The sequence below is a fragment of the Pirellulales bacterium genome (assembly GCA_035533075.1).
In the GTDB taxonomy this organism is placed as follows: Bacteria; Planctomycetota; Planctomycetia; order Pirellulales; family JAICIG01; genus DASSFG01.
Genome location: DATLUO010000029.1, coordinates 1 through 57,671, shown reverse-complemented (window position 1 = coordinate 57,671; position 57,671 = coordinate 1). Strand labels below are relative to the sequence as shown.

The window sequence follows — 57,671 nt, the reverse complement described above, 5'->3', positions numbered from 1 at the left end:
ATAGCGTGCCCGTGGCAGCAGCTCGCTGGTCGCGTACTTCGAGATGAGCGTGTCGAGCGTGACGGCGGCGGCCGCATAGTCGTGTTGGCTGAGCTGCGTCCAGGCCAGCCCGTAGAGCGCATTGGCCGCCAGCGGACTGCCGGAGAACTTCTCGATGACCTGCTTATATTCGGCCGCGGCGGTCGCCCAGTCGCCGTCGGCGTAGGCGTCTTCGGCCAGGCGGAAATGGGCCCGATCGAGCAGCGGGCTGTCGGCGAACTGCGAAAGAAGCTGTTCGAGATGCCCTTTGGCTTGCTTCGATTGGTTCAGCCGCCGCTCGGCGTAGGCCAGGGCCAGCAAGGTGTCGGGCGTATGCCGGCCGCGCGGTTCGGCGGCCAGTCCGGCGGCGAGCGTCTTCTGAGCGGCGTCGAACTGCTTCAGCTCGTTCTGGCTGGCGCCGACCAGATACGAAGCCTCGGCCAACAGCGGCTTATTGGCGGGCGACGCCAGCAACGGCTGCAAGGCGGCCACGACCTCGGCAAACTTCTTTTGCAAGAACAGCGCCAGCCCGCGGCGGACCTGCCAGATCGGGGCATCGCCGCGGCGCGGATGGTCTTTGAGCAACCGGTCGTAACGGGCAACCGCCTCGTCGTACTTGCCCAACTGCACGCTGCTTTCGGCCGCGATATAACCCACGTCGGCGGCCAGCTCTTTGTCGGCGTACTGCTTTTGAAACTCGCTGCTGTACTCCAGGGCCTGGGCGTGGTCGCCCACATTGAACGAAGCCAGCGCGGCCATATAAAGGGCCTGCGGGGCGAGCGGGTCTTGCGCGTGCTTGTGGGCCAACTCGGCGTAGGCGGCCGCGGCCTCGCGCCGTCGCGGCGGCTGGTCGTAAAGGGCGTCCGCTCGATCGAAGGCAAGCTGCACCGCGAACGACGTTTGCGCCGACCGCGGCAGTGCGGCATCGACGACGTTGAGCGCCTCGGCCGGTTGCCGCTCTTTCAGATAACTGCGGGCCAGCCAATGTGCGGCCTCGGCGGCGGTCGCTCCACCGGCGGCCAGCGAGGCGGTCAGTGTCTCGCGTGCTTGAGCGTACTTGCCCGCCAGGTAATCGCACTTGCCGGCGGCGAGCTGAGCGGCGGTGTTGTGCTTCGATTGCGGGAACTTTCGCGGCAGCGAGGCATAGAGCGCGGCGGCCTCGGCATACTTGTGCTGCTCGTAGAGCGCGGCGGCCTGCCGGAACATCGCCAGGCCGGCGTCTTGAAAACCGGCCCGGCCGGCGGCCGCGGCGAACCATTTTTCGGCCGGCCCAAACTGCTGCTGTGCGAACAGCGTCTCGGCCCGCCGCAACGTCACCTCGGCCGCATGCGGCTGGTTGGCAAACTGCTTTAGATAGGCGTCGTAGCTCGCGCCCGCCGCGGCCGGCTGGCCCAGCTCTTCTTGCGTGACGCCCAGGGCATACAGGGCTTCGGGCATCAGCGGACCGCTCTTGTGTTTCTCGACCACGTCGGAATAAAGCCGGGCGGCCTCAATTTTTTTGCCTTGGGCATAGAGGGCTTCGCCGCGGTAGAACGTGGCTTGGGCCACTTCCTTGTTCTTGGGAAACTTTTGGATCAGCGTGGCGAAGGTCTCGGCCGCCTTGGGATACAAGTCGGCCTGTCCGCCGACAGCCAGGTTGTACTGCGCCAGGCCAAGGTGCAGCATCGACGACGCCAAAAACTCCGACTTGGGATAATCGGCGACGGCCTTGTCGAAGGCGGCCAGCGCCTCGGCGTATTGCTTGTTCTTGAGGCGACAGATGCCGAGGTAATACTGTGCCCGGTCGGCCCGCGCGTCGCTGGCGTAGGTCTTGAGGAACTTGGCCCATTCGTTCGCCGCCAGACCGAATTGCTCGCGGTTCTGCAGGGCCGCGGCCGCGGCAAATTGACGGGTGGCCGCGTCGCTGCGCGGGGGCGGTTGCCGAGCGGCGGCCGTGCGCGAAAGACAGCTACCTAAGAGCAGAGCCCCGACCGACGTTAGGCAAACGACGATCGCCAGATTGTCCCTCGCCCCGATTGTCGCTTTCGTCACGCGGGCTACCTCTTTGTCGCAGGCCGAAACAGTGCAAGTTCCGATTATCCCCAAAGGATAGGTCGCTTGCCAAGCGAAAGTTACACGAGGGCCTGGCCCATGCCCCAACTCCATGACGACGGCATTGCGGCCCTGATCGCCGGCGACCAAAATGGACGGTGTACTGCGAGGAGCACCTTATGGCCCAAGTCGAAAGCCCGCCGACGAAAGTCACGCTGATCGATCTATCCGTGCGGCTGTGGGACACGGCCAGCGGCCGGCAAGTGGCGATGGCCTCGCACGATGGCTTTCAGCGCGTGGTGCCCATGCACGATGGCAAGCGCCTGGCCGTCTCAATCTATAGCGGTGTTGGGCATGGACTGAAGCTTTACGATATTTCCCAGCGGCGGTTTCGCCTTGTCGACAGCATCGCCGAAAGCTGGTTGCCAGCCGTCTCACCCGACGACAAATGGGCCGTAATGTTCGACTCCGTTGGTTTGCGTACTCACTTGTGGAACTGCGAGACAAAACGGTCTGCCTACACCTTTCCTGCCAATTGCGGCATGAGGGCAGCGTTTTCGCCCGACGGACAATGGGTGGCAATTGACCGAAGAGATGCGCCCGAATTACAACTATTTGACGTCACACAGCGACGCGCCGCTCGCACGCTCACCGTAAATGTCGGATGTTATTGGCCGGCCGCCTTCTCGCCGGACGGCCTTCGCATGGCCGCGCACTGCGACGACGGGGCGGCCCGGATCTGGGACGTGGCAACGCTACGCGAGCTTTGCAAACTGCCGGACAATTCATGGGTGTTCTGGCTTTTCCTTGGCACGGCCGCCGCCTTCCTGGCATGGAGCGTTGCGTGGGTCCGCGCACGCCGCGGCGACGCGCCATCGTGGCAGCCCGCCGTCGATGTCGCTGTCATCGAAGGGACCGTATTCGGCGTGTTGCTTCTGCGCATTGCGAGCACATACTACGACGAGCGAGGCCTCGCACGCGCGGAGATCGCCGTTGGCTTGGGCTTGACGGCCGCGCTGGTCATGCTGCTCGTCGTCTGGGCCGTGCTGGGAAATGCTCGATGGCAGTGTCGCCTGCCGGGCGCGATCGTCTCCTTGGCGGTCGGCTGGATGGTCACTTTCGCACTCTCGCGAGACGGGGGGCAGCAATGGGACATCGTCGTGAGCGGCGCGGCGGTGTTGGCCGGATTGATCGCGGCATTCGGATTCCTGCGATCGCGGGGGTGGAGCGTCGTCAAGTTTGCCGCTCCCGACCCGCGCGCAAGCGGACCGCCTGGGCGCACAGCAACGTCGCGACAATTCGGAATCAAAGACCTGGCGATCTGGACCGCCTCCCTCGCCTTGCTTTTTGCAGTGGGACGACGTGCCACTCCGCAACCCCTGACCGCGGCCGGTTCCTTCTTCTTAGCGGTCACGGGACTCGAGCTGGCTGTTGTGATCGTCGTATCGTTCTGGACCGGCCTCGGCGGCTCGCGCCTGATTCCACGATTGGTGACGGTGTCCATCATGACCGTGCTGTGCGGCTCGATTCACGCGGTCTGCTTCCGTTCGTGGACCTTTCTGCCCTGGCTCCGTTTGTGGACCTTTCTGCCTTGGCGGTGGACCTTGGCTTGGTGGTGGTCGGCGACGGCAAGCTCTACCTCATCGACGAGCTGGGAACACTCACGGTGGTCAGCTCCCAGGCGAACTGGCGGATTCTCAGTTCCAGCGATTTCGGCGAGAACTCCTACGCCACGCCCGCCATCTGCGATGGCCATATCTACCTCCGCACCGCAGGCCACCTGTATTGTTTCTCCACGTCGTTGGCAGTATCGCCGCAACCAACATCGCCTCGTGGAACGCATGATCGACCATTACGCCGGCCGTGAGCACGAAGGGATCGACCTCGTGCCGGCTTACGTCAATCTTGATTGCCGATGGAGCTATCCAACCGAAACCGCGCCTGGGAATGTCGGCAGCCGCGCTGAAAACCTTCGCCAGAACAACGGCGTCCATCCCGCCGCGGCCGGCTACACTCAGATTGGCGACTCGCTTTTCGCGTGGTTGAAGTCGGTGAAACGATAACCGATTGCGGGCCGTCCATGCGGAAAAGATCATCGACCGACCACAGCGGCTTTGTCGGCTCCTGTGCGGCCGACGGAAACGTCCCGGTTCCGATCAACAGCAAGAGTGCGGCCCGCCAATAGCAAGCTCGGCTAGTTGTTTTCAGGGAGCACCTTCTTGAGAGCGTCGTGAATGCGCTGTTCGCTGCCCGGCCCGGCCCAGCGCCAGTCGTGATTGAAGCGGTCGCGGAAGGCGGCGTCCGTCGGAATGTAGCCGGGCCAGCATTCTCCGTAGCCGATCGAGAGCACGAACGAATCGGGCGACATCCTCTGCGCCAGCAACTGATATTCGACGAACGCTTCGCCCGGAAAGAGCACGATCTTCGCCCGGCCAAAATCGATGCAGGGCAGGTCGATCTTCTCTCCACGGGCCACGCGGTCGAGACGGCTTAGGCCCATGGCCGCCAGGATTCGATCGGCCGCTTTCGCCCGTTCATCGGCCAGCGTCCTTTCGAGCGCCTGCCGCGTGAACGCTTGCCCTTCGTGAAACGGCAAATCGAAAGAAGCGGAGCGAAAGGCGACGCTTTCCAATCGAAACCGCTCGGTTGCCGCCCAGGATTGCTTCATGGCCTGATAGATGCGGTCGGCCAATACCTGGCGCATCAGCGGCGTGCCGTCGTTGTACTTGCCGGCCGTTACATCACCGCTGCAGCCGGTGACGTAGATTTGCGGCACCTGGGGCTGGTCCATCGAACGGCGGCGACGGGCCAGCCCGACGAAGTCGGCGCTCACGCCGCCGCGGCCATAGTAACTCATGGGATGCGTCGCGTAGGCGTGCAGTGCCAGGATCGGCGTCTCGCCCCGCCAGAAGCTGATCGTCTTCAGATACGGATCGATCTCGCCTTCGGGCGCCTGGCTCAAGAAGGGGTCGCCTCCCGAAGCGCTATAACGGTTCCAGCTTACCAGTCCGTCGGGCGCGACGACGCGGCGGTTCGACGCGACTTTTTCGACTTGGGCCTGGCCGATGCCGACGTGGCTGACCGGCCGCGGCGATTTCAGGCTGTCGGCCAAGGCCCGCACGACGCGACCAATGCACTCGTTGTGGAAGGCCGTATCATAAAGCTCGCCCTTCAGCCCGACCTTGTCCAATAACTCTTGGGCGCCGCTGTCGGCCACCGGGGCGTCGTGCTGGTGCAGCGAGCAAACGAGCACCCGTTCGCGGAGGGTGCCGGCGACCGCAGCCAGGGCATCGCGCCATTCGTCGTAGGCGCCGTTGCGGACCTCGCACCAGTCGAGCGCCAAGAGTACGATCGGCTTTTCCGGCCCGAGCAAAACAAAACCGTGCGCATCGAGTGGGTCCTCGATCGTGCGAGTCTTGGTCGGCAGAATGCCCATCGAGCGGTGGCCCAAAGGCACGGTGACATCGGCCGAGAAGGCAGCGATGGAGTACGCTGGCGACTCGGCCGCGAAAAGCGGTCCAGAGCAAAGTCCGCCGATGCTCACCAGACAGATAAAGAGGGCGTTCGCGGCCGGAACGTTCATGGGCAATGGTTCATGATGACGCGGGTTATTCACGGCCTATTGTAACCGGTTCAAGTTCCGTTTTCCTGGGCAGCCGCTGTGAGACGACGAGGTCGACGCCACCTCCGCGCGCCAACCATCGTTGCCGTCGCCGTTTGTATGGCGGGCCGAGCGGAATTCAATACAATGCAGTCCGATCAAAAATTACCGACGACCGGCCGTCGCAGTGCTGATGAATCGCCTCTATCCAAGTCAATCCGTATCGCAGCTCGGCGTCGCCTTGATAACGGCGGCCGGGGCCGGCCATCGTGAGGCACGGACGGCGATTGTCTCGCTGATCGCCAGTAGCTTGATGGGCCACGACTCGCACGGCGTACTGCGCATTCCTGAGTATCTCGAGGCGATGGCCGAAGGGACGATCCTTCCCGACGCGCCGCAGGCGGTTGAACACACGGGAGGCTCGACCGCGGTCGTCGATTGCGGCCACGGATTCGGTGCCGTCGGCGCGGAACAGGCCGTTCGCGTCGCCGTCGAAATCGCCCGCGGGCAACGCGCCGCCTGCGTAATCACGCGCCGCTGCAATCATGTCGGCCGGCTGGGAGCCTGGGTGCAGCTTGCGGCGGATCAGGGCTACGTCGCGCTGGCAACCTGCAACTCGCCCTTGCACGGGCACTTCGTGCTCCCCTGGGGCGGGCGCGAGGGACGTTTGGCTACGAATCCCATCGCCTATGCGGTACCCACCGGCGGCGACCCGGTCGTTGCCGACTTTGCAACGTCGATCGCTCCGGAGGGCAAGATTCGCTTTTACCGCAACGAGGGCAAACCGCTGCCCGACGGCTGGATCGTCGATGCCCAGGGCCAACCGACCAACGACCCCAATCAGTTCTATGGTCCGCCGCGCGGCGGCCTTCTGCCGCTTGGCGGCCCCGCCGGGCATAAGGGATTTGCCCTGAGCCTCCTGGTCGAGTTGCTGGGCGGCGCGCTGGCCGGCATCCGCTCGCAAGACACCACGGTCACAGGCAACGGCGTCTGCTTCGTGGTCATCGATCCTTCCGCGTTTTGTCCGCTGGCGGAATTCCGCCGGCTGGTGGACGAAACGATCGCCTACATCAAGTCATCGCCCCCTGCGCCGGGCTTTACCGAAGTGCTGGTGCCCGGCGAACTCGAATTCCGCACGATGCGCAAGCGCCGGCGCGACGGCATTCCGGTCGATCCCGCGACGCTCAAAGCGTTACGACTGCACGGGGAGCGGCTGGGCGTCGACGTCGACGGGTTCCTTGAACAACGAGACGCCACATGAATGCTTTGCGGCTGGGAATGTTCGTGATGCCGATCCACGATCCGGCCAAGCCGTTGGCTCAGTGCATCGACGAAGACCTCGAGCTCGCGGTGAAGTGCGAAGAACTGGGCTTCGACGATTTCTGGGTCGGCGAGCACCATTCGTCGAGCGTCGAGAACATCGTCATGCCCGAAATCTTCCTGGCGAAGGTGCTCGGCCTGACACGGCGCATCCGCGTCGGTCCGGCCCCGGTCTGCTTGCAATATCATCATCCGGCCCACGTGGCCGGGCGGCTGGCGTTTTTGGACCATTTGTCGCACGGCCGGCTCAACGTCTGTTTCGGCCCCGGCGCCATCCCGACCGACATGGAGGTCTTCGGCGCACAACCGAGTGATACCGGCGCTCGGGTCGCGGAGTCGATCGACATGATTCTCAAGCTGTGGGAAGGCAAAGTGCCGATCGAGATGACAGGCCGCTTCTGGCAGGTGAAAATGAAGGACCACCTGCACCTCGACTTCGGCGTGGGGCACCTGCATCAGCCACTGCAGCGGCCGCATCCGCCGATCTATGTTCCCAGCATCAGCCGCGCCTCGGCCGGCCTGGCGAAAGCGGCCGAGCGGGGCTTCCGGTTCATCAGCCACCATCTGCTTCACGCGGGCGCACTCAAAGATCAATGGCAGACGTACGCCCAAGCCGCAACGGCGGCCGGCCGCCATGCACAGCCCTCTGACTGGGCCATCGCCCGCAACGTATTCGTTGCCGACTCGACCGCTGAGGCGCGGCGTCTGGCCAAGAGCAATTCGCTCGGCTCGTGTATTCAGTATATTCTCGACCTGACCAAAGCGACGAACCCGCGGGGAGTCGCCATGTGGAAACGCGACGACCGGCAGGCCGAGGCCGACTGCACGCTCGACTACTTCATGGAAGAGGTGGTGATCGCCGGCGACCCCGAGCATGTCACGCGCCAACTTTTGGAATTGCGCGAGAAGATCGGCCCCTTCGGCGATCTGGTTCTGACCGCCCACGACTGGGACGACCGCGACCGCTGGATCCGTAGTCTGGAATTGTTCGCCGGTGAGGTTGTCCCAGCGTTGCGAAAAGCGATTGGCTGACCCGCACTAGGCCAACAATTCGCGCACAACATTCCCCTCCGTCAAACGGACCGGCCGGCCGGCGCGGTCGGGAATCGCAGTCTCCACCGGGTCGAAGCCCATCAGATGATACACGGTCGCCAGAATATCGTTGGGATGCGTCGGGCGGATCACGGCATACGCTCCCTGCCGGTCGCTCGCTCCGATCACTTGCCCGGTTTTGATTCCGGCGCCGAAGAACATGCCCCAGTACGCACCGGCCCAGTGTTCACGGCCGCCGCCGGGCGTGTTCGCAATCGTTGGCGTCCGGCCATGCTCGCTGATCACGAGCACCAGCGTTTCGTCTAACATGCCGCGCGATTCCATGTCGTCAAGAAACGCCGGCAAAATCTGGTCGAGCTTCGGGCAGAAAGGTATTCCAGCACCGAGCCGAGATAGGGCTGATGCCGCGGGTCATTTCCGTCGGCTTCGATGGCGGGGAGCGACTCTCGCAAGCCCGACAACGCCATCGAAACGGCGTGGTTGGGCGATACCCAACCGCAGAACATCCCGCCGGGTGACGCCCTTGTCGCCGTGCATGCGAGCGGCTAAATCAGCGAGATGATGAGGTTGAAACATGATGTTGGGCAAGTGAAGATGTCAACTTACGGGCTTAACGGGTCATTTTACAACATCTCTCGTCGCGGAGAACTGCCATGAGTCGTCAACACACTTGCCTCGATTGGATTATCCTGGCCTCGGCCAGTTTCCTTGCGGTTTCGTTGGCGCGGCCGGGCTGCGCCGATGGGCCGGCCCAAACAAGCGTCAAGAAAGATCTCACGAAGGCTGACATCGACGCGATGATGACCTCGCTCTCAAACTGGGGGCGGTGGGGCCAGGAAGACCAGCGCGGCACGCTGAATCTCATCACTCCGGCAAAGCAGAAGGCAGCCGTCGCCTTGGTGCGCGACGGCGTCACCGTTTCTCTTGCGCGGGCCGCGATCAAAGAAGAGGCGGACGGCTCGCCTGCGTTCGAACACAAGATCGTAGCGTTGCCGAAGCCGGGCGACGAGATCGCTTACGCCGGAGACGAATTCGCAGTGCGCTATCACGGCTTTGCACAGACGCATCTCGACGGTCTGTGTCATCTGATCTACAAGGGCCGGATGTATAACGGATTCTCCCAAGATGTGCTGACCGTCAAGGGCGCCGGCAAGCTCGGCGTGGAGAATTTCAAAAGCGGAATTCTTACCCGGGCGGTGCTGATGGATATGCCGCGTCACCTCGGTGTGCGTTACCTTGACGGGAAACGGGCCATCTATCCGGAAGACCTGGAAGCATGGGAGAAAAAGTCGGGTGTCAAGGTCGAAAGCGGCGACGCGGTGCTGATCCATACCGGGCGCTGGGCGCGGCGCGAAGTCGAGGGACCGTGGGACGTGATGAAAGGCTCGGCCGGCTTACATGCCTCCTGCCTGCCTTGGCTCAAGCAACGCGACGTGGCCCTCGTGGGCAGCGATCTGGCGCTGGACGTCCTTCCGTCGGGCGTCGAAGCCTTCCCGCAGCCGGTCCATTGGGTGTGCATCGTCGCGATGGGTATGCCGATTCTCGACAACTGCGACTTCAAGCAGTTGAGCCAAGAGGCCCATGCTCGTAAGCGGTGGTCGTTCCTGTTGACCGTTGCTCCGCTGACCGTCGAGGGAGCGACAGGCTCGCCCGTCAATCCGCTGGCGACGTTTTAGCGTTCGTCTCCCTCCACATTCGTGGTTCACCGCGGCCGATTCACGGCGCCGGGCGGCGCTTGGCCGCGGATGACCGCGAGAATGTTGTCGGCAGCCTCCAGTTCGATTTGTTCGCGGACCGAATCGACCGCCGAACCGAGATGCGGCGTGAGCACGGTACGGTCGATCTCCGCAAGCAACGCCGGCTCGATTTGCGAGGGCCTTGCCGGCCGCGACTGGTCTTCCGTTTCGTAGACGTCGGCCGCGAAGCCGGCCAGCACGCCCGATTGCAGGGCGCGCGCTACGGCCTGTTCGTCGACCACCGAGCCGCGGCCGACGTTGATAAGAAAACTGCCGGGCTTCATGCGGGCCAGCGCGGCCTCGTCGAAGGCGTGCAGATTGTCGTCGGTCAGCGGAGCCGCGACGATCAGATAATCGCTCTCGGCCAACAGCTCGTCGAACGGTACGTATCGCAGGCGCAGAGCAATTTCCTTCTCAGGCGGCAGGGGCCGCGGGTCGTAATAGACGGTCCGCACGCCAAAACCGCCCATGCGTTCGGCGATGGCCTGGCCCACGGCTCCCATGCCATAGAGGCCGACGCATTTGCCGGTCAGGCCCGTGCCATAAAGAATCGGCCGCCAGCCGCGGAACGGCCCGGCACGCATCAGGCGGTCGCCGGCGACGATGTTGCGAGAAAGGCTCAAGACGAGGCCGATGGCCAACTCGGCGGTGGGGATGGTGAGCAGGTCCGCCACGCGCGTCACCCAGACTCCGCGCTCGGTGCAGGCGGCGACGTCGATGTTGTCGAAACCCTTGAACGCACCCGCGATGATTTGCAACTGCGGGCAGGCCGCCAGGAAGTCGCGGTCGATATGGTCGGTCATGAAGGCCATCATCGCCGTGGCGTCGACGGTGCGGCGGCTCAGTTCATCAGGCGCAAGAATCCGGCCGCTCTCGTTCACGTCGACGTCGCACTCGGCTTGCAGCCGCTCGATGACTGAGGCATGCACGCGATTCGTGACCAATACCTTGGGCCGCGCCGAGGCGGTCTCTGGCCGTTCGCTCATTTCAACTGCCGCCGCAGAGCACTGCTCATCATGTCGATCGCCACCACCATCACCAGCACGACGAGCAAAATGGCCGAGACCTCGCGGTATTGCATGATCCGCAACGAACCGATCAGCTCAAAACCGATGCCGCCCGCTCCCACCATGCCCATCACCGTCGAGGCGCGGAAGTGGTATTCCCAGCGGTAGATGGTGACGCCTGCCAACAGCGGCATGATCTGCGGCAGCATGCCGTACCAGATTACTTGCAGCGGGCCGGCGCCCACGGAGCGAAGCGCCTCGACCGGCCCCGGATCGACCTGCTCCAACGCCTCCGCATAGAACTTGCCGACCATGCCCACCGAGTGCAGGCCCAACGCCAGCACGCCGGGCAACACGCCAAATCCGACGGCCGCCACCAGCACGATGCCCAAAATCAGTTCCGGCACCGCACGCAACAGGTTCAACACGCCCCGAGCGGCGACGTAAGCGGCCGGGTGCGGCGTGGTGTTGCGGGCGGCGAGCAGCGCCAAGGGAACGGAAAGCACCACCGACAACAGCGTGCCCGAAATGCTCATGGTCAGCGTGTCGGCCAGCGGTTTGATCCAGCTTGGGGCATGGCTGAAATCAGGCGGCCACATTTCGCCCAGCAGCTTCGCGGTGCTGGGCACGCCCTCGGCGATGCGGCGCAAATCGAACAGCCCCGAGTGCCAGGCCGAAGCGACGACCACCAGCGTCGTCGCCGCGCCGGCAATGGCCGTGCGCAGCCAACGCTGCCGGTAACGCTCGAGAACGGTGTCGCGGGTAATTGAAGGGATCGCGTGGGCGTTCATCTACAGCGGCTTCGAGAGATCGAGATTCAATACTTTGGCCAGCTCGCGAATCGAGTCGTAGTCGGCGTCGGTGACGGGAGCGAACCCTTCGGCCTTGAGCGGCTCCAGCACTTTCGGCTCGTGAAGATCGTAGAACGCTTGCTTGATCCGCTGCTTCAGGTCGGCGGCCAGGTCGGCCTGCATCACCCACGGATATTGTGGAAAGGGTTTTGACTCCGCGAGGAGCTTTACCTGGTCCGGCTCGACGACGCGGCGCTCGATGAGCGAGTCGTAGATCGGCTTGCTCAGGCCGCCGGCTGGGGCATTGCCGCGGGCCACGTTCATCAACACCGCGTCGTGGTTGCCGACGAAGACTTCCTCATAATCGCGGCCCGCCAGCAGGCCCTCGGCGGCCAGCATCGACTTGGGAATCAAGTGGCTGGAGGTCGACGCCTTGTCTCCGTAGGCCATCGTGCGGCCCTTGATGCCGGCCAGCGATTCGATCGCTTCGCCCGCGTTGGCCACGATCACCGATTGGTAGGTTGTCGATCCTTGCTGCAGCTTGGCCGCGAACGGTTCGATGTCGCACTTGCTCTTGCAAAGGCAATACGACAACGGCCCGAAGTAGGCCACGTCGATTCGCCCGTGCCGCGTGGCCTCGATCATGGTCGAATAGTCGGTGGTCACGACCAGCTCGACCTGCTTGTCGAGCCGCTGCTTGAGATATTCCTTCAGGGCTTCGTTGTCTTTGATGATCGTCGCTGGCGATTCATCGGGCAACAACGCCACTTTGAGTACATCGGGATTGCGTCCTCCGGCCGGCACAGGCCTCTGTTGGCCGCACCCGGCAAACAGCACGGCCGCCAGAAACGTACATGCCGCTCGACTAATCATCTTGCACCAGCATTTCGTGTTCGAAGCTTTCGACGGTTTTCGACGTGCCGACGGATGGTGGCGAGGCCGTCAAGTCATCGGCACTCACGGGCACGGTCCGATAGATTCGCGTCAGGTCGTCGCTCGACAAATCGCCGGCCGTCCCGTCGAACACGATGCGGCCCGATGCGAGTCCCACGATGCGCTCGGCGTAGCGGCGGGCCAGTTCGAGCTGGTGCAGACTGACGATCGCCGTCAGTCGTTGGGCTCGCTGTATCTCCTGCAAGAGCGCCATGATTTGGTCGGCGGTTTGCGGATCGAGGCTGGCCACGGGTTCGTCGACCAGCAACAACCGCGGCTGCTGCGCCAACGCCCGAGCAATGCCGACTCGCTGGCGCTGGCCGCCGCTCAGTTCATCGGCGCGGCGCAGGGCCTGATGGGCCAGCCCAACGCGCTCGAGGCAATCGTATGCCAATTCGACGTCGGTCCGCGAGAACGGCAGCCCGATGTGCCAGGCCGGGTAGCGGCCGACGCAGCCGAGCAGAACATTATCGAGCGCCGTCAGGCGCAAGATGAGCTGGTGCTGCTGAAAGACCATGCCGGTCTGCCGGCGATGCACGGCCAATGAACGCCGGTCGCCGAGTCTGCCGATGCCTGCCACCGTGATCGAGCCGGCCGACGGCCGGACCAGATAGTTGATCGCCCTGAGCAGCGACGACTTTCCCGCCCCCGACCTGCCGAGCAGCACCAACAGCTCGCCTCGGCGCACTGTCAGCGAAACTGACGAGAGCACCGTGCCCGCATTAGGATAGGCAACGCTAAGATCCTTGATTTCAAGCATGCCAGGGCGAGTCACCGCGAAAAACGAGTGGAAGTAGGTCAATTTAGGGACTGATTATGAGCGTTCGATTCGGAAACCGTTTAGAATCGGCAGTCGACCTCAATCCGACCAATCCGGTGCTTTGGCCCGATCAAGGATGGCTGCTAGTCCTGTTCGGCGAAGTCGATAAGGCCGCTTCGACGTCGCGGCCTTTGGTGGCGAAAGACGCTGAGCCCACGCCCGATTGATGGCTTCGGCGATCAGTACAGCGGCCGCGTGGGCGGAATGTCGAAGCCAGCACGCGGCCGCTTGATTCCCGCATCGCCGAGGTCCAAAATAGGCTGGTTCAGGGCAACGCAACATGGCTCGATACGCACGTCGTCACCAGAGCGGCATCATGATTTCAGCGCACAGTTCCTGCGATTCTACGGGAAGCGGGCGAGACCGCTGGGCTACGAACGGTGGACTTGGCGAGCTAGCTCGCGCGGGTCGAGCTCGCTTGAAGCAACTTGACTAGCACCGTTACGGGAGACCTCTCCATGTCCGCCGGTCTTGCGATTGACTTCCGCTATCTGTATCGCGGCGGCAGTTGTGCGGAGCAGCAAGCCCAGTCGCTCGGGTTGCGTCTTGCGACGTTTGGCGGCCCGGAAAAGCACCCTTGCTTTTTCGACGCCAAGATCGCGCAACCGCGAGTCGTCTCGGCCGCCTTGTTGACGGTTGCAGAGGTGGTTCGCACGCACTTTTTCTTGCCGCGCCCCGGACTCCTGGATCCCGTAGTGACCTGCAACGACCACGTCTTGCGATTCGAGGGCTTTAGCGCTTGCTGTGGGGCGTACGTGCGGGCCGACTTTGCCGATGAGAGTTTCGATCGCCCGATTGCTGGACGCGGGACGACCAACGTAGATTTCAACAACGAGATGCGCCGCGGCCTGACGCGGCTCCGGTCGTCGCGCGATGCCAGAATCAGCGTCGGAGCCGAAGAGCTGTCGCTGCACGTCGACGAGTCGCGCGTCGTTGAGAAGAAGGTCAAGCTGCCGTTGCGATGGATCAAGTCCTTTTGCGAAACCACGGCCTACCTACCACGGATGCAGCCGAAGTTTACGGTCAGCGGTAGCGACCTGTTGCGATTCTTGCGCTCGCTCGCTCGCGATGCAGCCAAGAGCGCGCCCGCCTGGGTCGTCAAGTCGGGCAGCGGCTTGAGACTCAGTTTGCGAGAGGCCAAGGACGGCGTGCGAGTCATGGCGGCGGCGCGACTGCGCGTCCTTGAAAGCGTCGCTCAACTGGCTGACTCGGCGGAGATTTACGCCAGCGACGAAACAGGAGTAAGTGCTTGGGATCTGCGATTTCCGACGGGCCGCCTGACGCTGTTATTGAGCCCCGAGTTATACCGAGGGTTTTCCGGCGAGGGACAGGCATTGGAATCCTTGGCCGCAACAGAGTGGAAGAACTCGATCGACCAGGTGAGAGCCGCGTTGACTTGGAACCGTGACGTCGACTCCAATCTGCTCGCCGCAAAGCTGAAACTGCCGGCCGCCGAGGTCGATGGGGCGCTGGTCGTACTTGGAACGCGCGGTCTTGTGGGCTACGATCTTGCCGCTCAAAAATACTTCCATCGCGAGTTGCCGTTCGATTTATCGAAGATCGAGGAGTTGCAGCCCCGGCTGACGAATGCAAGGAAACTGCTGGCGGCGGGACGGGTGAGTCTGCATTGCCGGGAAAGCGACGATCGCAGCGAGGTGCTCGTATCCGGAAGCGACGTGGAATACCTGGTGCGATTGGCACCGGACAAGGACCGATGCACGTGCCCCTGGTACGCGAAACACCAGGGCGCGCGAGGACCGTGCAAGCACGTTTTAGCCGCGAGATTGTTCCTGGATGGCGAATCCGATGAAAGCTGCTGAGTTGTATGACCTGGTCGTTGCCGCAGACCGCGAGAAGTTGTGCCAAGTGTTGGCACCGCTCGACGACGCCCAACGCGAAGAACTGAACGACTTCGCCTGGCGGCTATACAACCAGATTTCTGGCGCGTGGTCCGCAAGCGTTTTCAATAAGAGGAAGGATCTGGAGCGTTATGGCGACGACGTTCACGCCCTCATGGACGCGCTGCGCGGCCGGAAATACGAAGATTGGCGCGTGCCGAGGTGGGCTGCGGCACTGGCCGTGCTGGCGCTATGCGATCTCAGGCGCATCCGGAATCCCTGGAGCGACGACGGTGGCGGCTGGCTGCATAGCGATCTGCGCGACATGCCCCAGCGGGTGCTGCAGATTCTCGATGCGCGACGACCCGCATGGCTGGCTAAATGGATTGAAGCCGACGTTAAAAGGGAGCCTCGGGTGACGACCTGGTTCGTTGAGCGGAGCCTGATCCGGTCAGGCGCGCTGCCCGCCAACGAAACCGAGGGGTACGTCCAACGGATGGCCGAAGAAAACGCGATCTTTGACCGCGGCGATGAGTTCAAAACAGATAATTTGAAGCAGCAGTTCGATTCTTGGAAGGATGTTCTGTTGGCTGATCCCGATTTGCTCGAACACGACGTATGGCGACTGTTTGAGGTCGAAAACAATGCCTTCCGTTATCGATTCGATCCTTGGGCGAGCGCGCTGAAGGAGTTGAGCGACGAGGAACGATTGGATCGTGCGCGATTGCTCGAGGCGAGCATCCGTGCCGCATCGTTGCCGATGAAGGAGAGTGTGCTGTCCGCCTATGGCAAATTTCACGAGTACCTGGAACCGACGATCGACGAGCGCGAGAAACTGATCGACGAATACATGCTCTTGTTGGAGTCGCGCGTGCCGATCGTGGTCGGCTTCGCCCTCAAAGCCCTGGAGGTCGTCGCCAAAGCGAAACGCCTGCCAGCGGAGGCGTTCTTCGCGGCCTGCGAGCCGGTATTCCGCTTGGACAAGAAGACGCATCCGGCCAAAGCGATCGCGCTGACCAGGCTGCTCATCAAACAGGACGCCGGATGTAAGGCGGCCGCGGCGCTCGCGATGGCTCGCGCCCTGGCGAGCGACATTCCCGACGTCCAAGAGGCGGCGATGGATACGCTCGAATCGTTGAACGATCATCTCGGACGAGAAGCGGCCGACGCGATCAACGATGCAATCGAACGCGTGGCCGCAGCCCTCAAGCCTCGACTCCGGACGCTGCTGGACAGTACCGGCGAAGCCGGCCACGAAACCTCGCCGGCCGAGGTGAGCAAGAAAGCCGAGCAGGTTGGCGGACCAACGGGGTCTGAGTTGGACGCGCGAGTTTCTGCAATTCCCGCGGCGATTGGCCGGCAAACAGCGACCGAGCAGGCGGTGCGGTGGGTTCGCGACGGCAGCGAGCCGCAAGTCTTCCCCATCGATCCGCGGCATGTGCCCCGCCGCGTCCCGTCGATGCGGGTGGCGCCGCTCGACTCGATCGACGAGTTGATCGATTCGGTCGGGGCGCTATGTGAAGGCGTGGACGACGCGATGGAGATTGAGCGGATCCTCGATGGCATTGCGCGTTTCCATCATCAGCCGCCCAGCGATTTCGACAAGCGGGTGGACGCGCTGCGTAAGCGAGTGGGCAAGGAATCGAAACCGTGGGCGTTCACGTTTCTCGACCAGTTAACCAATGTCGGGCTGACGCAGGTAATTCGTCGCTGGCTCCGGATGCCGCCGGTCCTTCGGGAACTGTTTAAATGGCGAGAAGCGAACGAATCGCTGTATCGGGACCGACTGCGAGAGCTCTGCTGGTATTTGGATAAGGACGACGAAGGGCCGCGGGGGCTTCTGGCCATGCCGACGCACCGGGGGGGCTGGATCGATCCCGTCGTCCTGGCCGAGCGACTGCAGCGGGACTACGTTGAGCCGAAGGAGGTGCCGGACCAGTACGATCTCGCCCAAGCGATTTTGCGACTGACCATCGACGGTCGCGACGAGGCGATCAAGATGTTGGGAAAACCAGATCATTACAACGGCGATCGTCATCTGTTTTACGCGCTCGGCGCACCGATCGAGTTCGAATGGGGGGAGGGATTCGGCGAGGACGCGCTTCAGTCTGCTTCAGTTCGTGCGCGTGCACAGCTCGAAGATCCGGCCGCCTTCCATCCGCCGCGAGCCTTGGCCGCCGCGTGTTTCGACGCGCAAGGCCGCATCGCCTTAAACGGTCCGGTCGCCAGTGATCCCGCCCTCCCGCCTCAATTGCTGGAAGTCATCTATGGATTGGAAGTCGCCAACGGCAGCGAGCAGATAGGCGGACCGCGAGCTTGGCAGGTCGAGTGGGAGAATCTCTGTTATCCGTTCGACCATCGAGCGTCGTTGTTGATGGCCGCCACTTGTCTCAGCAGCTCGCGCTCGCGGCTTACTCCGCTTTTCGATCGGGACACCGTATGGCAGGCGGAAGCCGCTCGCGCTGCGATCGTTGCAGCGTCGGCTGACTCGGCCGACGCCCGCAGTCTTGCCACCGATGCCCTGGTTGAAGCGATCGGCGCGATGCTCGTCGAGCCGGCGACGTTGGGAAGGCAACTGGCGGCGGTTGGCTCGCTCATCAAGCTGAACCGCGTCGCCGCGGTGCTGAAGGCGACGGCGGCGACATCGCGCTTGCACCATTGGGCCGTGTTCGGCGCCATCGACGCATTCCTCGCTGCCTGTAAGCTAATTCCCACAGACTTGCATCATCTTCTGTCAGTGATGCTCGAGAGCGGCGCCGTCCTCGGAAAGTCGACCAGCGAAGAAGCTGCCGCGACACTGAAATCAATCAACGTGGCGGGCAAAACCGCCAAGTTGGCCAAGCAGTTGATCCAACTGAGCGGCGACCGAGCGGGCATGGCCGAGGTAAGAGACCAGGCGTGCCAGGCCGTTCTCGCGCGGGCCGAGCGATGGCGGAACTTGATAGCAGACGTGGCATGAACAGCGCGTCTATTACAAGACCACCGAGGACTTCGATGCGGTAATTCGTGTGAGCCCTAATTGTGCTGTCGCATCGCACAACCGCGACTATTTGGCTTGTTGAAATCGGTCGGTTAGAATCGGAGCCAGACTTTCGATACCTGCTTCTACCAGGAGAACCCATGCGGACGTTCGGTCTTATTCCAATCGTTTTTACGCTTCTCGCCTCCTCGCGCACGATCGTCGCCGCCGAGGCACCGGTGCCGAACTCCGCGCCGCGGCGGCCGGCCCTGCCGGCGGGCTTTGTCGCCGAATACGATGTGCGGTACGTGCCCGATGGTGACGCGGCACAATCGCTCGATATCTATTTTCCCCAGAGCCGGAGTGACAAACCGCTGCCCTTGTTGATCTGGATTCATGGCGGTGGCTGGAGCGGCGGCAGCAAGACGGAAATGCCCTTTAGGAATCAATTGCCGCGTGGGTATGTCGCCGCCAGCATTGAGTATCGTTTCAGCCAAAAGGCGAAGTTTCCCGCCCAGATTCAGGATTGTCAGGCCGCCCTCCGATGGCTGCGGGCAAACGCCGAGAAGTACAGCATCGATCCCGACCGGATCGGCGTCGGCGGGGCTTCGGCCGGCGGTCACCTCGCGGCACTCGTCGGCACCAGCGGCGGCAAAAAGGCGTTTCCGACGGTCGGCGGCAATTTGGACCAGTCGGACCGCGTCCAGGCCGTTTGCGACATCTTTGGCCCCACGGACTTTTGGACGGTCATTGCCCAGGCCAACGAAGAGAAGAACGTCAAAAACATCTTCGAATGGAACAACGGCGACCCTTATTCCAACCTGATCGGCGGCAAGCTCGGCGAAGACAAAGAAAAGTGCGACGCCGTCAGCCCGGTGCGTTACGTCAGCAAAGACAACCCGCCGTTCCTCATCCTGCACGGCGACCACGACGCGCTGGTTCCCTACGCTCAAAGCGTGGAGCTAAGCGACCTGTTGGCCAAGGCGGGCGTCGAAGTCACGCTTCAACGGCTGCCCGGTGCCAACCACGGCGGCCCGGCCTTCGGGCTGCCGGCCGTCGTCCAACTGACCGCCTCCTTCTTCGACAAACACCTCAAGGGCGTCGACACGAAGATTGAACCGCTGCCCGAAAGCGAGGTCACGATCAAGCCTTCGGAAACCCCAGCGGCGAAATGACCCCGCCGGCCGGCTTGGCGGATATTGTCGCTACTCGATGACGTGGGGGCTATCAACGGCCAGCTTCACCGGGTCGATAACGACATGTCGAATACGCTTGCGCTGCCAGGTGTAGGTCACGTGGACGAGGCCGTCGGCCGCCTGAATCACGGCCGGACAACTGTATTCGCCCGGTTGGTTCTCGAGCACGAGCACCGGCTTCCAGTCGCTCCCATCCCTTGACACCGCCACGTTAAGCGGAGAGCGGCCGCGTTGGGTGTGGTTGTAGACGATCAAGTGCCCTCCATCGCGAAGCGTGATCGCGTCGATGCCCGAATTCGGATTGCGGTCACCACCCGTGTCGCATCGGCACGCGCTGCCGCAGACTAACGAACCGCCGTCACTTCGGCCGCGCGCGGCGCGAGTGAGCAGCATGACCGACGACACCCATCCAACGGCAAAGTCGCAAACCCCTTATGCCTGGTGGGGAATATCGGTGTCGGGCGAAGCGTCCGCCCGTTGCTTAACAAAAGCGACACGCGCGTGTCGCTTTTGTTTAGCCGCCGTCGCGGATGCGGATGCGGCTTCGCCCAACATGCTGTAAAGCTTCGCCGAACCCGTTCCCATTTTCACACTAACCCGAAGCGCGAGCGAGGTTTTGCCGCCTTTTCACGTTCCTCGCTGGCGCTTCGGGTTGGTGTACGGGCCCGCGTACCGGGTTCGGCGAAGCTTTACAACATGCTCGGCGTAAATGCTTTCGCAGCCTCGGCTTGCGACGTTGGTGCGCCGGGTGCTGCGGCACCGTCTCAAACGCCCATTTTCTGACCCGCACTGCTGGTCGAGAACGCGGAGGGAACCCCCCACCATTGGCCAACTGTCGGATTCCGACAGTTGAGCAGGCGTTCCCCGTCCCTCCGGCGAGCCAAGCGAGGGTCGTCGCGATCTAAACACTTGTGAGAAATAAAAGGATTCAGCGTCATGGCCTAGCGGCAATACCGTCGGGTTATTGATAGGCAAAAACCTCGTGTTTCATCGGTGTGGGCAAATTTGCCCACACCGTGCGCGGGGGTGCGGTCGACCAACAGCCGGCGTCACTGCTCAATGTTTCAGCACGCACGGCGGACCATCGGCCCGCTGTTTTTTCCCGTCTGCCAGCAATACGCTTGGCGACAGCCAAAAAATCCACCTCTGCGGAAAAATTCCGGTAGGGTCGCCTGCCACCAGCCGCGAACAATTAGACGCCGCCAGCCGCCAGAAAGTTTCGGGACGATTCCCTTGACATGCTCACGGAGCGGCCTCGACGGCGAGGGCTTCTTCCACGCCTAGCAAAGTTCCACCCAGCCCAGCAGCCGAGCGCTAACTGAACTCTCAGCGCTGAGCATACCGGCATGAGAGAGATCGCGACGGATCATCTCCGGGATGGTCAAACGGACCACTTTGGTTCGATGTCCGGCGTCGAAGACTGCCGCGTTGACCGGCTCAAGCTCGAGTATTTCGTCGGCGTGCCGTTCGACAATCGGGGACCGTTCACCGTTCGCACCCAATCCCACAGTCACAATTCGCTGATAAAACTGGCCCTTGCCGGCCTGCGCCTGGACGTGCCAGGTGCTGATCGCTCCGCGCGAATCACCGTTGCGAGGTAAGCGGCCGACCAGCGCACGGGCCGTCGAAGGCAACTGCTGGTGATGGTCGATCAGACGTCTCACGAAAGGATGCTCGAGCCCAAGAAGCGTCAGCTTCTCGTCACGCTTGGCCGCATCGCGGTCGGTGGTCAGCAATAATGCGCCATCGCCATTGACCGATACCTTGAACGTCGTTGCATTCTCCGCCTGAAAAACTCCGCCATCATGCCGCACGGCTTCACGCACGAAAGCCAGCAACCGGCGCAGCGCCTGCCCGCCGTCGTCGAATTGCTTGTAGTCGTCGAGGCGAAAGCCTTCCAGGTCCTGGAACAACTCAAAGACGACCTGCCGCGCCATCCGCGCGTTCTCCAATGCGACTTCCAGCTCTTGCCGCGTGCGCCGGAGCGTCGGATCCTTGACGGCGTCTTGATAAAGCCTGTCGTACGACACACGCTCCGAGAGCTGACCAAGAATCTGGCCGCGCAAATCCTCAGTCACCTGCCCCAGTTCGTCAACTTTGCCCAAAGCTTTCGCAATTTCGAGCAACTTCTCTTCCAAGAGCAGGAAAATCTCGCCTTCGATCGTGTCGGCCGACACCAGGTTGTAAACCTGCGCCGTGTGGGCCTGGCCGTAGCGATGGATTCGGCCAATCCGCTGCTCCAGGTCCATCGGGTTCCAGGGGAGGTCATGGTTGAACAAGACGCGCGCGAATTGCAGGTTGATGCCCTCGCGCCCGGCCGCGGTGCAAATCAGCACCCGCGGTCCGTCGGGCTTTCTGAAACGCCGTTCGGCCGCGACCTTCGCGCCGTGGTCGCCGCCCTTGAGCACATCGACGCCATAACCGGGAAATTGCCTTTCAATGGCGGCCCGCAATGCATCGACACTTCCTAAATACGTCGTGAAGACGACGATCTTTTCCCGCGGGTGCATCGCCCACAAATCGGCCAGTGCCCGCAATAGCTCCAGCGTTTTGCTTTCGTCGCCGTGCGGCATCATGGCCAGCAATTCGGAAATTCGCTTTCGTTCGGCCGGCAGCGCCACGGCGACCAGGCTCGCCGCCGCCTCTTCGTCGCCGGCTGCTTTGGTTTCACTGGCGTCGGTGTCGACGTCGACCTTTTCGCCAAGTTTTCTCAGCAGCCGCAGCTTGGCGTCGGCGAGAATCCGATCGGCCTCGGCACGGCCCAGGCCGTCGTTGGCCAGGCCGAACATCGAGCGAATCTGCTGCCGGGCCGCTTCCAAGGCCCGGTCGCGGCCGTCGGCATCCAGGTTCTCGTCGCAAACGATCGCCTCGTGCAGCGTCAGGCCCAGCAGCCGGCGCCGCAGGGTGGTGCCGACCGCGGCAAAGCTGCTGGCCGCGATCTTCTGAAAGATCGTCATCACGAATCCCAGCGCGCGGCCCTGGCTGCCGGCTGCTTCGGCCAGATTGTAACCGTCGCGCAGGTAGTCCATCAGGGCGTCATAGAACGCTTTTTCCGGCGGTGAAAGAGGAAAGCTCTGCGTGTGGACCTGCCGTCGCGAGAACAGCGGCTCGCCGTGGGCGTCGCACGCGTCGGCCTGAGTGCGGCGAAAGACAACCGCGTTCAGCCGATGCCGGTTGTTGATCATATCGTCGGTGCCGGTGAACAGCGTCGGGTTCAACAGCCGCACCAGCATCCAAAAGCGGAAGTGATCGCCCTGGTGCGGCGTGGCGGAGAGCAACAGCAAGTCGCGGCTGTGATCGCGCAGCGCCTCGGCGAGTTTGAAATTCTGCGTCTTCGTGGTTTTGGTGCCCGACTGATAGGCGGTTAGATGGTGCGCTTCGTCGAACACGATCAGGTCCCACGGAGGCGCCTGCAGAATTCGCTTGACGCGCTGCGGGCGCTTGAGCGTATCGATACTGGCGATCAGCCGGTTGTGCTTGGCAAAGGCGTTGGTCTTGCGGTCGGTCACGTCGCCTTCGCTGCCGAACACCTCGAAATCGAGGTGGAAGGTGTCGTTCAGCTCGCGTCGCCAGTTTTCGACCAGGCCGGCGGGCACGACCATCAGCGCTCGGGACAGCTCACCGCGCGAAGCCAGCTCGCGCAGAATCAGCGCCGTCTCAATCGTCTTGCCCAAGCCGACGCTGTCGGCGATCAGAAACCGCCGCGGCGAGGCGTTCGCGATGCGATACGTGAGCACGATCTGGTGCGGCAGCAGGTCGACCTTGGCGGATGTGAGCGTGGCCGCGTTCTCCAGCAGGGGAATCTGTTCGGCCTCCAAGGCCAGCCACAACCGTTCGACTGCTTCGCGCGTGGCGGGCCGGACATTCGAGACCACCTCTTCTTCCCACGACAACGCGGGCACGAGCGAGGTGATGGCCACCTGACGCTCGCCAAGCTGTTGAAAGAAGACCCGCGCATAGCCGCCGGCCACGGCCGAGAGGAATACGCCGTTTCCCATTTCCGAGTGCGAGACGGTTTGCCCCGCACTCAGCTCATCTAATACGCTGGACATGGTCTTGTTCCCTCTCCCTCCAGGAGAAGGCCGGGGTGGTATCTGTCTCCCTCTCCCTCCGGGAGAGGGCTGGGGTGAGGCCGGCTGAAGTCAACTAACTCGCTGGACATGATAACCGCCCGTCTCCTTTTTGTCGGGCACAATCAACTCATAGGCACCGTCGCCCGTCAGAGCGCCGTTCCAGATTCCCAGCGACAGTTTAATCTTTTTTGCGCGGTCTTGCCCGGCACTGCCGAAATAGATCACGTCGTCGGCCATGTTGTAATCGAACAGTTGCCGCGGGCCGTCCATGACGAACACCAAGCCGACGCGGTCCCAGCGGCTCTGAAACGCCCGCACCAGCGGCAGCATATTTTGCCGCAGCCAGTCGTAAACGGCATCGGCTGACGAGGAGCTCGCGGTCGACAGAACCGTTTGCAGTCCGCCCACCAGCACGGTCGGCCGGTCGCCAGGCGGTGAATCGGGAAAGCCACTGGCCATCCAGGTGAGCACCGTACGCAACGGCACGGCGTCTTGCTCGACAATAAGATCGCTCAGCAGCTCCGGCGACCAGACGATGCTGCAGCCTCTGCGACGCCAACTGCTGGAGGTCAGTTCTTGCATGGCATTAATCTGGTTATGGCGCGAACCTTCGTCTTGGAATCAACTCCATTACATTACAGCGCATAGGTGCGCCAAGGAACATCGGGGAGGAGAACGGTCTCCTTTAAGGGTTTCGATCCGGGCGGCCCGCACTCCTCCCTCTTTTACGCCCAACGGGTCCGGCACCGGCCGGACCCCTTTTCATTGTGGTGCGTTAGGCCATGCTCGTGACACCACTTCACCGCGAATGGCGTCGCGTGTCACTTCGCTGATGAACCTGAGATTCGTCAAGTGTTCAAGAGTTGCGCTGAAACTCGTTGCCAACCGGTTCGCCACCTCCCAGACACCATCTGACGTGGATATGGGAACGGTCAGAGCTCTAAGGGCCTTGTCAAGCAGCGGCTTCGGCATTAAGAGCATGGCGGCAAAGGCATTTGCTCGGGGTTCGACGTCCGACGGCGCCCAGGGACCGCTCATAATCGCCAAGCGATCACCATAACTTCGATCATGGAGAATATGGCAAAGCTCATGCGCGAGCGTAAACCGACGGGGTTCGACCGCCGTCGCTTCGTAGTTTTCGTTGATGAGGACGGCGGGCTTATGCTTCGGACCCGCGATTGCAACCGCTCGGACCGCGCGATCCTGGAGGCCGATCTCCTCAATGCCAATGCCGAACTCGTCGTAGATCTTTTCGACATCAACCGCGTTGCCTTCCAACGGCCATCCCAATTCATCGAGAAGTTCCTCCGCGAGGGAATATCCTTGCCTCCAAGCCAACTGGTCACTGCGTTCGATAGGCTCGTTGCGATGAAATTGACGCAATCGCGGCGATTCGCCGTCCGGTGAGTAGAAGGCGACCAGCTTACCTGCGAGTAGCGTCGCATCATCCTTGGTGATTGTTGGCGCCGCGCTGCCGAACATCAATGCTGCATGGCACGAGCCGCGGACGACAAGCTTTTCGTCCTCGGTGCCAAACACCGCGCTGCGTATCTCACCAGGCAATTCGGCCGGAAAGTATCCCTCGACATCTTGCCAGCGCAAAGCGGCATCGTCCTCCGAACCGGGGTCAATTCCAGCCAAGAGACCCAGCCTTCTACGATGATCCGAAGTTCGCAGTCGCTGCACATCCTTAACGAGCTGTGAAAAACGTTCCGACTCCGGCGCGCATTCCGCGAGGTGCTGCGCAGATCGCTCAAGGACGTCGTAAAGCGTCGAAGCAACATCCGATGGGTCGAGTCGCACGTATCCGGGGGTTGCTTCGAACGAAAAATGCTCAGGGCGCCCGGCGAGCGCTGCGTCGCCCCACGAAATCTCGATCAGATCTTGCCAACGCCGGAAAAATATCTCCGGCAGAATGCCCCCGTCCCGCGCGCTCAGCAGGCAATGACGCGACCACCAGTTATAGCGTTTGATCTCCCACTCTTCCTCGTCGACGTTTGCGGGTGGCAATTCGCGATTGGCGAACCCCAACCAGGCGTCGCGCGTAGTGGTGCCGCCCGGCATTTTCTCCTCATGGAACAGAAAATCCCAATTGGATGTAAACCATTCGAGCACGGAGACCATGTACCAATGCACCGAGTCGAGGGGCTCATTGAGCTCGATGTGGCTACAGAGATTATGGCCACCGGCCCACAATTGAAATGCAGCCCACGACAGACTTTCTTCGCGCGTGGCGGCGGCCCCGGCATCTGGGTCGGGCAAGAATGCGATCTTGACGGCAAATCGCGTTCGATCTCCGGTCGCGATTTCGCGGCGGGGTGGCTTCAATGCGATCTCCAAAAACGGTCCAATTGTCGCTTGCTAACGAGGCCTTCGCGCCTCAACCGTAGTGCTAGTTTTTGCGGAACTTCTCTCCAGCCGACGGGATAACCATGCCATTTGCCGCCGCTCTCTTGCGCACAATACGCCATTCCCTCATAGACGGCGTACCGTCGACCGTCCTCCCATAGGATACTTGTTTCCAGCAGGTCTTGCGCCTGCGGACGCACCTCCGCTTCGCAAAGCGATCCCCTACGGCCCGGTTGCCACGGATCTTTGTGCTTGGGATTCGGTTCGTACACCAATGCAATCTCTCGGCCAGATTCTTCAGCCGGTTCCCGGCTCTCATCGTCCGCTTTCGCCGTCATAGTTCGCCCTATCTTCAGTCTAGGTCGGCCTCGTCGAATAGCACGCCCTGCTCGTCGCGAAGCTGCGTGCGGCGCTCTTCGATGCTGCGGCGCAGCAGCGTGGCGGCCAACGTGGCGGCCTCCCGAATTTCCGGCTCGACGGCGGTCTGGCTGTACCAGACGAGCACCGCTTCCACCGTGCGGCGAACGATCCAGGTGTTTTTGGCAAACTCGTTTTCCAGGTTCATGCCGCTGCCGGCCAGCGCCGCGCCGATCAAGAAGTGCGCCTGGTCGATTTCGGTTTTCATCTCCTTCCGCGGCCGCTGCCGGAGTTTTTCGAACCGTTCGGCGATCGGCACGCGGTAGACCGTTTTCGCCTCCTCTTGGATCCAGCCGAGGTCCTCGAACTCGCGTTGCACGATGCCGGTGCCGCGCAAATTCTTGCCCAGCTCGTCGCGCGGCAATGCCGCTCGGCTGCCGAACAATCTCAAGAACTGGTAGGCGAGCGGGCTAACGATGCTCGGTGGCCGCTCGCCGGGCCCACCCGTGTCTTCATCGAGCAACTGATTGATGCCCAACAGCGCGCGCTCGATCGACATGGCCTCGTCCTCGGCGGTATAGACCTGCCCGTAGTGCCGGCTGTAGAACTCCAATGCCTTGCCGCGGAGAATGACGCGGATGTCGGCCTCCGACAGTTCGCTCGCTTTGTAGGCTTCGAGCAGCCGGCGCAGACGCTTCAGTTCCGCTTTGACCCATTGCCGCATCTTGGCCCAACTCACTTTCGTCGGTTCGGCCAGCCGCTTGCGGCAGACGTGGATGATGTCGTATTCGATCTTTTTCGATCCAAAGGCCGCGCCTTCACCTTTCGATTCATCGCTGGCAATGGGAATGGTGGCCTCCAGGATCAGCCCGGCGTCGAACAGGCTCTCCAACACGATCACCCATTGGCTGTCCTCGCTGTGGTGGAACGTGAAGGCGAGCAAGCCCGCGTCTTTCAGCACGCGCACGCACTCCGCCCAGCACGCCGTCATCATCGTCTTATAGAACTGATCGGCGTCGGCGTGGTGATGGGCCACGTTCTTCACGGCTTCCTGGGCGAACGGCGAAGCGGCCGGCGCAAACACGTCCGGACGTCGTTCCTTCAAGCCCAGCCGCAGCCAGGCATAGAAGAAGTTGGCCATCTCCGAATAGATGAAGTTGTCGCCGAACGGCGGGTCGGTGATCACGAGGTCCACGGACCGACCGGCGATCGCCGGCATGTCGCTCGACGATCCGCAGGTGATGGTGGCGCCGCCAGGCCGCACGGCGTCCCCCGGCTCGACCTTGCCGCTCACCGAAGAACCGTCGCTCGTGGCGAGATACGGTTCCCACGGTTGGTTGGCCCACGCCAGACCTTCGATGACCTTTTCGGTGCATGATTGCCAGTTGCCGCGTCCCAGCATTGGAAAGACGCTATTCTCGACAACGAGATGCTTGGGCACGAAGTGATTGTTGGAGTAAAACGGCGCCATGCAGTCGCGAGAGACGTCCCAGATGCAGTACATGTTCTGATTTCGCAGATACTGTTCCAGCGCTCCAAGAGCCTGGTCGCGCACCGCGCTTGGCGCATTTGGATTTCGTGCGATCGACCGCAACAGGCTCGCGTGGGTTAGAAGCTGACGCGGGTTGAAAAAGCGATACCAGTGCGTATAACCGTGATCCCCGATGCTCCAGTAATGGGTTTGCCAGCCATACGGGATCTCATCCGTCGGCCAATACGGCGCGAGCACGCCATTTTTCTCGCCGTCCCATTCATTCATGGCGGCGGTCAGCCGATGAGTGTCATCTTTCGTCGGGGCAGTGAAGTAACGCCCATCGTAGACGTGCCCCTCGGCTTTGCACTGCGGGCAAAAGCACTGCAATGCGTAGGGCGCCAGCGGCGCGCTGTGCTTGGCGCGCCGCAGCGCCTCGATGATGCCGTCGGGCTGCCCGCATGACTGACAGGCGATCGTGGCCTTGCGGATGAACGTCGTCTTGCGGGTATCGATCTTCCGGCCGTCGGCCAGCGTGATAAACCGCGGCAGGCCGTAGGTCTTGCGGTCTTCGGCTTCGGGCTCCACGTCACTCTCTGCTGTTTCGTCCGCTTCGGCCGCCTCCACAGCGTCGGTCGCGTCGCGCAGAGAACTGTCGTCGGCCAGCCGAATGCGGCCGCGGACCTCGATCAGCGAGAGATTCTTCAAGCGCTCACGATACCAGCGGGCCGTGGCCTCGACCGGCGCGTCGGCGTAGCCGCCCACCTCTTCGCCGTCGAGCGTGCCGGGCGAGCCTTGCAGCCAGTCGGGGTGAATCAGCAGGTAGCAATAAACCGGCTTCGTGCTGTTGCGGGCAGGCTCGATCTTGAGATCCTTTTTGTCGATCGCCTTGGCAGTCTGGGCCTGGCGATGGTTGTTCAACACGTCGCGCAGATATTGCCCGGCAAACGCGCCGCACTTGGGGCAGCGCAGCCCCGGCTCGCTTTCGACCATGCCGAACAGTTCCGCCGCGCGGGCCCGCTTGTCGTCTTTGTTCCCCTGTCCGTATTCCGCCAGCAACCGGGCAAAGGGCTGCGAAAGCTCCGTGAACGGCTCTTCGCTGTCGAGCACCACGCGCTCGGCCGCCGGCGCCATGCGGGCACTTCCCAGTTCGGCGTGGAACCGCGTCTTGCACGACTTGCACGTGAGCGGAATGTATTTCACGCCCAGCTTTTTCTCGGCGATCACCGGCGAGCGAAATACGGGCGTGCGGTGGCCGCAGCCCGGCTTGGTGCAAGGCCCGTGCTTGGCCCAGAAGGTATAGATGATTTCGGGGCCTTCGTAGCGGTATCGCTTGCGCTCTTCCGGCGGCAGCGTGGCGGGATCGAAGCGTTGGGAGGATGGCCTTCCCAGTGCCTCTTCGGTTTCTCTGTAGGGAACGCCCTCCGTGGCGTTCCGCGGCGTGGCGTTTCGCGGCGTGGGGCTCGACGCCGCCGCGGGGCTCGCGGAACGCCACGGAGGGCGTTCCCTACAGAGCAGAGATTCGCCGAGTCCATCCTCCTCGACCGGCTTGCCGGTCGCCACGTCGAACCACGTCCCCTTATGTCCCCGCGGGCAATCGGTCACATAAAACGGCTGAATGAGCGGCTTGACTTCGGCCTCGATCGAAGCGAAAAAGGCTTTGACTTCGGCCGGATCGGTGCAGGCCAGCTCGTTCTTGACGACAAACCAGGCGACCGGATTGAGATCGACGCCGGTCACCTGGAAGCCCAGCCGCGAGCCTTCGACGAGCGTGGTGCCACCACCCATGAAGCAGTCGAGCACTTTGAGGTGCTTGAAGTTGCCGCCGGCCTGATGGTTGGCATAATAAACGTCCCAGACGGCCTTGGCCGCCTCGGTATCGTCGGGCAGCGGCCGGCCATTTTCGTCGAGCACCGGCGAACCATCGGGATGTTTGCGAAACGGCGCTTGCGTAGCCGCGGCGATGAGCATTGCCCTGAAGACACAGCTCCGCCTGCGCGCCCACCACTTGCTCATCTGGTAGATCGGCTTGCCCGCGTTCCCTTCCAGGATCGACAGCGCGTTGATCGGCACGATCGGGAAATCGACCTCCAAGCACGTCTTCGGCCGATTCGGATCCGAGAAGTCCGGCACCAGCAGCTTGACCGGCTGCCCCAGATTCGGCGGCAGATGGCTTTCGTCGTCTTCGTCAGCTCGCCGCGCAGCGCGCCGTCCGCCGGGCAGTGCGAAATCGAACTTGTCTTGCGAGTCGAGTTCGACGCCCGGAAAGGTGAGCTGGTCAGGAGCGGCTTTGGGTTTGGCCATCTGTGCCGTATACTAATCTGCTAAAAGCGCGATTTAAGGACTATCGGAGCGCGAACCGCCGCCGGTGGCACGCTGAGTCGTTGCATTGTTGCAGCTATTGGCAGCGCTTGCATGGCTGCCTGCGGACTGGTTGGATTCTCCCCCAGGTCACACAATTCAGCCGCGAATGCCACGCGCTGTTGGGGCGTGAAATCTGTTCCGGCGCGGTAATCGGCAATCTCATCGTATGCCAGTTCCACAAGCCAAATGTCGCCATCGATGGAGGTCAGGCCGACAGCTTTCTGTAGGTCATAACTGCGTTCAAGCAGGGGATAGCTCACATGATTACCTCTGCCGCCGCGCTCAGCTTTCTCGTCCGGCCCTCGTCGCAATTTTGTTGAAACCCGCCGAGACGCCCAAATTCCGCGTGCGGCTTCATTGACGGGCGGGTCCCAACAGGCAATGAGCCGCAGCACAGGCTTTTGCGCGTCGTTCAACCAGTCGCTCGGAATCGGCAACTGAACGCTTACCTCATCGCTTGGACCATCGATGGTGCCTTGCCAAAGCATTACCGCACGATTGGGATCTGGTGTTCGCAATCGTGCGGCGCTCGTCGCTCCTCGCCCAAGCGTGCGTTGGGTGAGCGGCTGAACATGCGCCGGTACCTGCGGGCTTATTGCCGCAAGAGCGAGAAAAGCCTTGAGCGTAACACCGAACGGTCTCGCTCCTTGCTGGCAGTAATGCTGTAGCAGGTCGAAGCCGAACGCAGCCTCACGCGCCAGCAAGGGGGCGGCGAAGGAAGTACCCGAGTGGTCTTCCCAACGCCCAACGTCGGTGCATACCCATTCACCGAGCCCTGGCACAAACCGATGGGCTGCGTTGGAATTGCCGCCAGCAGCCGAATATCCCGGAACTGGCGCGCCAGCGATCCCTGGACCTATGCGGGTGAACGGGCTCGGCCAACCGAGTTGTGCCAGACCGCCGATGCCAAGGCGACCGACATATGAACCACAAACAAGAGTATTAAAGCCAGATGCCCACACGCCAAGGCGCCAGTCCTGGACCTCAACATGGTCCGGGTAGGCGGGAGTCGGCACCACGCCGGCCAGCGTGTTTCCCGCAGCGACCACGACCACCACATCGGTTTCAAAAACCAGGCAGTCAAGGTCTTGCAGCGAGCGCAAGCGCTCGCGTCTTTCGACTGGGGTATAGCTGTCGACAGGTTGCTGGTCCGCCAGGCTCAAATTGAAGACGCGAACATCGGGATGGGCGCGAATCGCCGTCACGAGCGCATCGAGTATCCCCTTGTCATCATATTGCCCATGTCCCATTGAAACCTGGACGTCAAGAAATCTGCAACTTCCGGCCACCGCGTTTACGCCGCCTGAAAAATCCTGCTCGCCGAAGACGATACGCGATGCAACTTTCGAACCGTGGTCGCCAACCGCTCGCCCAATTGACGTTGGCCCAACAACGGTTCCGCGGCGATACGGCGCGAGCAGCACATGGCCATCTGGGACGCCTGAATCGAGCACGCCAATGGATGGAAGCGTCGACACATCGATCGCCGTCGGCGGCGCCAGCGCGGCGCTGGCCGCCGATCGCGAGCGGCTTATCGCGGCAGCCATCGAATAGAGGGGCGGATGGAGCGATTGAACTGAGAAGAATTCGTTTGCAATTTCGCGTAGGGATTCCGGACTGATTGAACCTCGCAACCAAAACCGCCCCGATAAATCGCTACCCGTTGCAGTAAGTTTCTCCTGCTGCTTATCGAGCAATAGATCAGCGATCGAGCGCATGACGCGTTCAACCTCGGACCGGGTCAACAGAGGTTGAAGTTCAACGAGCGCGTCGACGGGCAACTTTTTCTTCAGCGACTGCCACCATTGCGAGTCGATCCGCAAGTCGGGCGGAATCGTGTCAAATGAATCGAGCGTCGCCCAGCGCGCTTGTTCCCTGGCGCCAAGTTGATCCAAAGAGCCCGACCAGAGCTTCAACTGTTCCAAGCGTTCGGCCTTCGCATGAACCACCGCTCGACCGTCGTCGGTCACCTCAATGAGGTCTAACCCAAGCCTTCCGAAGACCCGTGATTGTGTCCTGGAAAAATCGGTTGGTTCGACGAATGTTCCATCCGGCGCTTTCTTCTTATCGGTTGACGTCTTTTCCACCGGTGCTGGTGCCGCCAAAAGAAAATACCGCTCTCTACGCAACGGGTCTTTAGATCCATCGAGTCTCTGGACAGCGGCGTTGAGCGTTTGGTTGAGAGTCTCGCCCTTAGCGGCCCAGTCGATGTTGGCGAACTTGGGTAGTTGTCCGCCGCCTCTCTTCTCATCGTGAGGAAGCTCATGCTGCTCATTGAGGAAGTAGGTCTTTGGCGTGACCTGATCATGGCTTTTTGGCATGGCTACCGTTATCCCTCGCTCAGCGCCATTCGCCGCGCTTCGGCCTCGACTAGCTTCTCCGCTTCGGCAAAACTCTTGGCAGTGGCGATGCGTCGTTTGATTCTAGGCCCAAAGCTTATCTGATGGGTCGTCGCGATGCTTTTGCCGAATGCCTGTAGCTCGGCCTTGGTCGGGGAAGGGAACTGGACCGCCAGGTCAAACCGACGCCAAAGTGCGTCGTCAACGTGGCGCGGCAAATTTGAAGTGGCGATGATCGCACCGCTTGGCGATGTGTGCTCCAACTCTTGCATTAAGGCGATAACAATTCGGTCCAACTCGCCTACGTCCAGAGGATTGCCTCGTTTTTTACCCAAGGCGTCTAACTCATCGAACAACAAGATGCACGGAACCGATTCCGCAAAATGGAACAATTGACGTAGGTGAATGGCGGTTTGACCCAAATACGCACCAATCACCCCGTCGAAGCGAACAACGTAGATTGGCAACCCGAGTTCCTTGGCCAACGCACGCGCGGTTAAGCTCTTGCCACAACCCGGTGGACCATAAAAGAAGAGCTTCGTCCTTCTCCGAATTCCGCGTTGTTGCAACACCGACCGTTGCCGCCACTCGCGGACAAATCCGTCGAGTTCGTCACGCCACCGCTTTTTCAGCACAACGTCAGCGAGGCCGATCGTATGGGATAGCGCAGTCAGCGCGGCGTTTGGCAAGAGAGGCTGCAATGACGCTTCCGACGGCGCGTCTAACGGTTGGCTGAATCGCACGACTCCGTTGCCGTTTTTCCTTAATGCGCCGCGAAGCAGACGCGCCGCGGAGCGGTGCCCTCGTTGCTCCTCGTCCGCGCATATGTCGGCAGCGACCTGTTCGGCCCGCGCATTATCGCCGTGCGCCAACGCGTGAAACAGCTTTGCTAGTCGGTCGACTTTGGCCATATTGGCGCCCCTGTGAAACCCTTAATGACGTCGTTCTAACGCGGTTGCTGCGGATAATAAAGAAACGGCTCTCCGACGACAATTGAAGGTGATGACTGAGCCGATTCGCCACCACGGACCGTGTGAATTCATTATCGTACTACAACGGCGGCAATTCCACCCAAGGCACCGCCGCTTCAAGCAACGACAGCCCGCGGTGGCAGAGGTTAGGGAACCCGCCTGGCGAGGCCCATTTGCGCTGGCCCATGACAACCAGCCAGTCGCCGTACTGACATACCAACGGCGGCAAGTGGCAACGGGGCCAGGGACGGTCAGGGCGTACCTTGGCACAACGCTTCGCGCCGAAGGTTTCACGCAGCAGCTTGACGATTTCCTTGTCGGTCACTTCGCTGGAAAAAAGTTTGCTTACCGCGTAGCCGTGGTCGGAGGTGATTGCCAGTCGCCGCCCTTGGCGGAGTCGATCGACGAACGACCAAAAGCCGTCGGAAGAAAGCTCCTTGCGCGTCGTGTCGGCGACAATGGCCGGCCCGTCCTGCTTATCCTCATGGAGATGAATCAGCGGCTCGTCGGGCCATTTGTGCCAAATAAACAGCCGCGGGCTGGCAGGAACCGAAGCCACGCAATCGGCAAACGGGCTGTCGAGGACGTCGGTGTACACGTCGGAACCGGCAAAAATGAATCCCGCCGGTGCCTTGTTGTTAAAGAGCTTCGACCGTCCCGCGATGCCTAGGGCTGAAGCGAATTGGTCCGTTTCTGTCGGCACCTCAGCAGCCCGCACTTCGACCCGCAACGGCGCGATGCCCCGGTCGGTCGCGGCGGCGACGATCAACGGAAGTTCGCGGAGCGAAAGTCCGTCGAGAATCAAGACCGCCGTGCCCGTGGCCGAGCCGGCCGCCCAGAATTGCTTAAGTTGGTCGATTGCCGATGGCGCGGCCGGGCGGAACTGCTCCCAAAGATCCCAAGCTGATTCGGCCAGCAGACAATCGGGCACGACCAATTCCCTGTGCAACGTCAGAGGGTCTGTCGTGGCCAGCGCAAGCTGCTTCAGCCGCGCGAAGATCGACCGCCATGTCGAACCGCCGTCGGCAACGTTGCCGGCCCGGCCCAGGATTAGTTCGCGCCAAGCATCGCCTTCCGGCAAACCGCCGCGCGTGGTCTCGCTCGATGTCGTCACGGCCCTGCATCCCCCTCAGGCGGCAGAGTTATCTGCAGTTCGGCGACGATCTTGGCAGGGATCCTGGAACAAAGTTCTCGCAACTCCTTGACGGTAGCGCCGCTGATCGTCAGCGATGCCTGTATCACGCGCTGGCCGTCGGGCAGCGCCCAGCGCTCGAGGTCGCCGAGGAGGTTGATGCCCGATTTGGCGCCTAACGAACGGTGAATGACCGGCGCGGCGACGACGACCGTCGTAGAGCCATTGCCATTTGGCAACACGCCAGCCGGTTGAACGCCGCCCGCTGGCAGCGCTGGAACGGTCAGAGGAGCGACGACGACTGCGGACGAACCAGCGCTCGGCCCGGTAACGGGGGATGGCTCCGTTGTCGTCCACAACGGTTGCTGGCCGGGCTGCAAGCCGGTTGGCTGTTCACCGACGACGACCACAACTCCGCCGCCGCTCTTCTGGCTGGGGTCGCCGAGCTGGACGCCGTACATTTCCGTGCCCGTGCGGAAGCCGCGTTGCTTAAGATGGCTGAACGCCTCGTCTTCGCTTTCGTTCCCGTTTCGGCTCAACCATTTTCCGCCGACATTGAGGATGATCTTGCCGCGGGCGGCGACGCGCAGCACTTGCTCGTAGACCGCCGCTTCGCCCAAATAGGGAATCGCCGTTTTGCCCGGCAACGGCTCGTTGCGCAACAAGGCCAATAACTGTCGCATCGTCTCGTTTCGTCCGGCGACGGCCAGGGCGAACGCTTCGAAGTCTTCGGGCGCGAAATAGTTGAGCCGCACGTGTTCTTCGACCGCCTTGGGAATCTTGCCGCCCGTCGCTCGGTGCTTCTCTTCGTGGAAGGTGCAGTTGGCCGGGTTCTGAAAATCCCAACGGTCAAGAAGGGCGTAGCGGTCGTAACGCTCGCCGAGCCCTTTCTTGAGTTCGGTCTCATAGCGGCGGTGCAACTCCGCGTAATGCGTGTCGCTCTCTTTCCATTCCTTGGCCAACAGCGCGCAGCGGGCCGTAATCAGCAGATCCTTGTCATCGTAAATGCTGGCAGCGCCCGCCTTGGGCAGCAGGAAGCGAACCATGTTGCGATTGACCGGGACGTTGGTCACCAACCAGGGGCCAAGCGTGGCCGAGAGTTCGGCCGGCGGCTCCGGCAAGGCGATCAGCACCGGGTTTCCATGCTCGTGCCATTTGGCCGGTTGTTCGTCTTGCTTCACGTTGGCCCACGGCGCGCGCTGCCAATTTGGGTCGAGCACAATCGGAACGTTCGGCTGTTCGTTGGCTCCATCGGGCGACTTGAGAACGTAGCTCAGCACCTGCCGCACAAATTCTTGATCGCGCCGCACCGGCAACAGGCCGGGCGCCGTGGCCGTGCCGGGATCGAACAGGCGGTCGTTTCGCGCCGAGGCCTTCAGCTTGGCGCCGGGGTTTTCCGGTAGTTTGAAGCAATAGCGTTTCTGTTGCGCCCCCACGGGGTGGATGTTGAAGCTATTGTCGACGATCGCTGCCAGTTCCGCGGTAAAGGCGTTGTCGTCGACCGGTGCCTCGCGCGTGATGTCGAGTTGGACTTCGTTGCGAGTTCCGCCTAGCTCTTGCGATTCACCCATGGAGCGCATCCACAGGCTGCTGATGACTTCGCGAGCGTGCGGAGCAACGACACCGGCGACGCGAATCGCTTCCAGGTTGCGCTGGGCTTTGACGCGCAACTGTTCCTGATCGGCGGTCGTCGCAAAAGAATCCAAAAGCGAAGTCACGCCGCAAGCATCGTCGTCAACATGGAAATCGGCGGCCGTGAGCAGGGGCATGCTGGCGCCGCGGGCACGGAACACCTCAGCCAGGATGCGGATCATGTCGCGTTTGTCCTGCGCGGCAGCCGCCATCAGAATGCGGTCTTCAAGCAGCGTGAGCAACTCCGGCACGAAGGGCCAGCAGTCCACGACCTCGCGCCGCAAGCGGGCGTGGTCCTGGCCATGATCGCCAAACAGCAGCCGACATCGTTCGCGGGCATACGTTTCCACGACCTGCTCGACCTCGGCATCAGAGAAGTTTGCACGGTTTTCGAACAAGCGGTGCAGGAGCAGCCGTTTGCGATCTTCGCGGGCCGTTTCGCCCTTGAAGTCGACCAGAATCGGGGCATCGCGATGGATTTGCCGGTAGGCCTCGGTCGTGTTGTCGCGTACCGAGACGACAAGACAAAGCAGATCGGGGCGCTCTTTCGCCAACTCCGACAGAATCTGGATGAAATTGAACGCCCAATGCCGCAGCTTGCGGCCCTCGTCGCCCGGCTCGTCGCGCAGTCCGTCGAACCAGGTCTGAAACTCGTCGAGCACCAGGGCGGTGTGTTGCTCTTTGAACAGATCTTGCAAGAGCGACTTGGCTGGCACCGGCGTGCCCGCTTGCTCGAACTTGCCACGATAGTATTGTCCCTTCGGGTGGCGCTCGAAAACGACGTCCCAGAGAAAGGCGTATTCCTGGTTCGAAAGGGTCTCGGATACTGCCACGAAGCCGCGCTGTAGTTTCAAGCCGGCGAGGCGAGGCGCGACAGTTCGCCCCGACCACCGGGCTGCCCAACCTTCGACCACGTCCGGCGACGTGAAGGCATAATGCAGCAGGGCCATGATGTGCGACTTGCCGCGTCCGCGGGGGCCGATGAAAACAACCGGCTTGCCGGCGCTGGTCGAGACGGCGTCGAGCGCACGTTGCACGTCGGACGTCGGATAGGTGATTTCCAGCAGTTCGCCGGGGTTGGCACGCTGCGCCCAGCCGGAGTTCTGCTTATTGCACAATTCGATCGCGGTCGTCCGCATGTGCTTCTCGAGAAACTCCGGCCGTAGCCTCAACGGCAGCATCGTGGCCTCCGGCCTACCTCGAAATGGAACCTTGCAACGCCCAGGGCTAACCTTACCAAGATCGCTTGCGAGGGGAAAGCACCGGTCGAAAACTCGGCGCCTTAGCCTGCCACCTCGACGACACCATCCTGGATAGACTCAACCGTGTGCTGTCAGTCGCGGCCTAGCGCGGGCCGCGCAGCCGGTCGGCGACTGAAATATACGCGATGGGCGATTGCTTTGGAACTGGCTCCTTCAGGCACGGCGCGAATCCTGGCGGCAAATCCGGACAGTTGAGCATTTGCCTTGTTCCAGGCAGGCCGAAAATCGCTGAGGAGGCGGATTTCGTCGAACGGCTCCGCGTCAACCAGCGCTTTGATGGGACCAATCTCGCGGGCGGTGGGTTGCGCGCCGCCGAGCTCGGCGAGAATCGCGGCGCCGGCCGAGTTCTTCCACGAGGCAGCCATGGCCTTGAGGTCGCTGTGCCCGATCCAGGCAACCAGCACCCGCCGCTTATTCATCTTGAACCCCGTTTCCACGCCCGCGTGTCGCTTCCCAACCTAGCGTTGGACCGCCAACTGTCAAGCGGCGGCTAGGAAACTCAGTGGCGCGACGCGGTAGCCCGGCTTGCCTCGCCTGAGCCCACAGCGTGGGCCTCTCAAGCTTGCGAGCGCCGGCCCACCATCGGCGCGACTCCCGTGCTGGGCCGGCGCTCGCAAGCTCGCTGGTCCCACCCTACGCTTTATCTGGACGGGAATTGAACCGTGAAAACATGCGTGTTTTTCTCGATCGGCTATGATGGGTTTATCGCCGTTACGCGACCCGGAGGACAAACCCGCTATGCCCTTACGCATCGAAGACTATGCTCTTATCGGCGACTTCCATACGGCCGCACTGGTGGGCCGCGACGGCTCGATCGATTGGCTTTGCCTGCCGCGCTTCGATTCGGGCGCGTGCTTCGCCGCGCTGTTGGGCACCAAGGAACATGGACGTTGGTTGTTGGCCCCGGCGGGCGAGGTACGCAAGGTCGAACGCCACTACCGTCAAGATACGCTGGTGCTGGAAACGACCTTCGAGACCGACGAGGGGGCCGTGACGCTCGTCGACTGCATGCCGCCGCGCCGCGACAATCCGGCTCTGGTGCGAATGGTCGTCGGTCGGCGCGGCCGTGTTGCCATGCGGATGCAGCTTATTCTGCGGTTCGACTACGGCTCGATCGTGCCCTGGGTGCGCCGCACCGAGACGGGCATCCAGGCCGTCGCCGGACCCGATACCGCGCAGGTTTGCACGTCCGCGAAGCTCCACGGCGAGCACTTGACCACCGTCGCCGAGTGTACGGTCAGCGACGGCGAGCGCATGCCGTTCGTGCTGCAATGGCATCCGTCGCAGGATCCCGTGCCGGCGGCCATCGATGCGGAGGACGCCATCCGCTCGACGGAGCGGTGGTGGCGGGAGTGGTCGGGTCGCTGCAAGTACGACGGCCGATGGCGCGACAGCGTCGTTCGTTCGCTGATCACCTTGAAAGCCTTGATCTACCAGCCGACCGGGGGAATGGTGGCCGCCGCCACCACGTCGCTGCCCGAAAAACTCGGCGGCCAGCGCAATTGGGACTACCGCTTTTGCTGGCTGCGCGACGCCACGTTCATGCTCTATGCGCTGCTCGACGCGGGCTACCTCGACGAAGCGCAATCATGGCGCGATTGGCTGCTGCGGGTGGTGGCCGGCAAGGCGTCGCAATTGAACCTGATGTATGGCGTGGCCGGCGAACGGCGGCTGACGGAGATCGAACTCGATTGGCTGCCGGGTTACGAGGGTTCTCGCCCGGTGCGCGTGGGCAACGCGGCCCACCGGCAGTTTCAGTTGGACGTGTTCGGCGAAGTGATGGACGTGGTTCACGTGGCGCGACGGCACGGCATCCACATCGAAAAGCACGCCTGGGACTTGCAGCGGCACCTGCTGGAACATGTCGAACAGGTGTGGCAGCACGCCGACGAGGGCATCTGGGAGGTGCGCGGCGGGCGGCGGCACTTCACGCACTCGCGCGTCATGGCCTGGGTGGCCGTCGACCGCATGATCCGCTCGGCCGAGCGATTTCAACTCGAAGGACGTCTCGATCACTGGCGCCGGCTGCGAAAAAAAATCCACGACGAAGTGTGCGAGCGGGGCTTCGACGCGCGGAAGAACGCCTTCGTCCAGTCGTACGGCACGCCGGATCTCGATGCCAGCCTATTGATGATTCCGATGGTCGGCTTCTTGCCCGCCGACGACCCGCGGGTGCAAGGCACCGTGGCGGCCATCGAGCGTGAACTGACGATCGACGGCCTCGTGCGCCGTTACCTGACCCACGGCGGCGTCGATGGGCTGCCGGTCGGAGAAGGCGTGTTCCTGCCCTGTTCGTTCTGGTTCGCCGACAACCTGCACTTGCAAGGCCGCGACGACGAGGCGAACGAACTCTTCGAGCGGCTGCTCGGTTTGTGCAACGACGTGGGTCTGATTTCAGAAGAGTACGACGTCGAGCACAAGCGGCTGATAGGCAACTTTCCCCAGGCCTTCACGCACGTCGGCATCATCAACACGGCCAAGAACCTCTCGACCCCGCACGGCCCGGCCAAGCACCGGCCGGGGTAGCTCATGCATGATCCACGCTTTAAGAAACTGCTGCGAGAATTCTTCGCGGAGTTCTTTTGGCTCTTTTTCCCGAATTGGGCCGCGCAATTCGACTTTGGCAGCGCCGAATGGCTGGACAAGGAGATCATGAGCGACTCGCTCGGAGGCGAGAGCCGCCATGTGGACGTGGTCGCAAAGTTGGCCATGTTCGAGCCGCTGCCGGGCCCAGATGGGCGGTCGCCGGACAGTTGGCTCGCCCTCGTTCACGTCGAGATCGAAGCCGCCGACACGGTGGCGCCATTGCGACAGCGGATGTTTCACTACTACGAGCCGCTGCGCCGGCGCCACGGCTTGCCGGTGCTTCCGATCGGGTTGTATTTGCGAGTCGGCTTGGAGGGAATCGGCTGGGACGTCTACGAGGAGTATTTTGGGAAGCACCAGCTCGTGCGTTTCAACTACCCCTACGTCGGCCTGCCGGCGCTCGATGCCGAAGAGTACGTCAGGCACGAAAACTGGCTGGGCGTTGCCCTGGCGGCCTTGATGCGTGTAACCAAAGAGCGGAGAACAGAGTTGGCTGCCGAGGCCCTCCAGCGACTTGTGCATTGTCCTGAGAATGTCTATCGTAAAACGTTGCTCTGCGAGTGCGTGAGCGCGTACTTGCCGATTGACAGAAGAGCAACGGCAGCAGTTCGAGGAGATGTTGCGGAACCATCCAGATCCGGGAGTGCAGGCGATGGAAATTGGTTTGTTAGACGGTGTCGAGCAGCGTGGCATGGAGCGTGGCAAGGTGGAAGGGCAGCGCGAACTGCTGCGCAAGCAACTCGAAGCCCGCTTTGGTCCATTGCCGCCCGCGGTCGCGGCCCGTTTGCAGGAATCGCCAAGCGATCGGCTGACGGATTTGGGATGCGCGCTGCTTTCGGCCGCCTCGATTGAAGAACTGGGACTTGGCGCGTCCTAGTTTGCCCGTGCCACGCGCTTCACCAGCCGCAAGTAATCCACGGCGATGTCCAGCACTTCCTGGTTGTAGAACGACTTGGTGTCGAACACCACTCGCCGCGAGTGAGTGAGATCGTCGAGTTGGTCTTCCTCCTCCTTCTCGGCGTTGAGCTCGGCCCGCTCGGCGAGATATTTTTCCTCGTTGAGCGTGATCGTCTTGCGGCTCTTTTGCTGCTGATAACGATCGATGTTGCGCAGCAGCTTCTTGAAGCCGTCGGAACCCTCTTGCCGCTTGGCCGAGGCGGCCTTCAACTGGTCGACGAGGTTGCCGTCGACCAGCCCGGCGTGCTCGTGAGGCACCGGCTCCACGCGGTCGAACGCCAAAGCGTAGTCCATCTCCGATTCGCCGATTCCCTTGATGACGTCGGTCATCGAGGGCAGCACGACATCGGCCAACACGCCGCGGTTCTGCGTGCTGTCGCCGTCGGGCCGATAGAACTGCTGCATCGTGATCTTCAGCGCTCCGAGCTTGGGCGCGCTCATCGTGACGCGGAAAAGCTGCCTGCCCAGATCGAGCAGGCTTTGCACGGTCCCCTTGCCGTGCGTCGTGGTGTCGCCCACGATGATGCCGCGCTGATAGTCCTGGATCGCCCCGGCGAAAATCTCGCTGGCGCTGGCGCTGAGCTTGCTGGCCAGCACCACCAGCGGGCCGTCCCACTCGGTGCCGCGTTCCACGTCGTCGTAGTGCTGCACGTTGCCGACCTTGTCTTTCACCTGCACGATCGGCCCTTCATCAAGGAACAGCCCGGTGACGCTGATGGCCTCGGTGAGCGAGCCGCCCCCGTTGAGGCGCAGGTCGAGCACGACGCAGTCCACGCCTTTCGAGCGGAAATCTCGCAGGATGCGGGTCACGTCGCGCGTGGTGCTCTTGTACTCCGGAATGCCGCGGCCGGCCGCTTCCATGTCCATGTAGAAGCTGGGCAGGTCGATCACGCCAATCCGATATTTTTGCCCGTCGCGGTCGTGTTCGATGATCTGCCCGCGGGCCTCGCTGTCGGTCAGCATGATCTTCTCCCGCACGATGCTGTAAACCTGCCGGTCGTGCTTGCCGGCGGGCACGACTTCCAGCCGCACCGTCGTCCCGCGCGTGCCGCGGATCATATCGACCACGTCGGAGAGCTTCATGTCCACCGTATCGACGATCGACCCGTCCGGGCCCTGGCCGACGCCCACGATCCGGTCTTCGGGCTTGAGATGCCCCTCTTTCTGCGCCGCGCCGCCGGGGATCAATTCTTTGACGACCGTGTAACCGTCGTCAAATTGCAGCGACGCGCCGATCCCCTCCAGGTCGAGACGCATCATGATTTTGAAGTTTTCCAGCGTCTTGGGGGCCATGTAGTTGCTGTGCGGATCGTAGGACGTCATCAGGCTGGTCAAATACATCTCCAGCAACTCTTCGTGATCGGTCTGGCGCATCCGTTTGGCAAAGCTATGGTAGCGCCGCGTGAGCCGGTCTTTGGGCGACTGCTCGTCGGCCCCCTTTTCGTCGGCCTTATCGGCCTCCTTTTTTTCGTCCTTTTTGGACAGATCGTCGGCCTTGAACAGCAACAGGTCGTACTTGATCCGCTTTCGCCACAGGTCGCGGGCCTCGGCGGCGTCTTTGGGATACTGGGCCGCGTCGGGATCGCTCACCATCTCTTCATCGACCGTGAAGTCGTGGTCCATGTTCAGCAGCTCGTCGATCGTCTGCACCCGCTCGTCAATCCGCTTGAGCAGGGTGCTGAAAATCGTATAAGAGAAGCTGGTGTCGCCGGCCTTGAGCTTGTCGTCCAGTTCGTCCACGTGGCTCATGAACGAGTCGATGTCCGACTGGTAGAAGTAGACTTTGTAATGATCGAGCATCTTCAGGAACCCCTTCAAGGTCCGGTGCGCGATCTCGTTGTCCAGCGGGTGCCGGGAGAGGTGATCGAGTTTCAGCAGGCTGATGACCGAAAGCGTGATTTGGCGGTCGCTGGCCGTCGGTCCGCTCAGTTCGGCCAGCGAACCCTGGACCGCAAACACGACCATTGCGGCCAAACACCAAGGCACGTAGCGCGAACGAATACGATGCAGCGAAAACAGCGAGCGAATCATGAGACTCCCTTGTGCCATCCCTAGAAAACGGAATCAGGACATAAGTTCCAAATGCTCAACAACTTAAACGCATGTTATACCGCCCTGGCGAGAAAATCAAGTTCAACCGTCCGCGCAAGCGAGGACGCTAACGCTACGCTTGCCAATGCCGGCCGACCCAATGGCAAGCGGCACTGCTGCCTGCCGTCGTGAGCAGCGCCAAAGCGCACCAGGCCACCGCCGTCCAACGCATGCCGGTCAGGCCCAACGACGCCAACGCCGGCTCCGGCAGCACGCCAAGGGCGGCCATGCCAAACAAATAAAGAAGGGCGATTGCGGCAAAGAGAACCGTGCCCACGCGGACCGTCGAGCCATCGGGCAGCATCGCCAGCCAGGCGGCGTAGGCCAACTCCAACATCGCCATCAAGAGCATGACTCGCGACCAGGCCGGCGCTCCGGCAAGCTCGAGGTGCGGCAGTGCCGGGGCAACCGAAAACAGCGTAGCAAACGGAAGCAGGCAAGCCAGCCAATAGGCGATTTCGAGCTGCCGCGGACTGGCCCGGACGACCGGGTAGGCAGCCAGCGCATCTGCCGGCGCCCATGCCGACCATTGCACGGGCGCCTTGGCGGCCGCGGCGCTCGGCGGGACCGAAGTCGGTGGCGGTGCGGGAACTGCCGATAGTAGCGGCGGCGGCAACGAAGGCGGCGATAAGATCGTAACATGTCCGGCATCGCCCGGCGCCGGAGGTTTTCGCGACTGGGGCAGAGGCTGGCCAGGAAGCGGTATACCAACTCCGGCAGCGCCCGCCGCCGGCGTCAAAGCGGTCGGGGCAGCCACGACGATCTCCGGCACGGCACAGACCAGATTTTCGGACGACGACGACTCTGCCGCGGAGATTGCCGGCTTCTCATCCGCCGAGGCCTCGAGCGACCGATCGGGCACGATCACACGTTGTTGGCAAACCGGGCAGCGGTCTTCCTGGCCCACGCAATCGTCGGGCACGGTCATGCGGTGTCCCAGCGGGCAAAGAAAACAAATCGACATCAGACCGCTTCGGCCAAATCAAGGTTTCTTTTTCGCCTTCGCCGAGTCCAACTTCCGCTGGTCGATCTTCTTTCGCAGATGAGCGAACTTCGTGGCAGGCTGGCGGGCGGTGTGCCGTTGGTTCTTCGACATGGCAACGTCCTCGTGACAGGCTAAGGATTTCCGAAATTGAACGGCTCGGGTGTAAAGCCAATCAGGACGAAGGCCAGCGTCAGCCAGCCGAGAACGATGCGGCCTCTGCCCAGCGGCACTCCGTCGTCGGCCGTCGGCGGATGTCGCGGACCTGTCCAGAACAGCAGCATCAACATCAACGACCAGCCCCAGTATTGGAACACGAACATGGCGAACGTGGCCGCGAAGATCAGGAACAATGCGATCCGATGCGCCCGACGCAACAACAGGGCGTAGAGCACGTGGCCGCCGTCGAGTTGCCCGATCGGAATCAAATTCAGCCCGGTGATGAAGATGCCAACCCAACCGGCAAAGGCCAGGGGGTGCAATATAACGTCTTGCCCTTCGTTTAGTGGGCCGAATGTCAGGTGCGACAGCAACTTGAACAGCAACGGTTCGCCGAGCGAGATAAACTTCACGTGTTCAGCAGCCCCGTGGTTGACAATTTCGACGTGCGACCATTGCAGTCCGACGATCGAGCAGATGATCGCGGGCACAAGTCCCGCCAGAGGGCCGGTGATGCCGATGTCGTACAGTGCCTTGCGATCGCCGACGTGGGCCTGCATGCCGATCACGGCCCCCATCGTGCCGACGGGAGGGACCGGCATCGGAATGAAAAACGGCAAGCTGGCAGGCACGCGGTATCGCAATGCCTGGAAGAAGTGGCCCAACTCGTGTGTTGTGAGAATCAGCATCACGGGCACGGCGTAGGCCAGCCCGCCGACGTGGTACGTGCTCAGGCAGGTCGCCACGAACAACGCCGCCGGCAAGAGAACTTGCCGTCCCGCCGGGGCCGGACGCTCGTCGCCTGCCACGGGCAGCGTTTGCACGAGCAGCGGTCCTCGCTCGCTCGAATCGAGCCGGCCGTCGAAAATGTCGTCGGAATAATAATCCATGTGTGGTCGTTCCTTTAGCATATCTTGTGCCCCGGTCGCTTGACCAGATCGGATTGTTTTTCCATGTTGTGAGTCATGCAAATCACCGATCGCACATTTCTGGTAACCGGCGGCGCCTCCGGCCTGGGCGCCGCCTGCGTGCGCCGATTGGTGGCGGCGGGCGGCCGCGCGGTCGTGGCCGATCTCGACCGCGCTGGCGGCGAAGCGATCGCCGCCGAGTTTCCTCAGGCGGCCTGCTTCGTTGAAACCGACGTCACCGACGAAGCGACCGCGATCGCCGCGGTTCAGACAGCGCAAGCCCGGTTCGGCGGACTGTCGGGCGTGGTGCATTGTGCGGGCATTGTGGCGGCCGGCCGGATCGTGGGCCGCGAAGGAATCCACGACTTGGAACTATTCAGCCGCGTCATCCGCATCAATCTGATCGGCACCTTCAACGTGCTGCGGCTGGCCGCGGCCGCCATCAAAGACGGCCCGGCCGACGAGGAAGGCGAACGGGGTGTAATCGTGACCACGGCTTCGGTGGCCGCGTTCGACGGGCAGATCGGCCAGGTGGCATACGCGGCGTCGAAGGCCGGCGTGGGGGGCATGACGTTGCCGGCCGCGCGCGAACTGGCCGCTTTCGGCATCCGCGTGGTGACGATCGCGCCGGGCATCTTCGACACGCCGATGATGGACGGTATGCCCGAAAACGTCCGCGAGTCGTTGTCGCGTCAACCGGCCTTCCCGCAGCGATTCGGCCGGCCCGACGAATTCGCCGCGTTGGTCCAGCACGCGATCGAAAACCGGATGCTCAACGGCACGGTGTTGCGGCTCGACGCCGGCCTGCGCATGGCGGCCAAGTGAGCGGATCGACATCAGTCCCGCCACAGCAGGTAACGGTTCACGCAAGCGCCGCCGATCGTAGCGCCGTTGGTTAGCCGTCAGTTCAGACCAACCGGCCCACCCGCGGCGAGCGACTGCTCGGCCTTCAGGCACATCGCCACCGACCAGCGGCCATCGTCTCCACTGCACGCCAGCGGCGAGCCGTCGCGAATGGCCCGTGCAAAGGCCTCGATCTCGTCGACCAGCTCGTACACCTCGCCGCTCTTCTTTTCCAGCGGCACCTCGACGACGGTCTCGCCTTCGAGCCGTTGCAGCCCGAACGTCGGCTCGAAGGTGCGGTCCATGGCGCCGCTCCAGCGGGCCCAGAGCGCGCCTTCGCTGCCGGTGACTTTGGCCACCTGGTGGTGCTCCCAGCCGGCCAGCGTTTGCGTGATCACCGCATAGCGGCCGCGAGGAAACGTGACGATCGCCGAGAAATTGTCGTGCAGCTCCGGATGGTCGGCGCGTTTGCCGTTGGCCTGCGCGAACACGCTTGTCGGTTCGCCGACGCCCGAAAAATACCAGCGGGCCAGATCGAAGAAATGGATCGGCTCTTCCAGAATCCAGCTTCCCACGCGGCCGATGTCGTAACGCCAGCCGCCCGAACCGGGCCGATAGGACCGACGCCACAGTTCGACCAGCGCATAGAGCGGCTCGCCGATCGCGCCGGCGTCGATGAGCTGTTTGACTTTGCCCCACAGCGACGAGAGCCGCAGCTCGTGCCCCACCGCCAACCGCCGCTGCCGGGCACGGGCCAGCTCGATCAGCGCGTCGCAATGCTCGACACTCAGCGCCATCGGCTTTTCCAGCAGCAGGTGCCGGCCCGATTCAAGCACCGCACGGGCGACTTCGAAATGCACGTCGGACGGCAGCACCACGCTCACCGCGTCGAGCTCTTCGGTGGCGAGCATCGCCTGGTAGTCGGCATAGAGCCGCGCCTGCGGATGATCGGCCCGTGCCTGCTGTTGGCTGGCCGGCGACCGGGCACAGATGGCCGCCAGCGTCGATCCTGAGATCGAGTTGATCGCCCGTGCGTGGTGGCTGCCCCAGGCGCCGTAACCGATGAGGCCGAAACGGAGTGGTGTGGGCATGGCAATGGGGCGCGGCGTGCGCCAATCTAGGAGCGGGACTGAACTATAACCGTTGATTGGCAGGTTTTGACCACATCTCGTGGCGAGGGTATTTTAACCGTTGGAGGAACATTGCCAATGAGTACCGATCTATCTCCCGAAAACGAGAAGTACATCACCTCGGCCATCGCCCGCGGCGATTTTCGCGACCGATCAGAGGCATTGAACGTCGGCGTCGAACTGTTGAAGCGCCGGCAGCCGGCAACGGACAGTGGCGACGCACTTGCGCCGATGTCGGAACCGTCGAACAGGGACCGACTGGACATTCCCGAACCACTCGACCCGCCGATACGCGGCATGGAAGAAGTCATCCAGTTCACGAAAGAGTTCTTCGCCGGCAATGTGAGCATCGAGGTCAGCGTCGATCCCGAGTTTCCGGAACGGCCCAATGTGGTCTTCCATGTTAGCGAGCAACCCAAAAGCGCGAACATCGACGACGTGATTGATCGTGAGCTTCAATGGCACGCCGAAGTCGCCAAAATTTCCCCCGACTCAGTTGACCGCCTGCGCGTTTTCATCGAGTGATTTATGATCGGCGAACGGTTTTTGGATCTGGCCAGGAAGATGTTAGTAATGCATCGGACGGACCCCGCCGGGCTTCGCTCGGTCGTCAGCCGGGCTTACTACGGGGCATTTCATAGCGCCAGAACGTTTCTTGAGGACATGGGTTGCCGCGTAGCAAGGACTGAAAACGCTCATCAATTCGTGCAGATCCGCCTGCTCAACTCTGGTGAGGAGCGTGCAACCAAGCTCGGAACGTTGTTGACCCATCTGCACGAGCGCCGGAAGGATGCCGACTACGAGATCGACTCGCCACAATATGAAACTGAGGACTTTGCGGTAGAGGCAATTACACGTGCCGACCGGGCCATGGCTTTGCTAGCCGATTGCCGTGAAGAACTGGTCCGCAGCAAAATAAAAGCTGGGATTGCGAGCTATGAGAGAAAGATCAATCCCGGCGCGTAGCGGCGGTCGAGTGCCAGGCGCTCTTTCCCTTGACGCGCCGGCCGCTGTCGCATCTATTGACGCTTGTTGATGCGTTTCACAGGAGCCCCCGGTCATGAACCATTCGCTGTCTGCGCACCACGCCCACCATGTTCAGCGGACCACAGCGCATCCGCTGGCCCCACCGCCAAGCGACTCGATTCGCGTCGGCTCGCGCCGTTGGTTTTTGCAAACCGGCCTGGCCGGAATCGCCGGCGTTTCGCTGGCCGAAACCTTGCGCCGTTCGGCCTCCGCGGTCCCGACCAACGACCGTCGCTCGGTCATCGTTTTCTGGCTTTCCGGCGGCCCAAGCCATATCGACATGTGGGATCCCAAGCCCGACGCGCCGATCGAGATTCGCGGGCCGTATCAGACGATCGGCACCAAGGTGCCGGGCATCACGATCTGCGAGCACCTGCCGTTGCAAGCCAGTATCATGGACAAGCTGGCCGTCATCCGGTCCGTCGATTGCTCGGCCAGCAATCATACGCCCATCACCATGCAGGCCGGCAACGCGCTGGCCCGACGCACCGATGACGGCAACGACGGAGCGGGCTATCCCTCGATGGGCTCCGTGGCGGCCAAGTTCCGCGGCCCAAACGCCGCCGACCTGCCGGCCTTCGTCGGACTGGCCGATTCGTGGAAGGCCGACGTGTGGGGCGCCGGGCACATGGGCCAGGATTTCGAGCCGGTGAAGGGCGGCGAGCTTGGCGGACGGCTGGCGCTGGTCGAAGGCATGAACGCGCCGCGATTGCAGGACCGGGCCGAGCTGCGGCGGCGGTTCGACCGCTTCGAGCACAGCCTCGACCGGGCGGCGACGATGCAGCAACTCGACCGCTACCACCAAATGGCCTTCGACATGGTCAGTTCGCCGCGCGTCAAAGACGCCTTCGACCTGGCGAAAGAGACGGATGCCACCCGCGACCTTTATGGCCGCGTGAGCGTGGGCGAGAAGGCACTGCTTGCCCGGCGGTTGGTCGAGGCCGGCGTCACCTACGTGCTGGTGAGCGGTCGCTGGGGCTACTTCGATCATCACGGCGACAACGTGCCGCCCTGGGGCGGCATCCAGAAGGGGCTGACGCCGATTCTGCCGACGGTCGACCGGGCCATGTACGCGCTGATCACCGACCTGGAGCAACGCGGCCTGCTCGATTCGACGCTGGTGTTGATGCTGGGCGAGTTCGGCCGCACGCCGATGATGTCGGCCGACGCGGGCCGCGGCCATTGGACGAACTGCATGTCGATGCTGGTGGCGGGCGGCGGTCTGCCGTGCGGGCAAGTGATCGGCCGCACTGACCGCAAGGGCTACGACGTGCAAGACGCCCGCGTGCGGCCCGCCGATTTGGCCGCCACGGTTTTCCGTCATTTGCGGATCGACCTCGACGCCCATTGGGTGAATCCGCAAGGCCGCCCGGTGCCGATCGTCACCGAAGGCGGCGCGCCGATTCCGGCGCTGAATGCGTAGTGCTTTGTCGGCCATCGATGGATGGACGGCGCAAAAGCTCGCATATCGCGACGGCCGATTGACGAACGCCCTTCTCATCCGCGACGATGGCGGCATGCTCTGGCGGGGCTTCAACATTTGCTCGGAGGAGCCATCATGAGTGAAGTACGATTGGTTGTGCGTGACGCATCTCGCGATATTTCCGGCAACTGCCACGGCAGTCTCGCCGACCGTGTCGTGGCCGCTCTCAGCGCCGAACCGGAAACCATCGAGGAGCTTGACCGGGCCATCGAGCGGTTCCACTTTCGCGACGACGATAAGAGCTTTCTGGCGTGGTTTTCGTCGGGCATCCGCGACGAACCCTACGACGCGGGGCTGGTCGTCATCGACCTGGCGGCGCGGCTGCTGGCCTACGAATCGACGTATTCGTCGTTCGGACACGACGGCTCGGTGGCGTACCACGACGGCAAGTGTGCCACTCAGCTCGATGTCTGCTATCATCTGCCCGACGATTGGGTCATTCTGCACGACGTTTCATCTTGGCAAATCCGGGCCGACGAGTTGCGGCAACGGCGATTGGCCCAGCCGCCGCTCGATGCGCGTGCGATACTCTACGGTCGGCCGCTGTTGGAATTCATCGCGACGGCTTGCTTCGAGACGTTCGGAAGAAGTCCGCGGAGCGACGACCGCCAAACAGCGATTGTGGAGACCAAAGGCAAGGAGTCTTTGGAATTCGACGCGGACGACCCTGATCGCTACGGCCATTCAGACTACGACCGAGTGCGCGAGATCCATGAGCGGTGGTTGACGACGCCTCGCGACGACCTGCGCGGGGAAACGCCGCGCGACCGGCTTTTTGCCAATCGCGACTTTCTCACCTCCGATTTGCAAGACCGCGAGAACCAATGGTCGTTTCAGGGACGATGCCCGCCGCCGCTGGACCGAGAGTCGCACGCCTACCGCTTCGCCGGCATCGGCATACACGAGTGGGTACACTACTACTATCTTCTGCGGCGCCTGATCTGGTCGTGTCACGACCAGGTCCGCGAGCAAGCGGGCAAGTCGGCGAATTGGCATCTTTTCTCGCCGGGCGATTTTCTCACCAGCGAGGTGCCGCGGCTGGCAGCGGCGCGCGACGGGTGGCTCGATTCGCCCGACCACGACTTGAGCGGGCGCACGCCGCGCCAGGTGAACGACAACGAGCGTCGGCGCGTGCCGGAGGCCGTGAGCGGACACGATGCGATGGTCGACGACGATTGTCCGCTGTGCGACATGATGGCCGATCTTCCCGGCCCCATGTTTTGGCACCTGGACGGCTGCAACATGGACGAAGGTTTTGCCTTTTCCTATCTCCGCACACGCGAGGAATGGGAAACGGAGCAGCGGGAATGGGAGGAGCTCGACCGCCGCCTTGACGAAGAACAAGCGGCCAAAGACGAACTTGAGGTCAGGTATCCCGCTGACGTCGATGTCGACACCCCTTGGGGTTACACGGTTCGACCATCGGAAAACGAGTCGGTGCCATTGCGATTGTTCGCCATCGGGTCCGATCTGGCCAAGATCGTCGTCGAGCTGAAGCAGCCGCCGGAAGACCGGCCGTCGATCGATGCGTTGAAACGCGACTTCGGCAACCTGCGCGAAGTCGCTCAAACGGGCGATCTCTCACTCGCCGCCGCGCTGATCGAGCCGGTGTTGGACCGCTTTTGCGGGACGTTGAGCGCCGTGGCGGCTTCACACGAGCCACTCGCGAAGCGTTGTGGCGACCTCAGCCAGCGCTTGCATCGCTTTCTCCGGCCTCTGAGCGACGAGCCCGGCCTCGCGGATGACGACGATTCCTGGACGCCCTTCGACGGTCCGATTGACGACGATGACATTCCGTTCTGAGCCAAGGGCTCGCGAGCGTGGTCGGGCGGCGACTATGCTGGGAGCATGCTTTCCCTCAAGGCCCATTTCTTGCCCAGCCTGACGACGCCCGACGAGCTGGAGGGCGCGGCCGTCGTGGTGATCGACGTGCTGCGCGCCACGACCGTCATCACACACGCGCTGGCCGCCGGGGCGCGGGAAGTTGTTCCGTGCTTGGAGGTGGATGACGCGCTGCGAGTCGCTTCGGCTCTGCCGAAGGGCCGCGCAGTGCTGGGCGGAGAGCGCGGCGGTCTGAAGATCGAAGGCTTCGACCTTGGGAATTCTCCCAATGAGTTTACCCACGCAACGATCGGCGGAAAAACGTTGGTGTTCACCACGACCAACGGCACTCGGGCCATGATGCACTGCCAACGGGCCCGCCGCGTGCTGATCGGCGCCTTCGTGAACGCCTCGGCCGTGGTGCAGGCGCTTGCCGACGAGGAGAAGGTTCATCTCTTGTGTGCCGGCACGCGCGGCGCGGTGACTCGAGAAGACGTGCTGCTGGCCGGTCTCATTGCCGACCGTCTGCTGGACCTTCCGGGCGCCGCGGAAACGTGCCGCGAAATCAACGACGAGCTGTTGATTGCCAGAACGTGCTGGCAGGCCTTCGCGGCGGGCCGGCAAATCCCTGACCTGGCCAGCGATCTGGCGGCCACGCTGCGCTTCACGCAGGGCGGTCGCAACCTGACGAAGATCGGCCTGGAGCACGACATCGACGCCGCGGCGTGCATCGACCGCTTCTCGATCGTGCCGGAACTCGACGCGCGGCAATGGCGGATTGCGAGCGGACGTGGGGCGGCCTTCCCAGGCCGTCCCCCCTCGTCGACGGCCTAGGAAGGCCGCCGCACGTCCCCAACCAGGCCACTACCGTCGTTGCCCCGATTAGGCCCTCAACTGCTCGTCGTGCCGCATGTGGCTGGGGGGCTGGTCGGCGCGGTGGACGTTGGCCAGGGCCTGCTTGGCGCCGGCGTGCTGCTCGACGTCGTTGTCTTCCCATTCGATCGAGACGGCGCCGCTGAAACCCGCCCGGTTCAGCTCGACGAACAGCTCCTCGGTCGAGGTCGCGTCGCGCGCGGTGCCGGAGGTGACGAAATTCCAGCCGTTGTGCTTATCGCCCATCGGCCGGTGCCCGCCCAGCAGGCCGTTGCGCGTATAGCCGCGGACCACTTGCACGCCCTTGATGTGGGCGCAGTGAATGCGGTGGCCATACTGCCGGATAAAGTCGATGCCCGACACGCCTTGCCACTCCATGTGCGAGCAGTCGAAGTTGAACCCGGCCGCCTTTTCGAAGCCGGCCGCGTCGAGCGCCGCCAGATATTCGCCGGCGCTGGTGATGTCGCCCATCGCCCGTTCGCTGGGGTGGCATTCCAAATCGAACGTGGTGCCGTATTTGAGGCAGCCCTGCAACACCGGCGAAAACCGCTCGACGAGCAGCTCCAGGCTGACCTTGAACACATCGGGGATTTCGTGCCCGCCGATCGACTTGGGCAGCGGCGGAAAGAGAAACCAATGGCTCCAGCAATGGGCGGGCGAACCGACGAAGCCCGACACCGGCACCACGCGGTCTTCGAGCTTGCCCAGGAAATGTGCCAGCCGGACTGCGTTGACCAGGGCCGTGGCGGCCTGCCGCTGCGCGATCTGGCCGACTTCGGGCGGCACATAAAACGGGTCGGTGCGTGGCGGCTGGTTGCCGGCCGCGCGCCACTTGGCGTAGGCTTCGGCCGACTCGCCGCCCAGGAACTGCACGGTTTTGGCGCTGGGTTCATCGCCCAGGGCCTGACCTTGCAAGTGCGCGGCCACCGAAAAGATCTCCAAGCCGCGCTTCTTGGCTTTGGCGACACGCTCTTCGGCGTAGGCTTTGGCTCCCGCATCGTCGCCGCAACGGTCCAGATCGAGTTCCCAGCTCGCCTCTTCCCAGCCATCAAAGCCCGTTTTGGCGATCCAATCGAGCCATTGATCTTCGGGCACGTTGCCGAATTGCCCGCGGACCAGCCCGATTTGGTGATAGGAACGTTTGCCGGCACGATGCTGTTTGGTTTGCTGATGGCCCACGGAACGGCGATCTCCAGGAAGTTGGGAGCGTGGATGCGTCTTTGACGTTGATGGCAGCATCTTAGTCGTTGCGCGGTGGGGAATTCAAGCATGTGGCCGGTTTAGGTTGAAAACCGCGGGTCGATCTGCCATACTCTTTCGGTTCGACGTGATCGGCGCGCGAACCGCGCTTCGGGTTGGCTTGTCGAACGAACGCCTGGATCGGGGCGTGGCGCAGCCTGGCTAGCGCGCTTGACTGGGGGTCAAGAGGTCGCAGGTTCAAATCCTGTCGCCCCGACTAGAAAAAGGCCGTAATTCATCGAGGATTACGGCCTTTTTTGCTTCTGCCGTGCTGATACGGAATTCGCGGATTCAGCTCGAAAATCCACGTCTGAAAGGTTCTTGTTCGGCCGGTGTCTATAAGTGTGGAGATCGTTCGATGTCAAACCCGCCCAGCACTCGTGATAGCCTGTTGGCCCGCTTGGGCCGGCCTTCGGATGAGCGGGCGTGGCAAGAGTTTATGGAGATTTACGGGCCGCTGGTTTACCGGCTGGCACGGCGGCGTGGCTTTCAGCATGCCGACGCCGACGACCTGTGTCAGGAGGTGTTCCAGGCCACGGCCAAGTCGATCGAGCGCTGGCGGCAGCGGCCCGACCGTGGCTCGTTTCGGGCCTGGCTGTTCCAGATTGCCCGCAATGTGATGATCAATACGTTGCGGCACCGGCAGCGACATCCGGGCGGCGTGGGCGGCAGCGAGATCAAGCGGTTGCTCGACCAGCAGCCGGCCGACGACCAGGAATCGCGGCTGCTTGCGGTCGAATACGAACGTCATCTGTTTCAGTGGGCGGCCGAGGCGGTGAAAAAAGAGTTTCGCCAAGCCACCTGGCAGGCTTTTTGGCAGACCGGGGTCGAGGGCCGCAAATCCAGCGACGTTGCCAAGGAACTGGACATCAGCGTGGGCGCGGTCTACATCGCCCGCAGCCGCGTGATGGCACGCCTCCGAGCAAAGATTGAAGAAGTGGAAGGTAAGCAATGAGCAATGAGAAGCGCAAGCGGATGCTGCCCCTCTCATCGCTCATCTCTCATCCCTTATATCCCTCATCGCCATGGTTGCACCTAGATTGAACTGCGATCAAACGCGGCTGCGGCTGGCGCTCGACGATTGTCTTGCCGAAGAGGCGCAGCAACAGCTCGGCACCCACTTGGAGCATTGCGAACCGTGCCGAACGCAACTGGAGTCGCTGGCGGCAGGCCGCGATTGGTGGCAAAAAGCGCAATCGCATTTGGCGTGCGACAACTTGGCTGGTGATGAGGCCGCCGGCGCGTCAAAAGAACCCGAGCAACCGTGGCTCGGCTTCCTTCTGCCCTGCGACGATCACCGCTATCTAGGCCGCTTTGGCGGCTATCTGGTCACCGAGCTGATCGGCTCGGGCGGATTCGGCGTGGTGCTCAAAGCGCTCGATCCCGAGCTGAACCGGTATGTGGCGATCAAGGTGCTTTCGCCGCAGCTTGCCAATAGCGGCGCTGCCCGACGCCGCTTTGCCCGAGAGGCCCAGGCGGCGGCGGCCGTGGTTCACGAACACGTGGTGGCGATTCACTCGGTGGCCAAAAACGAGGGCCTGCCCTACCTGGTGATGACTTACGTGCCGGGCTGTTCGTTGCAAGACCGCCTCGACCGGCACGGGCCGCTGGAGGTGAACGAGATCCTGCGCATCGGCAGGCAGGTGGCCGCGGGACTGGCCGCGGCGCACGAACAGGGGCTCGTGCATCGCGATATCAAACCGGCGAACATCCTTTTGGAGAACGGCGTCGAGCGCGTGAAAATCACCGACTTTGGCCTGGCCCGCACGATCGACGAGGCCAGCCTCACGGCCAGCGGCATCATCGCGGGCACGCCGCAATACATGGCGCCCGAACAGGCCCGCGGCGAAACCGTCGACCATCGCTCCGATCTTTTCAGCTTGGGCAGCGTGCTTTACGCCATGTGTACCGGGCATTCGCCTTTTCGCGCCGAGACGTTCATGGCCGTCTGGCGGCGGCTTTGCGTCGACACGCCGCGGCCGATTCGCGAGGCGAATCCCGAAGTGCCCGATTGGCTGGCGGAGATCATTGAGAAGCTGCACGCCAAAGATCCGGCTCAGCGTTTTCAGTCGGCTACGGAAGTGGCGGAGCTGCTCGCCGCCCACTTGGCGTATTTGCAACAACCGGCCATCGCGCCGCGGCCGGCCCGCTTGTTGTCACGCCGGCCTGGCTGGCGTCGATGGACTCGGCGAACGGCCTGGATCGGTTGCGGAACCGTTGCGGGTTGCCTGCTGGCCATCCTGGCTTGGTGGCTGCCAGATAAGCTCGCAGGGACCGCGGGTAATCAGGGGCATCAGCGTCCGCCGTCGGACGCTACAGCCTCCAAGGATAGGGCGGCGACGAAGGAATCCGCTCTTTCACCAGCCCTGCCGCACCTGGCTGATTGGGAACGTGAGGTCTCGGAGACCGCGGGCGCGATCGACAAGCTCCAGCGCGAGCTGGAGCAACCGGCGTCGTCGCCAGGCGGTAATGGCAAAGAAAGCATCGTCACGCTCGAAGCAGAGTTGCAAGGCCTCGAGCGTCAGTTCAATAACAATCCCTGATACCAGTTCGGAGGTAACCATGCGTTTCACGCTCTCTATCGTCGCGGCGGTCGCGCTGGCCGTTGCCGGCCTCGCCCTTCTTTTCCACGAACGTGCGGCGGCTCAGCAAGCGGCCGCGGCGCAACGAGAAGTCACCGCGGCGGAAGCCCTGGCCGGGAATGACGCCCAGCCACCCCAGCAGGTTGCCGGGCCGAGTACCACCGCCGCGCCCGGCGTCCGCCCTGGTGGGCCCATTCCGCAGACCGGCATTGTGGGCCAAACCGCGCCGCAAGCGAACTACGCTTATCCACCGGCCACGACGTACAGCGCCGTTTCGTCGACACCCTACGGTGGTTGGGGAGGAGGCATCGCTGCGTCGGGCACCGATCCTGCGGTGCAAGAACTGACGGCTCAGGATCAGCAGCTTGAATCGGAGGTACAATCGCTGGCGCACCAATTGGCCGACACCGAGGATGAAAAAGAACGAACGGATCTAAAGCAGAAGCTTTCCGCCGCTTTGGAAAAGCAATTCGATGCCCAGCAAAAGCTGCGCGATCTGGAAATCTCACGGATCGAGGCTCGCGTAGAAAAACTTCGCGAGCTGGTGCGCAAGCGCACGGACTCGCGCCGCAAGATCATCGACAATCGTTACGAACAGTTGCTCAACGACGCCGAAGGCCTGGGGTGGAACTCAACAGATACCCGGGGCTTGCAGTATGTGCCCGTGCGACCCGGTCTTCCGGGAATGCCCAGGGGCCTCACCAAACCTAGGAGACTCAAATGCGTTTAACATTCGTCACAGGCTTGTCAATTTCCAGTCTCGCGTTTGCCGCGGTGGCACTCTCGCTCCCATCGGCGAAGGCACAACAACCAGCCCATCGATTCCCCGCGCCTCGAAACGGAGCGGGCGCCGCGTACATGTTGCAGTTCGGGTCGGCGGACCAAGGCACTGTCGAATTGGCACAGCTCGGCGCGCAAGACAGCCAGCTTGCCAACGAGGCGGAATCGCTCGCCAAGCAACTCGCCGACGCCACGGACGAGAAGCAGAAGGCCGAGCTCAAGGAGAAGCTGCACGACACCCTGAGCCGGCAATTCGACGCTCAACAGAAAGCCCGCGAGCTGGAAGTTGCCCGCATCGAGGCGAAGGTCAAAAAGCTTCGTGACACCATCGCCAAGCGTAACGACGGGCGCCGCACGATCATCGACAAGCGGTTCGATCAGTTACTGAGTGAAACGGAAGGGCTCGGGTGGAACTCGCCACCGACCGGCAGCGGCTTCGGCCCATTTTATGCTCCGCAGGCGATGAACCCCGGCACGCGGCCGGCCGGAAATCCGCCGCGCCCGAATTCACCACGCCCGTAGCGCGCTGAGGGCGATCAATCATCGACATAAATGAAATCGGCGGCGGCGTCCGTCAATTTTTGGCGGTGCCGCGCGGCCGCACATAGCGCGTTACCACCTCGCCGGCCTCAGCGACGGCTCCGCCGTCGAATTGCGCGACGAGTGACAACTGCGGCAGCGTGATCGTCTAAGCTGCCGGAAACCGCTCGCGCACCCAGGCTTGAAAATCGCGAATCCAGGCGCTTTCGTCGGCCGCCGATTCGAAGTCGAGGCACGCCTCCAGGTCTTTCACGCGCAACATCGTCAGGTTTAAGCTCAATACCGTTCGTCTTTGCGCAAGTCACAGCCTCCTGATAACTTATGTTTGGTCAAAAACCAAGCATCAAGGAGGCTGTGACGATGGAAGAGCAAGGATGCTCAACGCTGGCAGCGGGAGTAGATGGCCGTATTTTGGATC

General features: G+C 62.5%; 43 protein-coding genes and 1 tRNA gene (1 of these 44 running past the window's edge). 21 read left to right on the top strand and 23 right to left on the bottom strand.

Features of this window, described 5'->3' with window-relative positions; genetic code table 11:
• On the bottom strand, positions 1–2,049 hold the 5' portion of the coding sequence (locus tag VNH11_03060; protein HVA45343.1) for a tetratricopeptide repeat protein. The gene continues 1,125 nt to the left of window position 1, outside the view; only the first 2,049 of its 3,174 coding nucleotides appear in the window; it begins with the start codon at positions 2,047–2,049; its stop codon lies off the left edge, out of view.
• A 179-nt stretch (positions 2,050–2,228) separates the two neighbouring features.
• Between VNH11_03060 and VNH11_03055 the strand changes: the two genes are divergently transcribed.
• On the top strand, positions 2,229–4,112 hold the full coding sequence (locus VNH11_03055) for a WD40 repeat domain-containing protein (protein HVA45342.1): 1,884 nt from the start codon (positions 2,229–2,231) through the stop codon (positions 4,110–4,112).
• A 131-nt stretch (positions 4,113–4,243) separates the two neighbouring features.
• Here the strand turns inward: VNH11_03055 and VNH11_03050 are convergent, their stop codons facing one another.
• Positions 4,244–5,632 (bottom strand): hypothetical protein, encoded by a 1,389-nt coding sequence (locus VNH11_03050; protein HVA45341.1) that lies wholly within the window; start codon positions 5,630–5,632, stop codon positions 4,244–4,246.
• A 211-nt stretch (positions 5,633–5,843) separates the two neighbouring features.
• Between VNH11_03050 and VNH11_03045 the strand changes: the two genes are divergently transcribed.
• A complete protein-coding gene (locus VNH11_03045) occupies positions 5,844–6,911 on the top strand; it encodes an Ldh family oxidoreductase (GenBank protein HVA45340.1) in 1,068 nt (355 codons plus the stop codon).
• The gene (locus VNH11_03040; protein HVA45339.1) at positions 6,908–8,002 is read left to right on the top strand and encodes an LLM class flavin-dependent oxidoreductase; all 1,095 of its coding nucleotides are present in this window, start codon (positions 6,908–6,910) and stop codon (positions 8,000–8,002) included. The genes VNH11_03045 and VNH11_03040 overlap by 4 nt, the downstream gene beginning before the upstream one ends.
• A gap of 6 nt (positions 8,003–8,008) precedes the next feature.
• Here the strand turns inward: VNH11_03040 and VNH11_03035 are convergent, their stop codons facing one another.
• On the bottom strand, positions 8,009–8,398 hold the full coding sequence (locus tag VNH11_03035; protein ID HVA45338.1) for a DUF1501 domain-containing protein: 390 nt from the start codon (positions 8,396–8,398) through the stop codon (positions 8,009–8,011).
• A 278-nt stretch (positions 8,399–8,676) separates the two neighbouring features.
• Here VNH11_03035 and VNH11_03030 point away from each other — a divergent pair, with 278 nt between their 5' ends.
• Complete coding sequence (locus VNH11_03030) at positions 8,677–9,699, top strand: cyclase family protein (GenBank protein HVA45337.1); 1,023 nt, start codon at positions 8,677–8,679, stop codon at positions 9,697–9,699.
• Between the two features lie 26 nt (positions 9,700–9,725).
• Here the strand turns inward: VNH11_03030 and VNH11_03025 are convergent, their stop codons facing one another.
• The 4 genes from VNH11_03025 to phnC are packed head-to-tail and all read right to left on the bottom strand — an operon-like array spanning position 9,726 to position 13,250.
• Positions 9,726–10,745, bottom strand: a complete 1,020-nt coding sequence (locus tag VNH11_03025; protein ID HVA45336.1) for a phosphonate dehydrogenase — start codon at positions 10,743–10,745, stop codon at positions 9,726–9,728.
• Positions 10,742–11,557, bottom strand: coding sequence for a phosphonate ABC transporter, permease protein PhnE (gene phnE, locus VNH11_03020; GenBank protein HVA45335.1), 816 nt, complete (start codon positions 11,555–11,557; stop codon positions 10,742–10,744). Before phnE ends, VNH11_03025 begins: the two co-directional genes overlap by 4 nt.
• Positions 11,558–12,430, bottom strand: a complete 873-nt coding sequence (gene phnD, locus VNH11_03015; protein ID HVA45334.1) for a phosphate/phosphite/phosphonate ABC transporter substrate-binding protein — start codon at positions 12,428–12,430, stop codon at positions 11,558–11,560.
• Positions 12,423–13,250 (bottom strand): phosphonate ABC transporter ATP-binding protein, encoded by an 828-nt coding sequence (gene phnC, locus VNH11_03010; protein HVA45333.1) that lies wholly within the window; start codon positions 13,248–13,250, stop codon positions 12,423–12,425. Before phnC ends, phnD begins: the two co-directional genes overlap by 8 nt.
• Before the next feature lie 56 nt (positions 13,251–13,306).
• Here phnC and VNH11_03005 point away from each other — a divergent pair, with 56 nt between their 5' ends.
• The 4 genes from VNH11_03005 to VNH11_02990 all read left to right on the top strand — a co-directional run bounded on the left by VNH11_03005 (position 13,307) and on the right by VNH11_02990 (position 19,282).
• Positions 13,307–13,477 (top strand): hypothetical protein, encoded by a 171-nt coding sequence (locus VNH11_03005; GenBank protein ID HVA45332.1) that lies wholly within the window; start codon positions 13,307–13,309, stop codon positions 13,475–13,477.
• Between the two features lie 291 nt (positions 13,478–13,768).
• Positions 13,769–15,130, top strand: coding sequence for an SWIM zinc finger family protein (locus tag VNH11_03000; protein ID HVA45331.1), 1,362 nt, complete (start codon positions 13,769–13,771; stop codon positions 15,128–15,130).
• Positions 15,117–18,107, top strand: a complete 2,991-nt coding sequence (locus VNH11_02995) for a DUF6493 family protein (GenBank protein HVA45330.1) — start codon at positions 15,117–15,119, stop codon at positions 18,105–18,107. The genes VNH11_03000 and VNH11_02995 overlap by 14 nt, the downstream gene beginning before the upstream one ends.
• A gap of 161 nt (positions 18,108–18,268) precedes the next feature.
• Positions 18,269–19,282, top strand: a complete 1,014-nt coding sequence (locus VNH11_02990) for an alpha/beta hydrolase (GenBank protein ID HVA45329.1) — start codon at positions 18,269–18,271, stop codon at positions 19,280–19,282.
• A gap of 30 nt (positions 19,283–19,312) precedes the next feature.
• On the opposite strand, the gene VNH11_02985 is transcribed toward VNH11_02990, so the two are convergent.
• From VNH11_02985 to VNH11_02940, 10 genes are all read right to left on the bottom strand, one after another.
• Complete coding sequence (locus tag VNH11_02985) at positions 19,313–19,696, bottom strand: exo-alpha-sialidase (GenBank protein ID HVA45328.1); 384 nt, start codon at positions 19,694–19,696, stop codon at positions 19,313–19,315.
• 887 nt (positions 19,697–20,583) lie between these two features.
• Positions 20,584–23,355, bottom strand: a complete 2,772-nt coding sequence (locus VNH11_02980) for an SNF2-related protein (GenBank protein HVA45327.1) — start codon at positions 23,353–23,355, stop codon at positions 20,584–20,586.
• Positions 23,356–23,445: 90 nt separating this feature from the next.
• Positions 23,446–23,958: a hypothetical protein gene (locus VNH11_02975; protein ID HVA45326.1), complete on the bottom strand. Its 513-nt coding sequence runs from the start codon at positions 23,956–23,958 to the stop codon at positions 23,446–23,448.
• A 180-nt stretch (positions 23,959–24,138) separates the two neighbouring features.
• Positions 24,139–25,716, bottom strand: coding sequence for an ImmA/IrrE family metallo-endopeptidase (locus VNH11_02970; GenBank protein HVA45325.1), 1,578 nt, complete (start codon positions 25,714–25,716; stop codon positions 24,139–24,141).
• 361 nt (positions 25,717–26,077) lie between these two features.
• Entirely contained in the window at positions 26,078–29,857 is a 3,780-nt protein-coding gene (locus tag VNH11_02965) for a hypothetical protein (GenBank protein ID HVA45324.1), read from the bottom strand.
• 20 nt (positions 29,858–29,877) lie between these two features.
• Positions 29,878–32,238: a S8 family serine peptidase gene (locus VNH11_02960; GenBank protein ID HVA45323.1), complete on the bottom strand. Its 2,361-nt coding sequence runs from the start codon at positions 32,236–32,238 to the stop codon at positions 29,878–29,880.
• Between the two features lie 8 nt (positions 32,239–32,246).
• Positions 32,247–33,167 (bottom strand): ATP-binding protein, encoded by a 921-nt coding sequence (locus VNH11_02955; GenBank protein ID HVA45322.1) that lies wholly within the window; start codon positions 33,165–33,167, stop codon positions 32,247–32,249.
• 139 nt (positions 33,168–33,306) lie between these two features.
• Positions 33,307–34,341 carry a hypothetical protein gene (locus VNH11_02950; protein HVA45321.1) on the bottom strand — a complete coding sequence of 345 codons (1,035 nt, stop codon included), beginning with the start codon at positions 34,339–34,341 and terminating at the stop codon, positions 33,307–33,309.
• Positions 34,338–37,172, bottom strand: coding sequence for a hypothetical protein (locus VNH11_02945; protein ID HVA45320.1), 2,835 nt, complete (start codon positions 37,170–37,172; stop codon positions 34,338–34,340). The genes VNH11_02950 and VNH11_02945 overlap by 4 nt, the downstream gene beginning before the upstream one ends.
• Positions 37,173–37,324: 152 nt before the next feature.
• The gene (locus VNH11_02940) at positions 37,325–37,672 is read right to left on the bottom strand and encodes a hypothetical protein (protein HVA45319.1); all 348 of its coding nucleotides are present in this window, start codon (positions 37,670–37,672) and stop codon (positions 37,325–37,327) included.
• A 319-nt stretch (positions 37,673–37,991) separates the two neighbouring features.
• On the opposite strand from VNH11_02940, the gene VNH11_02935 reads away from it, so the two are divergent.
• Together VNH11_02935 and VNH11_02930 are read left to right on the top strand one after the other, a co-directional pair.
• Positions 37,992–39,779, top strand: a complete 1,788-nt coding sequence (locus VNH11_02935) for a glycoside hydrolase family 15 protein (protein HVA45318.1) — start codon at positions 37,992–37,994, stop codon at positions 39,777–39,779.
• A gap of 643 nt (positions 39,780–40,422) precedes the next feature.
• Positions 40,423–40,716, top strand: a complete 294-nt coding sequence (locus tag VNH11_02930; protein HVA45317.1) for a DUF4351 domain-containing protein — start codon at positions 40,423–40,425, stop codon at positions 40,714–40,716.
• On the opposite strand, the gene VNH11_02925 is transcribed toward VNH11_02930, so the two are convergent.
• The 3 genes from VNH11_02925 to VNH11_02915 all read right to left on the bottom strand — a co-directional run bounded on the left by VNH11_02925 (position 40,713) and on the right by VNH11_02915 (position 44,918).
• Positions 40,713–42,827 carry a carboxy terminal-processing peptidase gene (locus tag VNH11_02925; GenBank protein HVA45316.1) on the bottom strand — a complete coding sequence of 705 codons (2,115 nt, stop codon included), beginning with the start codon at positions 42,825–42,827 and terminating at the stop codon, positions 40,713–40,715. The genes VNH11_02930 and VNH11_02925 overlap by 4 nt on opposite strands.
• Before the next feature lie 133 nt (positions 42,828–42,960).
• The gene (locus VNH11_02920) at positions 42,961–43,851 is read right to left on the bottom strand and encodes a hypothetical protein (protein ID HVA45315.1); all 891 of its coding nucleotides are present in this window, start codon (positions 43,849–43,851) and stop codon (positions 42,961–42,963) included.
• A gap of 152 nt (positions 43,852–44,003) precedes the next feature.
• Complete coding sequence (locus tag VNH11_02915) at positions 44,004–44,918, bottom strand: site-2 protease family protein (protein HVA45314.1); 915 nt, start codon at positions 44,916–44,918, stop codon at positions 44,004–44,006.
• 75 nt (positions 44,919–44,993) lie between these two features.
• Here VNH11_02915 and VNH11_02910 point away from each other — a divergent pair, with 75 nt between their 5' ends.
• On the top strand, positions 44,994–45,761 hold the full coding sequence (locus VNH11_02910; GenBank protein HVA45313.1) for an SDR family NAD(P)-dependent oxidoreductase: 768 nt from the start codon (positions 44,994–44,996) through the stop codon (positions 45,759–45,761).
• A gap of 77 nt (positions 45,762–45,838) precedes the next feature.
• Here the strand turns inward: VNH11_02910 and VNH11_02905 are convergent, their stop codons facing one another.
• Positions 45,839–46,870 carry a Gfo/Idh/MocA family oxidoreductase gene (locus VNH11_02905; GenBank protein ID HVA45312.1) on the bottom strand — a complete coding sequence of 344 codons (1,032 nt, stop codon included), beginning with the start codon at positions 46,868–46,870 and terminating at the stop codon, positions 45,839–45,841.
• A gap of 66 nt (positions 46,871–46,936) precedes the next feature.
• Between VNH11_02905 and VNH11_02900 the strand changes: the two genes are divergently transcribed.
• From VNH11_02900 to VNH11_02880, 5 genes are all read left to right on the top strand, one after another.
• The gene (locus VNH11_02900; protein HVA45311.1) at positions 46,937–47,434 is read left to right on the top strand and encodes a hypothetical protein; all 498 of its coding nucleotides are present in this window, start codon (positions 46,937–46,939) and stop codon (positions 47,432–47,434) included.
• 3 nt (positions 47,435–47,437) lie between these two features.
• A complete protein-coding gene (locus tag VNH11_02895; protein HVA45310.1) occupies positions 47,438–47,875 on the top strand; it encodes a HEPN domain-containing protein in 438 nt (145 codons plus the stop codon).
• A 94-nt stretch (positions 47,876–47,969) separates the two neighbouring features.
• Complete coding sequence (locus VNH11_02890) at positions 47,970–49,358, top strand: DUF1501 domain-containing protein (protein ID HVA45309.1); 1,389 nt, start codon at positions 47,970–47,972, stop codon at positions 49,356–49,358.
• 135 nt (positions 49,359–49,493) lie between these two features.
• The gene (locus VNH11_02885) at positions 49,494–51,221 is read left to right on the top strand and encodes a hypothetical protein (GenBank protein ID HVA45308.1); all 1,728 of its coding nucleotides are present in this window, start codon (positions 49,494–49,496) and stop codon (positions 51,219–51,221) included.
• A gap of 45 nt (positions 51,222–51,266) precedes the next feature.
• Complete coding sequence (locus tag VNH11_02880) at positions 51,267–52,073, top strand: 2-phosphosulfolactate phosphatase (GenBank protein ID HVA45307.1); 807 nt, start codon at positions 51,267–51,269, stop codon at positions 52,071–52,073.
• Between the two features lie 48 nt (positions 52,074–52,121).
• Here VNH11_02880 and VNH11_02875 read toward each other — a convergent pair whose 3' ends face one another.
• Positions 52,122–53,291: a sugar phosphate isomerase/epimerase gene (locus tag VNH11_02875; GenBank protein HVA45306.1), complete on the bottom strand. Its 1,170-nt coding sequence runs from the start codon at positions 53,289–53,291 to the stop codon at positions 52,122–52,124.
• Positions 53,292–53,493: 202 nt separating this feature from the next.
• Here VNH11_02875 and VNH11_02870 point away from each other — a divergent pair.
• From VNH11_02870 to VNH11_02850, 5 genes are all read left to right on the top strand, one after another.
• Positions 53,494–53,568 (top strand) — tRNA-Pro (locus tag VNH11_02870).
• A 141-nt stretch (positions 53,569–53,709) separates the two neighbouring features.
• A complete protein-coding gene (locus VNH11_02865; protein HVA45305.1) occupies positions 53,710–54,306 on the top strand; it encodes an RNA polymerase sigma factor in 597 nt (198 codons plus the stop codon).
• A gap of 70 nt (positions 54,307–54,376) precedes the next feature.
• Positions 54,377–55,894 carry a serine/threonine-protein kinase gene (locus VNH11_02860; protein HVA45304.1) on the top strand — a complete coding sequence of 506 codons (1,518 nt, stop codon included), beginning with the start codon at positions 54,377–54,379 and terminating at the stop codon, positions 55,892–55,894.
• A gap of 19 nt (positions 55,895–55,913) precedes the next feature.
• A complete protein-coding gene (locus VNH11_02855; GenBank protein HVA45303.1) occupies positions 55,914–56,663 on the top strand; it encodes a hypothetical protein in 750 nt (249 codons plus the stop codon).
• Between the two features lie 167 nt (positions 56,664–56,830).
• Positions 56,831–57,235 carry a hypothetical protein gene (locus tag VNH11_02850; protein HVA45302.1) on the top strand — a complete coding sequence of 135 codons (405 nt, stop codon included), beginning with the start codon at positions 56,831–56,833 and terminating at the stop codon, positions 57,233–57,235.
• 166 nt (positions 57,236–57,401) lie between these two features.
• On the opposite strand, the gene VNH11_02845 is transcribed toward VNH11_02850, so the two are convergent.
• A complete protein-coding gene (locus VNH11_02845; GenBank protein ID HVA45301.1) occupies positions 57,402–57,533 on the bottom strand; it encodes a hypothetical protein in 132 nt (43 codons plus the stop codon).
• Positions 57,534–57,671: the final 138 nt, after the last annotated feature.

Excerpts from the sequence above, each read along its gene's own strand:
- VNH11_02940 (HVA45319.1), bottom strand. The coding sequence starts at position 37,672 with ATGAATAAGCGGCGGGTGCTGGTTGCCTGGATCGGGCACAGCGACCTC.
- VNH11_02920 (HVA45315.1), bottom strand. The coding sequence starts at position 43,851 with ATGTCGATTTGTTTTCTTTGCCCGCTGGGACACCGCATGACCGTGCCC.
- VNH11_03055 (HVA45342.1), top strand. The coding sequence starts at position 2,229 with ATGGCCCAAGTCGAAAGCCCGCCGACGAAAGTCACGCTGATCGATCTA.
- VNH11_02860 (HVA45304.1), top strand. The coding sequence starts at position 54,377 with ATGGTTGCACCTAGATTGAACTGCGATCAAACGCGGCTGCGGCTGGCG.
- VNH11_02980 (HVA45327.1), bottom strand. The coding sequence starts at position 23,355 with ATGTCCAGCGTATTAGATGAGCTGAGTGCGGGGCAAACCGTCTCGCAC.
- VNH11_03050 (HVA45341.1), bottom strand. The coding sequence starts at position 5,632 with ATGAACGTTCCGGCCGCGAACGCCCTCTTTATCTGTCTGGTGAGCATC.
- VNH11_02990 (HVA45329.1), top strand. The coding sequence starts at position 18,269 with ATGCGGACGTTCGGTCTTATTCCAATCGTTTTTACGCTTCTCGCCTCC.
- VNH11_03030 (HVA45337.1), top strand. The coding sequence starts at position 8,677 with ATGAGTCGTCAACACACTTGCCTCGATTGGATTATCCTGGCCTCGGCC.
- VNH11_03025 (HVA45336.1), bottom strand. The coding sequence starts at position 10,745 with ATGAGCGAACGGCCAGAGACCGCCTCGGCGCGGCCCAAGGTATTGGTC.
- phnE (HVA45335.1), bottom strand. The coding sequence starts at position 11,557 with ATGAACGCCCACGCGATCCCTTCAATTACCCGCGACACCGTTCTCGAG.
- VNH11_02925 (HVA45316.1), bottom strand. The coding sequence starts at position 42,827 with ATGATTCGCTCGCTGTTTTCGCTGCATCGTATTCGTTCGCGCTACGTG.
- VNH11_03000 (HVA45331.1), top strand. The coding sequence starts at position 13,769 with ATGTCCGCCGGTCTTGCGATTGACTTCCGCTATCTGTATCGCGGCGGC.
- VNH11_02890 (HVA45309.1), top strand. The coding sequence starts at position 47,970 with ATGAACCATTCGCTGTCTGCGCACCACGCCCACCATGTTCAGCGGACC.
- VNH11_02975 (HVA45326.1), bottom strand. The coding sequence starts at position 23,958 with ATGCAAGAACTGACCTCCAGCAGTTGGCGTCGCAGAGGCTGCAGCATC.
- VNH11_02855 (HVA45303.1), top strand. The coding sequence starts at position 55,914 with ATGCGTTTCACGCTCTCTATCGTCGCGGCGGTCGCGCTGGCCGTTGCC.
- VNH11_03005 (HVA45332.1), top strand. The coding sequence starts at position 13,307 with ATGAGCGTTCGATTCGGAAACCGTTTAGAATCGGCAGTCGACCTCAAT.
- VNH11_02955 (HVA45322.1), bottom strand. The coding sequence starts at position 33,167 with ATGGCCAAAGTCGACCGACTAGCAAAGCTGTTTCACGCGTTGGCGCAC.
- VNH11_02935 (HVA45318.1), top strand. The coding sequence starts at position 37,992 with ATGCCCTTACGCATCGAAGACTATGCTCTTATCGGCGACTTCCATACG.
- VNH11_02965 (HVA45324.1), bottom strand. The coding sequence starts at position 29,857 with ATGGCCAAACCCAAAGCCGCTCCTGACCAGCTCACCTTTCCGGGCGTC.
- phnD (HVA45334.1), bottom strand. The coding sequence starts at position 12,430 with ATGATTAGTCGAGCGGCATGTACGTTTCTGGCGGCCGTGCTGTTTGCC.
- VNH11_03040 (HVA45339.1), top strand. The coding sequence starts at position 6,908 with ATGAATGCTTTGCGGCTGGGAATGTTCGTGATGCCGATCCACGATCCG.
- phnC (HVA45333.1), bottom strand. The coding sequence starts at position 13,250 with ATGCTTGAAATCAAGGATCTTAGCGTTGCCTATCCTAATGCGGGCACG.
- VNH11_02895 (HVA45310.1), top strand. The coding sequence starts at position 47,438 with ATGATCGGCGAACGGTTTTTGGATCTGGCCAGGAAGATGTTAGTAATG.
- VNH11_03045 (HVA45340.1), top strand. The coding sequence starts at position 5,844 with ATGAATCGCCTCTATCCAAGTCAATCCGTATCGCAGCTCGGCGTCGCC.
- VNH11_02885 (HVA45308.1), top strand. The coding sequence starts at position 49,494 with ATGAGTGAAGTACGATTGGTTGTGCGTGACGCATCTCGCGATATTTCC.
- VNH11_02905 (HVA45312.1), bottom strand. The coding sequence starts at position 46,870 with ATGCCCACACCACTCCGTTTCGGCCTCATCGGTTACGGCGCCTGGGGC.
- VNH11_02910 (HVA45313.1), top strand. The coding sequence starts at position 44,994 with ATGCAAATCACCGATCGCACATTTCTGGTAACCGGCGGCGCCTCCGGC.
- VNH11_02915 (HVA45314.1), bottom strand. The coding sequence starts at position 44,918 with ATGGATTATTATTCCGACGACATTTTCGACGGCCGGCTCGATTCGAGC.
- VNH11_02985 (HVA45328.1), bottom strand. The coding sequence starts at position 19,696 with ATGCTGCTCACTCGCGCCGCGCGCGGCCGAAGTGACGGCGGTTCGTTA.
- VNH11_02945 (HVA45320.1), bottom strand. The coding sequence starts at position 37,172 with ATGCTGCCGTTGAGGCTACGGCCGGAGTTTCTCGAGAAGCACATGCGG.
- VNH11_02995 (HVA45330.1), top strand. The coding sequence starts at position 15,117 with ATGAAAGCTGCTGAGTTGTATGACCTGGTCGTTGCCGCAGACCGCGAG.
- VNH11_02880 (HVA45307.1), top strand. The coding sequence starts at position 51,267 with ATGCTTTCCCTCAAGGCCCATTTCTTGCCCAGCCTGACGACGCCCGAC.
- VNH11_02960 (HVA45323.1), bottom strand. The coding sequence starts at position 32,238 with ATGCCAAAAAGCCATGATCAGGTCACGCCAAAGACCTACTTCCTCAAT.
- VNH11_02865 (HVA45305.1), top strand. The coding sequence starts at position 53,710 with ATGTCAAACCCGCCCAGCACTCGTGATAGCCTGTTGGCCCGCTTGGGC.